This window comes from Prosthecobacter sp., from assembly GCF_044236155.1.
Lineage (GTDB): Bacteria > Verrucomicrobiota > Verrucomicrobiia > Verrucomicrobiales > Verrucomicrobiaceae > Prosthecobacter.
In genome coordinates this window covers 1-57,671 of the sequence record NZ_JBIIHA010000006.1, presented here as the reverse complement: position 1 = coordinate 57,671, position 57,671 = coordinate 1, and the positions used below count along the sequence as shown (strand labels likewise).

38 protein-coding genes (1 of these 38 running past the window's edge) are annotated in these 57,671 nt (G+C 61.2%); 31 read left to right on the top strand and 7 right to left on the bottom strand.

Annotation, left to right across the window (positions count from 1 at the left end; all coding sequences use genetic code 11):
• From ACILSE_RS07185 to ACILSE_RS07105, 17 genes are all read left to right on the top strand, one after another.
• A protein-coding gene (locus ACILSE_RS07185; protein ID WP_395716691.1) for a DUF1501 domain-containing protein crosses the window boundary here: on the top strand, positions 1-1,316 show its 3' portion. The gene continues 109 nt to the left of window position 1, outside the view; 1,316 of the gene's 1,425 nt are visible here — the last part of the coding sequence; the start codon falls outside the window, past its left edge; the stop codon is at positions 1,314-1,316.
• A 57-nt stretch (positions 1,317-1,373) separates the two neighbouring features.
• On the top strand, positions 1,374-2,402 hold the full coding sequence (tdh, locus tag ACILSE_RS07180) for an L-threonine 3-dehydrogenase (RefSeq protein ID WP_395716690.1): 1,029 nt from the start codon (positions 1,374-1,376) through the stop codon (positions 2,400-2,402).
• An 8-nt stretch (positions 2,403-2,410) separates the two neighbouring features.
• A complete protein-coding gene (locus ACILSE_RS07175; protein WP_395716689.1) occupies positions 2,411-3,616 on the top strand; it encodes a DUF3472 domain-containing protein in 1,206 nt (401 codons plus the stop codon).
• Entirely contained in the window at positions 3,613-4,803 is a 1,191-nt protein-coding gene (kbl, locus tag ACILSE_RS07170; protein ID WP_395716688.1) for a glycine C-acetyltransferase, read from the top strand. The genes ACILSE_RS07175 and kbl overlap by 4 nt, the downstream gene beginning before the upstream one ends.
• Positions 4,804-4,953: 150 nt before the next feature.
• On the top strand, positions 4,954-8,259 hold the full coding sequence (locus ACILSE_RS07165) for a S41 family peptidase (protein ID WP_395716687.1): 3,306 nt from the start codon (positions 4,954-4,956) through the stop codon (positions 8,257-8,259).
• On the top strand, positions 8,256-9,767 hold the full coding sequence (locus ACILSE_RS07160; protein WP_395716686.1) for a basic secretory protein-like protein: 1,512 nt from the start codon (positions 8,256-8,258) through the stop codon (positions 9,765-9,767). Before ACILSE_RS07165 ends, ACILSE_RS07160 begins: the two co-directional genes overlap by 4 nt.
• 2 nt (positions 9,768-9,769) lie before the next feature.
• Positions 9,770-10,351: a MarC family protein gene (locus ACILSE_RS07155; protein ID WP_395716685.1), complete on the top strand. Its 582-nt coding sequence runs from the start codon at positions 9,770-9,772 to the stop codon at positions 10,349-10,351.
• Positions 10,352-10,356: 5 nt separating this feature from the next.
• Positions 10,357-11,940 (top strand): exo-alpha-sialidase, encoded by a 1,584-nt coding sequence (locus ACILSE_RS07150; protein WP_395716684.1) that lies wholly within the window; start codon positions 10,357-10,359, stop codon positions 11,938-11,940.
• Between the two features lie 2 nt (positions 11,941-11,942).
• Positions 11,943-12,557 carry a trimeric intracellular cation channel family protein gene (locus tag ACILSE_RS07145; protein WP_395716683.1) on the top strand — a complete coding sequence of 205 codons (615 nt, stop codon included), beginning with the start codon at positions 11,943-11,945 and terminating at the stop codon, positions 12,555-12,557.
• Between the two features lie 34 nt (positions 12,558-12,591).
• A complete protein-coding gene (locus ACILSE_RS07140; protein WP_395716682.1) occupies positions 12,592-13,971 on the top strand; it encodes a DUF1501 domain-containing protein in 1,380 nt (459 codons plus the stop codon).
• Between the two features lie 11 nt (positions 13,972-13,982).
• A complete protein-coding gene (locus ACILSE_RS07135; RefSeq protein WP_395716681.1) occupies positions 13,983-15,665 on the top strand; it encodes a GDSL-type esterase/lipase family protein in 1,683 nt (560 codons plus the stop codon).
• Between the two features lie 7 nt (positions 15,666-15,672).
• On the top strand, positions 15,673-17,136 hold the full coding sequence (locus ACILSE_RS07130; RefSeq protein ID WP_395716680.1) for a PKD domain-containing protein: 1,464 nt from the start codon (positions 15,673-15,675) through the stop codon (positions 17,134-17,136).
• Between the two features lie 44 nt (positions 17,137-17,180).
• Entirely contained in the window at positions 17,181-19,508 is a 2,328-nt protein-coding gene (locus ACILSE_RS07125) for a PSD1 and planctomycete cytochrome C domain-containing protein (protein WP_395716679.1), read from the top strand.
• Positions 19,505-20,905, top strand: a complete 1,401-nt coding sequence (locus tag ACILSE_RS07120) for a DUF1501 domain-containing protein (protein ID WP_395716678.1) — start codon at positions 19,505-19,507, stop codon at positions 20,903-20,905. Before ACILSE_RS07125 ends, ACILSE_RS07120 begins: the two co-directional genes overlap by 4 nt.
• A gap of 86 nt (positions 20,906-20,991) precedes the next feature.
• Complete coding sequence (locus tag ACILSE_RS07115; RefSeq protein WP_395716677.1) at positions 20,992-21,654, top strand: GntR family transcriptional regulator; 663 nt, start codon at positions 20,992-20,994, stop codon at positions 21,652-21,654.
• A 20-nt stretch (positions 21,655-21,674) separates the two neighbouring features.
• Entirely contained in the window at positions 21,675-23,006 is a 1,332-nt protein-coding gene (locus tag ACILSE_RS07110) for a DUF1552 domain-containing protein (protein WP_395716676.1), read from the top strand.
• Entirely contained in the window at positions 23,006-25,933 is a 2,928-nt protein-coding gene (locus ACILSE_RS07105) for a PSD1 and planctomycete cytochrome C domain-containing protein (protein WP_395716675.1), read from the top strand. Before ACILSE_RS07110 ends, ACILSE_RS07105 begins: the two co-directional genes overlap by 1 nt.
• A 21-nt stretch (positions 25,934-25,954) precedes the next feature.
• On the opposite strand, the gene ACILSE_RS07100 is transcribed toward ACILSE_RS07105, so the two are convergent.
• Positions 25,955-26,380, bottom strand: coding sequence for a putative toxin-antitoxin system toxin component, PIN family (locus ACILSE_RS07100; protein ID WP_395716674.1), 426 nt, complete (start codon positions 26,378-26,380; stop codon positions 25,955-25,957).
• Complete coding sequence (locus ACILSE_RS07095; protein WP_395716673.1) at positions 26,377-26,589, bottom strand: hypothetical protein; 213 nt, start codon at positions 26,587-26,589, stop codon at positions 26,377-26,379. Before ACILSE_RS07095 ends, ACILSE_RS07100 begins: the two co-directional genes overlap by 4 nt.
• 72 nt (positions 26,590-26,661) lie before the next feature.
• On the opposite strand from ACILSE_RS07095, the gene ACILSE_RS07090 reads away from it, so the two are divergent.
• The 13 genes from ACILSE_RS07090 to ACILSE_RS07030 all read left to right on the top strand — a co-directional run bounded on the left by ACILSE_RS07090 (position 26,662) and on the right by ACILSE_RS07030 (position 50,559).
• Positions 26,662-28,056 carry a DUF1501 domain-containing protein gene (locus ACILSE_RS07090; RefSeq protein WP_395716672.1) on the top strand — a complete coding sequence of 465 codons (1,395 nt, stop codon included), beginning with the start codon at positions 26,662-26,664 and terminating at the stop codon, positions 28,054-28,056.
• A gap of 113 nt (positions 28,057-28,169) precedes the next feature.
• Positions 28,170-29,840, top strand: coding sequence for a hypothetical protein (locus ACILSE_RS07085; RefSeq protein ID WP_395716671.1), 1,671 nt, complete (start codon positions 28,170-28,172; stop codon positions 29,838-29,840).
• A gap of 10 nt (positions 29,841-29,850) precedes the next feature.
• Positions 29,851-33,627, top strand: coding sequence for a DUF1592 domain-containing protein (locus ACILSE_RS07080; protein ID WP_395716670.1), 3,777 nt, complete (start codon positions 29,851-29,853; stop codon positions 33,625-33,627).
• Positions 33,628-33,670: 43 nt separating this feature from the next.
• Complete coding sequence (locus ACILSE_RS07075) at positions 33,671-35,860, top strand: DUF1549 domain-containing protein (RefSeq protein WP_395716669.1); 2,190 nt, start codon at positions 33,671-33,673, stop codon at positions 35,858-35,860.
• A 7-nt stretch (positions 35,861-35,867) separates the two neighbouring features.
• Positions 35,868-38,036, top strand: a complete 2,169-nt coding sequence (locus ACILSE_RS07070; protein ID WP_395716668.1) for a serine protease — start codon at positions 35,868-35,870, stop codon at positions 38,034-38,036.
• Positions 38,036-40,306, top strand: coding sequence for a c-type cytochrome domain-containing protein (locus tag ACILSE_RS07065; protein ID WP_395716667.1), 2,271 nt, complete (start codon positions 38,036-38,038; stop codon positions 40,304-40,306). The genes ACILSE_RS07070 and ACILSE_RS07065 overlap by 1 nt, the downstream gene beginning before the upstream one ends.
• A 48-nt stretch (positions 40,307-40,354) precedes the next feature.
• On the top strand, positions 40,355-41,779 hold the full coding sequence (locus ACILSE_RS07060; RefSeq protein ID WP_395716666.1) for a DUF1501 domain-containing protein: 1,425 nt from the start codon (positions 40,355-40,357) through the stop codon (positions 41,777-41,779).
• 133 nt (positions 41,780-41,912) lie between these two features.
• Positions 41,913-42,977, top strand: a complete 1,065-nt coding sequence (locus ACILSE_RS07055; RefSeq protein ID WP_395716665.1) for a galactose oxidase — start codon at positions 41,913-41,915, stop codon at positions 42,975-42,977.
• A gap of 42 nt (positions 42,978-43,019) precedes the next feature.
• Positions 43,020-44,453: a DUF1501 domain-containing protein gene (locus ACILSE_RS07050; protein ID WP_395716664.1), complete on the top strand. Its 1,434-nt coding sequence runs from the start codon at positions 43,020-43,022 to the stop codon at positions 44,451-44,453.
• Between the two features lie 75 nt (positions 44,454-44,528).
• Entirely contained in the window at positions 44,529-45,947 is a 1,419-nt protein-coding gene (locus ACILSE_RS07045; RefSeq protein WP_395716663.1) for a neutral/alkaline non-lysosomal ceramidase N-terminal domain-containing protein, read from the top strand.
• A 19-nt stretch (positions 45,948-45,966) separates the two neighbouring features.
• Positions 45,967-48,051 carry a DUF1549 and DUF1553 domain-containing protein gene (locus ACILSE_RS07040; protein ID WP_395716662.1) on the top strand — a complete coding sequence of 695 codons (2,085 nt, stop codon included), beginning with the start codon at positions 45,967-45,969 and terminating at the stop codon, positions 48,049-48,051.
• Between the two features lie 16 nt (positions 48,052-48,067).
• Positions 48,068-49,222 (top strand): YhcG family protein, encoded by a 1,155-nt coding sequence (locus ACILSE_RS07035; protein WP_395716661.1) that lies wholly within the window; start codon positions 48,068-48,070, stop codon positions 49,220-49,222.
• Positions 49,223-49,230: 8 nt separating this feature from the next.
• On the top strand, positions 49,231-50,559 hold the full coding sequence (locus ACILSE_RS07030; protein ID WP_395716660.1) for a DUF1501 domain-containing protein: 1,329 nt from the start codon (positions 49,231-49,233) through the stop codon (positions 50,557-50,559).
• A gap of 12 nt (positions 50,560-50,571) precedes the next feature.
• Here the strand turns inward: ACILSE_RS07030 and ACILSE_RS07025 are convergent, their stop codons facing one another.
• On the bottom strand, positions 50,572-52,032 hold the full coding sequence (locus tag ACILSE_RS07025) for a sulfatase (RefSeq protein WP_395716659.1): 1,461 nt from the start codon (positions 52,030-52,032) through the stop codon (positions 50,572-50,574).
• Positions 52,033-52,100: 68 nt separating this feature from the next.
• On the opposite strand from ACILSE_RS07025, the gene ACILSE_RS07020 reads away from it, so the two are divergent.
• Complete coding sequence (locus ACILSE_RS07020) at positions 52,101-53,441, top strand: hypothetical protein (protein ID WP_395716658.1); 1,341 nt, start codon at positions 52,101-52,103, stop codon at positions 53,439-53,441.
• 21 nt (positions 53,442-53,462) lie between these two features.
• Here ACILSE_RS07020 and ACILSE_RS07015 read toward each other — a convergent pair whose 3' ends face one another.
• The 4 genes from ACILSE_RS07015 to ACILSE_RS07000 form a co-directional block, all read right to left on the bottom strand.
• Entirely contained in the window at positions 53,463-54,167 is a 705-nt protein-coding gene (locus ACILSE_RS07015) for a DUF1080 domain-containing protein (protein ID WP_395716657.1), read from the bottom strand.
• A complete protein-coding gene (locus ACILSE_RS07010) occupies positions 54,164-55,603 on the bottom strand; it encodes an amidohydrolase family protein (RefSeq protein ID WP_395716656.1) in 1,440 nt (479 codons plus the stop codon). The genes ACILSE_RS07015 and ACILSE_RS07010 overlap by 4 nt, the downstream gene beginning before the upstream one ends.
• 32 nt (positions 55,604-55,635) lie before the next feature.
• Positions 55,636-57,006 carry a DUF1501 domain-containing protein gene (locus tag ACILSE_RS07005; protein ID WP_395716655.1) on the bottom strand — a complete coding sequence of 457 codons (1,371 nt, stop codon included), beginning with the start codon at positions 57,004-57,006 and terminating at the stop codon, positions 55,636-55,638.
• Between the two features lie 332 nt (positions 57,007-57,338).
• Positions 57,339-57,671 (bottom strand): hypothetical protein (locus tag ACILSE_RS07000; protein WP_395716654.1); only part of this gene is annotated, 333 nt, incomplete at its 5' end.

Genomic DNA, 57,671 nt, shown 5'->3' with positions numbered 1-57,671 from the left:
CGAGCGGCTTGCCGGTGATTCCACAGAAGGCGAAGCGCGTGATCTGGCTCTTCATGCGCGGCGGCGTCAGTCACATGGAGAGTTTTGATCCGAAGCCGATGCTGACGAAGTATGCGGGCAAATCGATCGGCGAAACGCCCTTTGCCAGCGTGCAGGACCCCGAAAAGCTCAAGAAGGTGCGCGTGGTCGTGGTGAACGATGCGAACGGCAAGCAGCGCAACGTCATTTATCCGCTCCAGATCGGCAGCAAGCGCTACGGCCAGTGCGGCATCGAGATCAGCGACTGGTTCCCGCACATCGGCTCCTGCGCGGATGAGATCGCCTTCATCCGCAGCATGTGGACGACGGACGACAACCACGGCGCGCAGGTGCAGTTCCACAGCGGCCGCCACATGCTGGAGCCGCGTGTGCCGACGCTTGGTGCGTGGGTGACGTATGGCCTTGGCTCGATGACGGACAATCTGCCGTCCTTCATCAACATGGGGCCGCGCTACTTCGATATTCGCGATGGCCACTACCTAGGCCCGGCCTATGACGCCGTGAACCTGAAGGTGGATCCGAAAAACCCGCTTACCTTTGCCGCGCCGGAGATCGCCGTCGGCAAAACCGAACAAGCGGTGCAGTTCGACCTCATCCACAAGCTCAACATGCTCAACGCCGAGCAATATCCCGGCGACAAAACGCTCGCCGCTCGCATGAAGAGCTACCAACTCGCCTTCAACATGCAGACCGCTGTTCCGGAGACGATGAATCTCGACACGGAGAGCGACGAGACAAAGAAGCTCTACGGCCTCGACGACAAAGTCACCGAGCCGTTTGCGCGCCAGCTCATCGTCGCCCGTCGTCTCGCCGAGCGCGGTGTGCGCTTCATCCAGCTCCAGCATGGCGATGGCGCTGCTGGCGCGTGGGATTCGCACTCGGGTTTGAAAAAGAACCACTCCATGCTCGCGCAGCAGGTGGACAAGCCGATCTCCGGCCTGCTCAAGGACCTCAAGCAGCGCGGCATGCTCGATGACACGCTCGTCGTCTTCGCCACCGAGTTCGGCCGCACGCCTGGATCACAAGGCAGTGATGGGCGCGATCATCATCCGTATGGGTTCAGCGTCTGGATGGCCGGCGGCGGCGTCAAAGGTGGCACCATTCACGGCAGCACCGACGAACTCGGCTTCCACGCTGTCGAGCATCCGCACTACGTCACTGACGTGCATGCCACGATCCTCCATCAGCTCGGACTCGACCCGCACCAGCTCGAGATTCCAGGCCGCAAGCGCCTGGAGCGGGATTTCGGGCAGGTAATTCGCGAGATCCTGGTCTGAGCCTCGAAAAATACCGCTTGCCGGTATGTTGGAGGCGTGTCCAATATACCGCCCACCATGAAAGCACTCGTCAAAGCCAGAGCGGAGAGCGGATTGTGGCTCCAGGACGTCCCGGAGCCGCAGGTCGGCATCAATGATGTCCTCATCAAGGTCCGCAAAACCGGCATCTGCGGCACGGACCTGCACATTTACCAATGGGATGCCTGGGCGCAGAAGACCATCCCTGTGCCGATGGTCGTCGGGCATGAGTTTGTCGGCGAAGTCGTGGCAGTCGGCAGCAACGTGAATGACTTCCATCCCGGCGAAATCGTCAGCGCCGAAGGCCATGTGGTTTGCGGTCGCTGTCGCAACTGCCTCGCGGGACGCCGTCACCTTTGCAAAGACACCGTCGGCATCGGCGTGAACCGCACCGGGGCCTTCGCCGAATACATCAGCGTGCCGATGACGAACGTGTGGCATCACCGCGAAGGCGTGGACGAGGAGGTGGCGAGCATTTTCGATCCGTTCGGCAATGCAGTTCACACCGCGCTGGCCTTTGAATGCATGGGCGAGGACGTTCTCATTACCGGCGCAGGCCCCATCGGCATCATGGCCATCCCCGTCGTCAAACACGCCGGCGCACGCCACGTCGTCATCACCGATGTGAACGACTATCGCCTCGATCTCGCGCGAAAAATGGGCGCGACGGTCGCCTTGAACGTCAAAACCGGCAGCATCGCCGACGTGCAGAAGCAGCTCGGCATGAAAGAAGGCTTCGACGTGGGCCTGGAGATGAGTGGAAACGCCACCGCCTTCCGCGACATGATCGACAACATGTGCCACGGCGGCAAAATCGCCATGCTCGGCATCCCCAGCGAACAAATCGCCATCGACTGGAACAAGGTCATCTTCAACATGCTCACCATCCACGGCATCTACGGCCGCGAGATGTATGAGACCTGGTATCAGATGAGCGTCATGCTCGAAAACGGCGTGAACATCGCTCCCATCATCACCCACCGCTTCCACTACACGGACTTCGAACAAGGCTTCGCCGCGATGGAAAGCGGCAACTGCGGCAAAGTCGTGCTCGATTGGTCCAACTAGCTCTCCTCATGAAAAACAACCTCCTCGCTTTCTTTTGCCTCGTCTCGCTCGCTCACGCTGAAATCAGCGTTCCCGGCTTCACCGCCTACTGCGATCCCGATTTCCGCGGAGTCGAGTTCTCGAAGGAAAAAGGCCTCAGCGGCTGGAAAGACGCGAAACAGCGCGTCTCATGGTTCGGCGACCTCAAAACGCCCGGAAAACTCACCGTGAGCCTTCGCGTGAAAGGCGATGAAGACCGCGCTTTCGTCCTGAAGATCGGCGAAACGAGCCGCGAAGCCACCGTGACGAACGGCGTGGCCTCGTTTGGCGAATTCGAGATCGCGAAGGCCGGTTACGCGAAGTTTGAACTGACCTCCAAAGATGGCTGCAAAGGCCTCATCGAAGCCCTCGTGCTCGACGGACCCGCGACACAGGATGCGCGTTTCAACCTCGAGCCGCGTCGCAACGCCTCCTCGGTGCATTTGATGTATCCGACGCCGAAGGACGAGAAGATCGCGCTATTCTACAACGAGGTCACCGCGGTCGAGGAGCTGATTTACACCTTCTACATGGCCTGCGGCTTCTCACGCGGCTACTTCGGCATGCAGATCAATTCGGAAACCGAGCGGCGCATCATCTTCTCCGTATGGGACGCTGGCAACGGCACCAACGCTATCGACCGCTCCACAGTCTCCAAAGAAGATCAAACGCAGCTCCTCGCGAAAGGCGAAGGCGTCGAGGCGAGCGTCTTCGGCCACGAAGGCACCGGCGGGCACTCGCACCTCGTGTATCCGTGGAAAACCGGCCAGGCGCAGAAGTTTGTCGTCGCCGTGAAGCCCGAAGGCACACACACGACCTACAGCGGCTACTGGTTCCATCCCGAGAAGCAAAACTGGATGCTCATCGCCAGCTTCAAAGCGCCGAAGGATGGCAACTACCTGCGCGGCCTGCATTCCTTCAGCGAAAACTTCGGCGGCCAAAACGGCCACCAGCAGCGCAAAGCCCTCTACGGCCCGCAATGGTTCGCCACCGCCGATGGAAAGTGGACCGAACTGCTCACCGCGAAGTTCAGCCACGACCCCACCGGCAAGGAACATCGTCTTGATCGCTTCATGGGCGTCGAAGCCGGAAAATTCTTCCTCTCGCATGGCGGCTTCGTCGAAGGCTTCACGAAATATGGCGAGCCCTTCACGCGGCCTGCCACGAACACACCACCCAGCTTCAAGCTGCCATGAACGCCTCTTTCAAAGACCACGTCACGTCCCAACTCGACGCCATCCGCGCGGCAGGCACTTACAAACGCGAGCGCGTGCTCAGCACGCCGCAGGGCACGCTCGTTCGCGCAAATGGGGGCGCGGCGGTGCTGAACATGTGCGCGAACAACTACCTCGGCCTCGCACAGCATCCAAAGGTGCGGCAGGCCGCGCACGAGGCGCTGGAGCACTGGGGCTACGGCCTCGCCAGCGTGCGCTTCATCTGTGGCACGCAGGGCGTGCACAAGGAACTGGAGGCATCGTTGACCGACTTCCTCGGCACCGAGGACACGATCCTCTACGGCTCCTGCTTCGATGCGAACGGCGGCCTGTTTGAAACGATCCTCGGCCCCGAGGACGCGATCATCAGCGACGAACTCAACCACGCCTCGATCATCGACGGCGTGCGTTTGTGCAAAGCGCAGCGCTATCGCTACAAAAACTGCGACATGGCCGATCTGAAGGCCCAACTCGTCGCCGCCGATGCCAAAGGCGCGCGTTTCAAGCTCATCGCCACCGACGGTGTGTTCTCGATGGAAGGCTACATCGCGCCGCTGAAGGCGATTTGCGATCTCGCGGATCAATATGGTGCGCTTGTGATGGTGGATGACTCCCACGCCGTCGGCTTCATGGGCAAAACTGGCCGCGGCACGCACGAGCATTGTGGCGTGATGGGCCGCATCGACATCATCACCGGCACACTCGGCAAAGCCCTCGGTGGCGCGAGCGGTGGCTACACCAGCGGCCGCAAAGAGATCATCGAACTGCTCCGCCAGCGCTCGCGGCCCTATTTGTTCTCGAACACGCTCTGTCCCAGCATCGCCGGTGCTTCCATCGCCGCTTTGAGCCTGCTAACGCAGAGCACTACCTTGCGAGACACGCTTGAGTCGAACACCCGCTGGTTCCGCGCCGCGATGACCGCGGCTGGTTTCCAAATTGTGCCCGGCGAGCACCCTATCGTTCCCGTCATGCTCGGCGATGCCGCGCTCGCGTCGAAATTCGCCGACGCTATGCTTGAGCGCGGCGTTTACGTCATCGGCTTCAGCTACCCCGTCGTCCCGCAAGGCAAAGCCCGCATCCGCACCCAGATCAGCGCCGCGCACACGCGGGAGGACTTGGAGAAGGCGGTGAAGGCATTCACGGAGGTGAAGCAGCAACTGGGACTATGATCCCGATGAGCGCGACAGCGTCCTGGAGTGCTCCAGCCCTCTGGAGCTTTCCGCAGGCCTGGAGACACTCGAAAGCGACGGAGGCCCGGCGCACTCCAGGACGCTATCGCGACTAATTCTACCGTTACCTGACGTTCCATGCGCTCGTTTATGAAAAGACTCCTCTTGCTCCTCTTCCCCGCGCTCGCTTCGGCAGAACCCGTTCGCCTCGCGCACGAGCCCGCGCTCTCGCCGGATGGCAAAACGGTCGCGTTTGAGTGGCTGGGAGACATTTGGACCGTTCCCACGGCGGGCGGACGCGCCACGCGGCTCACGACGCATCCGGCGCTCGATTCCGGCGCGGCGTTTTCGCCGGATGGAAAACAAATCGCGTTCAACAGCGAGCGCGAGGGCTTCAAGCTGCTCTACTCGATGCCCGCGACCGGTGGCGAGCCGAAGCAACTCACCTTCCACACCGACGGCTGCGATCTTCGCGAGTGGACGCCGGATGGGAAAGGGCTGCTCGTTGGGCTTGGTCGCGATTTCTCATGGATGCGCGAGACGCGTGCCGGACGCCTCGCCATCATCGATGCGAACGAGCGCAAAGCCGAGAGCGTGCTGTTTGATGACTACGGCTTCGACGGCGTGCTGTCGCCGGATGGTCAGAAACTGCTCTTCATGCGCGAAGGCTCGGAGTCGTGGTGGCGGCAGGGCTTCAAAGGATCGCGTGCCGGGCAGATCTGGCTCTTCAATCGCGCGGATGGCAGCTTCAAGCAGGTCATCAGCGATGAAAACGAGAACCGCTGGCCGCTTTGGAAACCGGATGGCAAAGGCTTCTACTGCGTGCGCAATGGCAACCTCTGGCAGCACGATCTCGTTAGGGGCAAGCACACGGCGATCACGAACTTCAAAGATGATCTCGTTGTATTCCCCGCGATCTCGCGCGATGGCAAGACCCTCGTCTTCCGTGTGCGCTTCGATCTCTACTCCTGGCATCCCGGCGACAAAGAACCCGCGAAGATCGCCATTGACGCTGTCACCGATGCGGTGCCGGACATCACGCGCGTCGTGCTCGACAGGGCGACGGACATTCACTTCACGCCGGATGGCTTGCAGATGGCCTTCATCGCTGGTGGCGATGTGTGGGTGATGGACACGGAACTCAAAGAGCCGCGTCGAGTGACGCAAACGGCCGAGGAGGAGCGTGGCGTGCTGTTTGCGCCGGATGCGAAGTCGCTCGTGTTTGTCAGCGACGCGGGCGGGCAGACGGATCTTTGGAAAGCGGTGCCCGCAGATGCCAAGAAGGCCTGGTTTGAAAGCACGGGCTTCACGCTCGCGAAGCTGACGAATGATCCCGAGGCCGATTCGAGCCCGAGATTTACGCCTGATGGCAAAAAGCTCGCCTGGCTGCGTGAGCGGGGCGATTTGATGATCGCGGATGCCGATGGCAAGAACGTGAAACGGCTCATCGAATCGTGGAATGAGCCCGCGTTTGAGTTTTCGCCCGATGGGACGTGGCTGGCGTATTCGAAAGAGGATGAGTGGTTCAACGACGACATCTGGCTGATGCCCGTGGACGGCTCGAAGCCGGCCTTCAACGTCTCGCAGCATCCCGATGACGATGCGTGGCCGCATTGGTCGCCCGATGGCAAGATGCTCGCCTGGACCGGCACGCGTGAGATTGATGAGCAGGATGTGTTTTATGTGCATCTTCTCGCCGAGGAAGACGAGAAGACGAAGCGCGAGCGCACGCTGTCCAAAGCTCGCGAAAAGATCACCAAGGCCCAAAAGCCAGAGCCGAAGAAAGAAGAGCCCAAAGCCGACAAGCCCGCCGAACCCGCGAAGACGCCCGAGGAGCCGAAAAAGGCGGAAGAACCCAAAAAGGCCGCGGAGCCGAAAAAAGCGGAAGAAGCCGAAAAGAAGGAGGAAGTGAAAAAAGAGGAGAAGAAGCCCACGCCGCTTCGCATCGACTTTGATGGCCTTCACGGCCGCGTGCAGCGCGTGAAGATGCCGAATACATCGGAGTATTCGCTCGTGTGGTCGCCGGACTCGAAGAAGCTCGTCTTCCAATCGCGCTACGAGGAGAGCAAAAAGACGATGAGCATCGAATTCCCCGATGACGTGAAGCCGAAGACCTTCAGCGCTGCGGTTTTGACGAATGCTGTGTGGCTCAAGGAAGGCGATCAGCTCACCGGCCTGCTCGATGGCAAACCGGCGACGCTTTCAGGCAAGGGCGGTGAGCCGAAGACGATGCCGTTCAAAGCGCAGCAGGCCTACTCACGTGCTGAGAAGCAACGCGCGGTCTTCGACATGTGCTGGCAGGTCATGCGCGATCTGTATTACGACGAACGTCACGGCAATCGCGACTGGAACGCGGTGCGTGCAAAGTATCGCGACATGGCCGCCGAAGCTCCTGACATGAAGGGGGCGGCGGAGTGCGTTTCGCTGATGCTCGGTGAGCTGAATGGGTCGCACCTTGGCTTCAGCATTGGCATGAGCTCCAGCGGCACGAGCGGCTGGACGGAGGAAACCGCGCATCTAGGGCTGCGCTTTGATACGGGCTTTGCCGGACCCGGCTGGAAGGTGCGAGATGTGATCGCCAAATCGCCCGCGAGCCGCAAAGAGAGCCGCGTGGAGGCTGGCGAGATCGTTTTGAAGGTGGATGGCAAGGATGTGACACCTGGCATGGATGCCAGCCTCGTGCTTAACGGCCCGATGGAGCGCGACATCGTGCTGACCGTGAAAAACGGCGACAAGACCCGCGACGTGACGCTGCGCCCGATCAGCTACCTCACCGCGCGTCGCTTGCTTTACGATGAGTGGATCGATGGCAACCGCGCGGCCGTCGAAAAGGCCTCCGGCGGCACTTTGGGCTACCTGCACATCAGTGCGATGGACGACGCGAGCTTCCAAAAGTTCCAAGAGGAGCTTTATCATGCTGGCGCAGGCAAAGACGGCCTCATCATCGACGTGCGCGAAAACGGCGGCGGCTCCACGACCGATCATCTGCTCACCGCGCTCACGCAGCCGCGTCACGCGATCACCTTGCCACGCGGCGGGAATGTGCCGGGCTATCCGCAGGACCGCATGATCTACGCCACCTGGCACAAGCCGGTCGTCGTGATGTGCAATCAGAACAGCTACAGCAACGCGGAGATCTTCTCCCATGCCATCAAGACGCTCAAACGCGGCAAAGTCGTCGGCGTGCAAACGGCGGGCGGCGTCATCAGCACCGGCGCGGCATCGATCATGGATGTCGGCACGTTGCGCCTGCCCTTCCGCGGCTGGTATGGCCTCGAAAACGGTCAGGACATGGAACTCAACGGTGCGAAACCCGACTTCATCGTCTGGCCCCAACCCGGCGACAAAACCGACCGCCAGCTCGACAAAGCCGTCGAGGTGCTCAAAGCCGATGTCGAGACGTGGAAGAAACGTCCGCAGCGGAAGCTGATCAATGCGAGTGAGAGAAAACCATGAAGCGATTACTTTTCATTCTGATGACGACCGGCGTGCTGCACGCCGCGGACCTTTGCAAACAACCTTCACCGGAAGTGATGGCCGAGGCTGCGGGCGTGAAGCTGCCGCCGCTGCCGTGGCATGTGGCGAATGTGTGGTGGGACTTTGAGAAGCCGGTGGAGCATTTCACGTCGCTGGAGGTCGATGTGACGATCGACCGGGATGTGCCGAGCGATTACAACCTGTACATTTCGCCGTGCGGGATCGCGAAGATCAATGGATTGCAGTTTTACGGCGGAATCCAGACGAACATCAACGGCTGGGCGACCAAGGAGAGCCGCGAGCGCGTGCATCGCGGCAAGGGCGGCATCTTCTCTCGCTGGTCGAGCGATAAAACGACGCCCATCGGGCTCGATCACGTGCGCACGGCGGCGGACGACTGTCTGGTGGAGAGCGCGGGGTATGAGGGCGAGTTTGCGAGCGTGCGGAGGCCGTTTGTGTGGTCGAAGGGCACCTACACCTGGTGCATCACGAAAGGCGAAAGCGACAACGGAAGCACTTGGTTCACTTGCTCGATCCGTGATGCGAAGGGCGCGGTGCATGAGGTGGGCAGTTTGCGCTTTGAGGGCACGGATTTCACGTTTTGGGAGAGGCATTCGGCCTTCGTGGAGGTGTATAGAACATCGAAGATTCCGAAGTCGGGCATCCCGAAGGTGAAGGTGACCTTTGGCTGGCCTCGGCTGAACGGGAAGAAGGTGCCGCTGAAGAAAGCGCATGCTTATTATCCTGACAAAGGCGGTCCAGATTCGCCGGATTGCGCGTGGGTGAAGGCGGAGGGCGAAAATTGCGTGGTGGATGTCGGTCCGATCTTCAAACGCGATGAGGCGAAGCGTCGGCATGATCTCGTTTTGGGCTCGAAAACGCGCACCGTATCGAAAATCGCGTCGAAAGAGGCCGTGGCATGGGTGGACACGAATGACGCGCCGGATTTGAAGGAGTGGGGAAACAAAGCGGGCACGCTGTGTGTCGAGTGGATGCCGAAAATCGCGGCATTGCTGCCAAGTGAAGGATTTGAGGCTCCGAGAGAGGTGACGCTCTATTTTGATCCGGCGATGAAGGGCGTGGCGCATGCCGCGAACGGCAAGATCACGATTTCGGCGGCCTTTGTGCGCGAGCACCCGGATGATTGGGGCATGGTGGTGCATGAACTCACGCATGTGGTGCAGGCGTATCCGCCTGGTGGGCCGGGATGGCTGGTGGAGGGCATCGCGGACTACATCCGCATCGTGAAGTATGAGCCGGACGCACCGCGTCCGAGGCTCGATGCTGCCAAGGCGAGCTACAAGGACGCTTACAAGACAACCGCCATGTTCCTCGAATGGACCGAGAAACATCACGCGCCTCAACTTGTCGTGAAGATGAACGCGGCTTTGCGAGGCGGCACTTATCAGGACGGATTGTGGAAGGAACTCACCGGCAAGACAGTGGATGAGTTGTGGGAGCTATTTGTGAAAACACTACAGAACTGAGCATGGACACTCTTTCCGCCACGTTGCTGCTGCTGACGATCATGGACCCGTTGGGGAACGTGGCGACATTTGTGTCCGCGCTGCGCCCGGTGCCGCCGGAAAGGCGGTTGAAGGTGATCGCGCGCGAGCTGTTGGCGGCGCTTGTGATTTTGGTCGTGTTTTTACTGCTGGGGAAGCAATTGCTGGACTTGCTGCATTTGAAACAGGAGGCGCTGTTCATCAGCGGCGGTGTGGTGTTGTTTTTGATCGCGCTGAAGATGATCTTTCCGCCCGCGAAAGGAAATGACGAGCCGATGGGCGAGCCGTTCATCGTTCCGCTGGCGACACCGATGGTCGCCGGGCCCTCCGTGCTGGCGACGCTGCTCGTGCTTGTCAGCACGCAGCCGGAACTGTGGTGGAACTGGCTCGTGGCCCTGCTAATCGCCTGGGGCATCACGTCCGCCGTCTTGCTCTGCTCGCCGGCCATCGCACGCGTTCTGAAGGAGAAGGGTTCGATGGCCGTGGAACGGCTAATGGGGATGCTGCTGGTCATGGTGGCCGTGCAGATGTTCTTGAACGGCCTTGAGCATTATCTGAAGCAATAAACGACATGCGCTGGATCATCACGTTTTCCCTATTGAGCACCGGACTTCATGCGGCAGATCCCTTCGCGGCTTATCACGCAGATTTGGACCTGAAGTCGCGTGACGGAAATGTTGTCTCATGGGGCAATCTGACGAGGGTTCATGGAGCGCCGCGAGTGTGGAAGGTGAGGACGCCGGGCGGGGTAAAGGAGATTGTTCGTTTCGATGGCGCCTCGGCGGTGTGGCAGGCGGTGAATACATGGGGCCGCGTCGAAAGCCCGCGAACCATCGTGGCATTTGCGAGAATCGCTGGCGAGGGCGTGCTATGCGATGGCTCGACGCGTTCGGGCGCGGATGCGATCCGCGTGAAGGGCGATGGCGCGAAGTGGGAGGTTTTGAAGTTCACGCGGCCGACGAGCACGTTGGGCGGATTCATCGTGGGCGCAGATGTGGCGACGCAAAACGGTGTGAAGGCCGATGTGGCGGAGATCGCGGTGTTTCGTGGTGTTTTGAGCGAGAAAGAGCTCGCGGAGGAGGAATCGCGGCTGCGGCAGAAGTGGGGCGAGCCGGTCGATCTGCCGGAGTCGGAGCAAATCAAGCCGTGGCAGCCATTTGCGGGCCTCACGACGAAGCTGGTGCGCAAGAATGGCCAAGATGGTGTGCACACTTACCGCATTCCCGGATTGGCGACTTCGAAGAAAGGCACGCTGCTGGCGGTGTTTGATCTGCGGCATGAGGGCGCGGGCGATCTGCCGGGAAACATCGATGTGGGGCTCACTCGCAGCACCGATGATGGCGAGACGTGGAGTGCCACGCAGCGTGTGATCGACTACGATGGCAGCGGCGTGGGTGATCCGAGCATCCTGGTGGATCGCGAGACGGGCCGCATCTTTGTGACGGCGCTGTGGTCGAAGGGCAATCGTGCGTGGTTTGGCAGTGGGCCGGGCATGACGCCGGAGGAGACGGGACAGTTTGTGGTCTCGCACAGCGATGACGATGGCGCGACGTGGTCGCCACCGGTGAGCATCACCTCGCAGGTGAAGCAGCCGGAGTGGCGCTTGTGCTTCGACGGGCCGGGCTGCGGCATGCAGTTGAAGAATGGCACGCTGGTGTTTCCGGCGCAGTTTCGCGATGCGAAGGGCAAGCCGCATTCCTGTTTCATCACGAGCAAGGATCACGGCTCGACATGGAAGATGTCGCCGCCGTGTGAAGGGCCGACGAGCGAGGCGCAGATCGTCGAAACGAAGGACGGCATGCTCATTTCGATGCGCGATGAGTCCCGCAGCGGCCAGCGCAAGTGGCAGCGATGGGATGGCGCGGCGTGGAGTAAGCCATGGCTGAATTTGCCTGATCCCGTCTGCCAGGCCAGCCTGCTGCGTCATCCGGATGGCACGCTGCTTTTCAGCAATCCAGCCGATGCGAAGGGCCGTGTGAGGCTCACCGTGCGTGAGAGCCGCGATGACGGTGAAACATGGAGCAAAGGACGCGTCATCACGCCGGGCGGGAGCATGTATTCCTGCATGAGCGTGATGCGCGATGGGCGCATCGCGATGGTGTATGAAGGCGCGGGCGGTTTGTGGTTCGCGAGTTTTGGGTTAGAGAGCCGATGATCATGCCTGTCTGGATCGAATACTTCGCCGTCGCGGTCTGCGCGATCACCGCCGTGCTCGCGGCGGAGGGAAAGCATGTCGATTTGTTCGGCGTGCTCGTGCTGGCACTCGTCACGGCGGTGGGCGGCGGAACGATCCGCGACCTTTGTCTCGGCGTGCGGCCGTTGTTCTGGATCGCCGAGCCATTGCATGTGTGGACAGCGCTGACCGCGGCGCTGGTGACGTTTGTGCTCGTGCGGTTCACGCACCTGCCTCACAAGCTGCTCGACATCGCGGATGCTTTTGGTCTGGCTCTGTTTGGCATAGCGGGCACTGAAAAGGCGCTCGCGCTCGGCACTCCTGGAATCGTGGCGATTCTGCTCGGCATCGTGACAGGTGTGGCAGGCGGCATCCTACGGGACGTTTTGCGGCAGGAGATTCCCTGGGTCTTCAAGGCGGACGTGAATCTCTATGCGACGGCCGTTTTCGTGGGCGCACTGGTCTTTGTGCTGCTGAGACAGTCGCTGCCAGCTTCGGAAAGCCACCGCTACATCGGCATGACGGTCATTCTCGTCATGCGCTTAGCGGCGATGCGCTGGAAACTGCGTTTGCCGACGTATCGGACGCGGACGGATTGAGAGAGCCGCAGCTCGGGTGCCGTAGTCTGCGCTCATGTTTTACTCCAAGTCAGCCCCCTTAAATCGCCGCGAATGGCTTCGCGTGGGCGGATTGGGGGCGTTGGGGCTTTCGCTGCCGTCGGTGCTGAAGGCGCGACCGGCGAGCAAGGATGCGACGTTTGGGAAGGCGAAGAGCTGCATCGTGCTTTTCCTGAGCGGCGGGCCGCCGCAGCATGAGACTTTTGATCCAAAGCCGGACGCACCGCTGGAGATTCGCGGCGATTTCAAAGCGATCCCGACCTCCGTGCCGGGTGTGCAGTTTTCCGAGGTGCTGCCGCGCACGGCGAGGCTGGCGCATCGCATGAGCGTCATCCGCTCGATGACGACGGGCATCAATGCGCACTCGACGAGCGGTGCCTTCATGCTCACGGGCTATGAGCCGCTGTCGAAGGCGGAAAACGTCCCCGCGGGCGGCAATGACTGGCCGAGCATCGCGGCAGCGGTGGGAGCTTTGAAGCCGAGCGAGCGCTCGCCGCTATCGTCAGTCGTTTTGCCGGAGTGGATCGAGAACAATGGTCACATCGTGTGGCCGGGCCAAAACGGCGGCTTCATGGGCTCCGCGTGGCATCCGCAGATGATCAAGTGCGATCCTGCGGCGCAACGCCTGCGCATCGAGGGCATGAGTTTGGTCGAAGGCATGACGGAGATGCGTTTTTCCGAGCGTGGCGGCCTGCTGCGGCAGATGGACGCGCGTTTCCGTGCCGCAGTGGCGAATCCGCACATCGACGAAACGGACGCGATGCATCAACGTGCCTTCGATTTGATCCACTCGGAGGCGAGTCGTGCCGCGCTGGAGATCGAGCGTGAGCCTGCGGCGATGCGCGATCGTTATGGACGTGGCAAATTCGGCCAGAGCGTGCTGCTGGCGCGTCGCTTGGTCGAAGCGGGCACGCGGTTGGTGCAGGTGAACTGGGCTCGCGAGCCGGCGGATCAAAATGCGGGCAGTCCGCTGTGGGACACGCATCAGCGGAATGCACAGCGCGTGCGCGAGGTGCTCGCGCCGCAGTTTGATCAGGCCTACGCGGCGCTGATCGAGGATTTGCAGTCGCGCGGCCTGCTGGATGAGACGCTCGTCGTCGTGATGGGCGAGTTCGGCCGCTCGCCCACGATCAATAAGAGCGGCGGTCGCGATCACTGGGGGAATGTGTTCTCCGTGGCGCTCGCCGGAGCCGGTGTGCCAGGCGGGCAGATCATCGGCGCGAGCGACAAGATCGGCGCCTATCCCTCGGATCGCCCCGTGCGTCCGCCGGACCTCGCAGCGACTCTTTTTCATCTGCTGGGCATTCATCCGCACCACGAATTCCTTGATCCGATCCAGCGTCCGCGCCTTGTGACCGACAGCGGCGTGCCGCTGCGCGAAATCACCGGCATCTGAACTTTCCAACCATGCGTCACCTCCTCCTCTCCCTCCTTGTCGTCACCGGCCTTGTCGCCGGGGAACTGCCGAAAGAAAAACGCATCCTCTTCCTCGGCGATTCGATCACGCAGGGCGGTGCTTATGTCGAGTTCATCGACGCGGCGCTGCGGGCGCAGCATCCGGAGTCGGACATTGAGATCATTCCGCACGGTCTCAGCAGCGAGACGGTGAGCGGCTTGAGCGAGGAAGGCCACGCCGGAGGCAAATTCCCTCGTCCAGACCTCCACGAGCGACTTGATCGTGCTTTGGAGAAAACGAAGCCGCAGCTCGTGTTTGCCTGCTACGGCATGAATGACGGCATTTACCTGCCGCTCGGTGCGGAACGCACGAAAGCCTATCAAGACGGCATGCGGAAGCTGCGGGCGAAAGTGGCCGCGATTGGTGCGCGGATGGTGCATCTCACGCCGCCGGTGTTTGATCCAGTGCCCATCGCGCACAGAGTGGTCGAGGCGGACAAGGTGGATGGGGCGTATCCCTTCAAAGGCTACAACGAGGTGCTCGACTTCTACGCGAACTGGCTGCTCGACATGCGCGACAAGGAGAAGTGGGAAGTGCTCGACGTGCACGGCGTCATGATGAGTGCTCTCGCCGAGAAGCGGAAGACGGATGCGCAGTTCACCTTTTCCAAAGACGGCGTGCATCCCGGCCCGGAAGGTCATCTGCTCATGGCGCGGCCCGTTCTCGAGGCCTGGGGCCTGCAGGTGCGCGAAGACGGCACACCCGATCATCCGAATGGCGCGGCGATCCTCGCGGTGATCAAACAGAAGCACGCCATCCTGCGTCCTGCGTGGCTGAGCCATGTGGGGCACAAACGGCCCGGCGTCGCGCCCGGACTGCCGATTGAAGAGGCGTTGAAGAAGGCCGCGGAATTCGACGCGGAGGCCCGCAAGCTCGCGCAATCGAAGGAGATCGTTTTTCCGAATCAAAAGGGCGAGTGGAACGGCTACGCGAAGCATGAGCTGACCATCGCGGGCAAGCTGGTGACAATCGTTGCACCAAAAACCGCCGCCGCGGGCCGTCCGTGGGTCTGGCATGGCGAATTCTTCGGCCACAAGCCTGCACCGGACATTGCGCTGCTCGGCAAGGGCTTCCACATCGTTTACATGAAGATCAACGACATGCTTGGCTGCCCCGATGCAGTGAAGTTGTGGAACCAATGCCATGCCGAGCTCACCACGAGCTATGCATTGAGCAAGAAGCCCTCCCTCGTCGGCCTCAGCCGCGGTGGTTTGTATTGCTACAACTGGGCCAGCGCGAACCCGGACAAGGTCTCCTGCATCTATGGCGATGCTCCGGTGTGCGACTTCAAAAGCTGGCCCGGTGGCAAAGGGAAGGGGAAGGGCGATCCTCGCAACTGGGGCTTCGTGTTGAAGCTGTGGGGATTCAAAGACGAGGCAGCCGCTCTCGCTTATAAAGGCAATCCGGTGGACAGTCTCGCCCCGCTGGCGAAGGCAGGCGTGCCGCTGCTTCATGTGTTTGGCGACGCGGACGACGTGGTGCCTTGGGATGAAAACACCGGCCTCATCGAATCACGCTACAAGGCCCTCGGCGGCAGCATCACGCTGATCCGCAAACCGGGCGTGGGGCATCATCCACACGGTCTGGATGACTCGACACCGATCATCGAGTTCATCGCCAAGAACGCGAAGTGATCATGCCATGAGGTCACTGCTCTTCTTTTGCCTGCTTGTTTCATCCCTCGGCTTCGCCGCGCCGCCGGAGCCGACGCTCACACCCACGCTCCGTGCGGTCGATTTAAACCTCGGCGAGGCTGTGGAGGTCACTTTGGCCGATCAAAGCATCGCGAAGGTCAAACTGCTGAAACTCGACGAAAAGACCGACTCGATGGCGAAGGCTGTCCGTGAGGCCAAAGTGCTCGTCGAGGTCAATGGCGAGCAAAAGTGTCTCACGAGCGCGAACTACAACCTCCCGCAACTCGTCGGCGGCGTGCAGATCGACTGCCCCATCACCCGCGGCTACAAGGCCAACAGCGGCGAGGACTCGTGGGGCCTCGAAAAGGATGCGCGACTGCGTCTTTGGTCGAAAAACGCTCCGTGGATCGAGCCGGGCACCTTTGTCTATCCGCTCAAACAACGCTGGTTCGCCACCTCCACGCAGTTCTCGAACGAACCGACCTACGTCGATGGCGGCGACAAGCCGGACCGGAAGAAGATCTATTATCACAACGACCTCGATTTCGGCGGCTGCGAAGGCCTCACGGAGGTCATCGCGGCGACGGATGGCCTCGTCGTGAGCGTTTCGGAAAAGACGCTACCCGGTTACTCGCTCACGCCCGTGCGTCCGCGTTACGACGTCGTCTATCTGCTCGATGAACGCGGCTGGTATTACCGCTACAGCCACCTGCACACGATTGATCCCGCCATTCAAATGGGCACCCGCGTGAAGATGGGCCAGCGCATCGGCATCCTCGGCAAGGAAGGTGCCAGCGGCGGCTGGACGCATCTGCACTTCGGCATCAAAAGCCGCCAACCCTCCGGCAAATGGGGCACGCAGGAGGCCTACGCCTTCGCGTGGGAGGCCTATCAACGCGAGCACAAGCCCGCCATCATCGCCGTCGCCCGTCCGCATCATTTCATCCGCGCTGGCGAAACCATCACGCTTGACGCCTCCAAGTCCTGGGCCGCCTCCAGCATCAAATCCTACCATTGGACCTTCACCGACGGCCAAACCGCCTCCGGCGCGAAAGTCGAGCGCACCTACACCCAACCCGGTGCCTACAGCGAGATCCTCCAAGTCTCCGACACCGCTGGAAACGTCAGCTACGACTTCGCCATCGTGCAGGTCATAGGCAGCGACGAAAAGAACCTGCCACCCACCATTCACCCGACCTTCTGGCCCACCACCGTCCTCAGGCCCGGCGCCGAGATCACCTTCAAAGTCCGCACCTTCCGCACCACCGGCGGCGAAACCTGGGACTTCGGCGACGGCACGCCAAAAGTGACCGTGAAATCCGACGGCAACGCCAAAGCCCTCGCCAAAGACGGCTACGCGGTCACACAGCATGCCTTCTCCAAGCCCGGAGACCACATCGTCACCGTCGAGCACACGAACGAACGCGGCGAGCGAGCCGTTGGGCATCTTTGGGTGCGAGTCGAGGAGTAGCAGTCGGTCTGCAAGCTTGTCTCGCGTTGCGCCGTCTTTTCGAGGTGAAACGCTTCCTCACAGCTCTGCTGCTCGCTGCTTCCGCCCACGCGGAGGATCGCACGGCGTTCTTTGATGCGAGGGTGCTGCCCATCCTCAAGCAGCGCTGCTACGAGTGCCATTCGCACGAGTCGAAGATCAAAGGCGGCCTCGCGCTCGACTCGAAATCCGGCTGGCAGACCGGTGGCGATCACGGCGCGGCCATCACGCCCGGCAATGCATCGAAGAGCCTTCTCATCGAGGCAGTGCGCTACACGAACCCGGACATGGAAATGCCGCCGAAGGGTAAACTCGCCGCCAACGAGATCGAAGTGCTCGAAAAGTGGGTCGCGATGGGCGCACCCGACCCACGTTCAGGTGCCGTCGCCAAAGCGACCGGCATCAACATTGAAGCCGGAAAGCAGTTTTGGGCCTTTCAGCCCGTGCATGACTCGCAGCCGCCTGCGGTCAAAAACACGAACTGGCCCGTGAATGACGTCGATCACTTCATTTTGGCCAAACAAGAATCCGCAGGCTTCACACCCGCGCCGGACGCCGATGCCCACACCTGGCTGCGCCGCGTTTATCTCGATCTCACGGGGCTGCCGCCGACACCGGAGGAAATTTCGTCATTCGTCACTCGTCATTCATCATTTGAGGCCGTCGTGGACAAACTCCTCTCCTCCCCAGCCTTCGGCGAACGCTGGGCGCGTCACTGGCTCGATCTCACCGGCTACGCGGATCAGATCGGCACCTCGAACAACGTCTTCGCCGAGCATGCTTGGCGTTACCGCGACTACGTCGTCCGCGCCTTCAACAGCGACAAACCGTTCGACGAGTTCGTCCGCGAACAAATCGCCGGGGATCTCATCGCGCCCACGGCGGACAGCATCACCGCCACGGGCTTTCTCGTGCTCGGCGACGTGGAAATCGTCGCCGTGGACAAATTGAAGATGGAGCATGACCTCGTGGACCAGCAGGTCAGCAAAATTGGCACCGCCTTCCTCGGCATGACGCTCGGCTGTGTGCGCTGCCACGATCACAAATTCGATCCCATCGCGCAGACCGACTACTACGCGCTCGCGGGCATGTTCCGCAGCACCAGTAGCACCTACAAAACCGACAACGGGGTCTGGAGCAGCGTCAACAAAGCCGATCTCCCCGAAACACCCGCGCAAAAGGCCGCTCGCGAAAAACAGCTCACGCATCACGAAGCACGCCTCAAAGCCCTAGAAGCCGAATTGAAGGCCAAAACGGCCGAGAAAGCCGATACAAAGGCTCTGAAGGCCCAAATCGAACACGCGAAGTTTTTCGCACCCACTGTTCCCAAAGCCTTCGCGGTTCACGATGTCGAAAAACCAGCCGACATGCGCATCACCATCCGTGGCAATCCGTATGCGCCCGGCGAACTCTTGAAGCGCGGCACACTTCGCGTCGCGAGCTGGGCCGAGTTTCCGGTGATCCCGCCGAATCAAAGCGGCCGCGCCCAACTCGCCGAGTGGCTCACCGACCCGCGCAACCCGCTCACCGCCCGCGTCACGGTGAACCGCATCTGGCAAAAACTCTTCGGCGAAGGCCTCGTGCGCACCGTGGACTATTTCGGCACTCGCGGCGAAAAACCCACGCATCCCGAGCTGCTCGATTATCTCGCCACGCAGTTCATGCGGCATGGTTGGTCTCAAAAACGCCTCATTCGTGAACTTGTGCTCTCTCGAACGTATCGTCAGTCGTCGGACCGGTCTGACTCGTCCGACAAGTCCGACGCAAACCAGCTCCTCACGCGCATGAACCGCCCGCGCTTGGATGCGGAAGCCATCCGAGATGCCATGCTGGCCATCAGCGGTCGTTTGATGCCCTCCAGCGGCGGCACCGCCCTGCCGCTCGAGTTCCCGGAGAACGTGCAGAGCCTCAATCCCGGCGCGGTGAATCCTCCCGCCTTCAGTTTCAAAAAGACGCGCCCCATCCAAGAGTTCGAGCGCACAATCTACCAGCCCGTCATCCGCACCGCCGCACAACCCGGCTCCGCACGCCTGCGCGATGTCTTCGACTTCACCCAGCCCGCGCAGATCGCCGGAAAACGCGCCGAAACCGCCGTCCCCACGCAATCGCTCTTCCTCATCAACAGCGATCTCGTCCGCGCCCGCGCCACCGACATCGCGAAGCTCATCTCGCAGGCCGAACCAAACCCCGGCGCACGCTTGGAAGCCCTCTGGCTCCGCGTCCTGAGCCGCCCCATCACCAGCACCGAACGCGATGAGGCGAATGCCTTCCTCGAATCGCTCCCCGCCGACAAAGCCTGGATCGAACTGACTCATGCCCTGCTCGCCTCGAACGAGTTTCTTCTCCGCTTATGAATTCCACAGCCCTCTCACGCCGCGCATGGCTTCAACACACCGCCTGTGGCTTCGGTGCGCTTGCGTTGCACGACCTCGTGCAGGCCGCGCAGAGTCCGCTGGCACTGCGGGCACCTCGTTTGCCCGCGAAGGCGAAGCGTGTGATCTTTCTCTTCATGTCCGGTGGTCCTTCGCAGCCGGATCTCTTTGATCCAAAGAGCTACATCAAGCGCATGCACGGCCAGACGATCTCCGCGCCGATCAACACAAACGAGCTTCGCGTCGGGACGGACAAGTTCCTCGCGCTGGCCACGCATGGCGAAGTGAAGCCACGCGGGCAAAGCGGCATGATGATCTCCGATTTGCTGCCGCACACCGCGAGCGTCGCTGACGAGATTTGTCTGCTGCGGGCGATGCATTCGGACAACAACCAGCACCAACCTGCCGCGCTGCAGTTTCACACCGGCATGACCGCGGATGTGCGTCCGTCGCTCGGCTCATGGGTCAGCTACGGCCTCGGCACGGAGAATCAGAGCCTGCCGAGCTTCATCACCATCCATCCGGATAGCGATACGCGGCTCTACGGCTCCGGTTTTCTCCCCGCCGCGCATCAGGGCACCAAAGTGACCGTGCCGCAGGACGCGAAGCAGGCTCCCATCGATTACCTCGCTGACATTTCCGGCGATGCGAAGTCTCAGCGTGCCCGCATCGACTTCACGCAGCGCATGAATCGTCGCCTGCTCGATCAAGCGCCCGGCGATGCGCGCATGGAAGGCATGATCGAGAGCATGGAGATCGCCTTCCGCATGCAAACAGCCACGCCGGAGCTGATGGACATCTCCAGCGAGTCCGAGGCCACCAAGAAGCTGTATGGCGTCGGCAGCAAGGAGTGCGATAAAAACGCCCGCGCCTGCCTGCTCGCGCGGCGATTGAGCGAGGCCGGTGTGCGCTTTGTGCAGGTCACCATGGGCGGCTGGGATCATCATGGCGACATCCGCAATGCGTTGCCGAAAAGCTGCGCAGGCACCGACCAGCCCTGTGCCGCTCTGATTAAAGATCTGAAGTCACGCGGCCTGCTCGAAGACACGCTCGTCATCTGGAGCGGTGAGTTTGGCCGCACGCCGTGGAGCCAGGATCTCAGCGGCACCTCGCCCATCGAGAAACACGGCCGCGAGCATCAACCCGAGAGTTTTTGCACTTGGATGGCCGGTGGCGGCATCAAGCCCGGCCTCACCCACGGCGAAACCGACGACTTCGGCTTCCGCCCCATCTCCGGCAAGGTCCACCTCCACGACCTCCACGCCACCGTCCTCCATCAACTCGGCCTCGATCACGAAAAACTCACCTGGCGCCACCTCGGCCGCGATTACCGGCTCACGGATGTACATGGAAACATCGTGAAGGAGATTCTGAGCTGACAGCCATGCATTGAATTACTTTTCTCCTGCATGCCGATAGATCGGCTTTTGGTATACCGTTTTTACGCCGCAAACAGTATACCATCATGACCTCTTCGTCCCTCGCGTCATCCTCCCGCACCGACTCTGCCTCCGAATTGATTCGGCGTGAGATCCTCAATGGACGGGCGGCCCCGGGAGATCTTCTGGCAGAGTCGGCAGTGGCTAGGAGACTCGGAGTGAGTCGCGTGCCGGTGCGGGAGGCATTGTTTACCTTGGAACGGGACGGACTTGTCGAGTTCAGCGAGACCGGAAGGGCTTATGTGAAGCGTTTGACCCCGCGGGACTTCGAGGAGCTTTTTGTGCTGCGTCTGGCCTTGGAGCCACTGGCTTCGCGTCTGGCCACTCCTCAAATCCGTGCCACGGCGGCAGCCTTGGAGCGAAACATCTTAGCCACACGACGTGCCAGGACCGTCCAGCAGGTGACGCGGCTCGACCTGGATTTTCACGAGATCATCCTCGCCGCCTCCGGTAACGCACGACTGCTGAAGCTTTGGTCTTCCCTGCGTGCGGAGCTCGAATTGTGGCTCGGCCGCCTCCACCGCCATCATCAGTTCCAAACCAGCGACACCCTGCGCGAAACCATCACCGCGCACGAGACGATCGTGAAGGCATTCCGCACGCAAACACCGGCCGAATGCGAGCGTCTCATGCGCCAGCACATCCAGGGCTGGCGCGAATGGCTTCCCGCGCTGCCGGAGAACGACTGAACCAGGAAACAAGAACAACCATGAAGACCCACCGTTTCAACCGTCGAGCCTTCCTGCGTGGCGCAGGCGTCACCATGGCGCTGCCGTGGATGGAGTCCGTCAATGTCTGGGGCGATGAGCCGAAGAAAAACAAACCAGCCAGCGAGGCCCCGGTGCGCTTGTGCGTGACGTTTTCCGGCAACGGCTTCCAATCCAAGGAATGGTGGGCGAAGGGCGAGGGCAAGGCGATGGAACTCGGTCGCGTGCTGGAGCCGCTGAAGGACTTCCGCGAGAGGCTGCTCTTTGTGCGCGGCCTGTATCATGAGGAGGCTCGCAAGGGCAACATCCACTCTTCGCAGACCGGCAACATGCTCTCCGGTGCACCCATCGCGAGCGGCGGTGAGATCCGCAGCGGCACCAGCTTCGATCAAATGCTCGCCCAGACCTATGGTCGGTCCACGAAGGTGCCGAGCCTCGTGCTGGCCTGCGAGAAATCGAACCCGAGCGTGCACAAGAACTACTCGATGCTCTACAGCTCGCACATCTCGTGGAGTTCGCCGACCACGCCGACGCCGCTGGAGCTGTATCCGGCGCTCGCGTTTGATCGCCTCTTCAAAGACGAGTCCTCGCCTGCGGACAAAAGCGTGCTCGATGCCGTGCTGGCCGATGCGCAGGACCTCCGCCGCGACATCAGCGCCAGCGATCAGCGGAAGCTCGACGAGTATCTCGACAGCGTGCGCGAGGTGGAGAAGCGCATCGAAAACGCCGACAAACGCGGCGAACTGCAAGGCTGGCGGCCCACTTTGGACAAGCCGGACATGCAGCGCCCCGCCGACGGCATTCCGCAGGACATCGCGGAGCACATGAAGCTCATGTGCGACATCCTCGTGCTCGGTTTCCAGACCGACACCACACGCATCACCACGCTGAAGCTCAACAACGACCACAGCGCCCTCCGTTTCCCGAATCTTCCGAGCGTGCAGCAGCCCGGCCACGGCATCGACTACATGATCCACCACCTCCTCAGCCACAGCGACGGCGAGGATTATCTCAAAGTGAACCAGCTCTTCATGGAGCAGCTCGCCTACCTCGCCCGCAAGATGGACAGCATCCGCGAGGGCGAGCGCACGCTGCTCGACAACACCATGCTCATGCACTGCTCCAGCATGATGGTCGGCGCGAAGCACAACAACGACGAACTGCCCATCATCGTCCTCGGCGGCGCGAGCGATCGTTTGAAGAGCGGTCGCGTGCTCGACTACAAAGACAAGCCCGAGCGCCAACTCTGCCGTCTCTTCATGTCGATGATGGAGAAGATGGACGTGCGCCCAAAAACCTTCGGCGATGCCAAACTCATGCTGGAGGAAGTGTGATGAAAGCAACGCTGTGGCTGTTCGTGAGCGTCACGCTGCCAGCCGCAGCGCAGGATCATGCTTTCTTTGAATCCAAGGTTCGCCCGGTGCTTGTCGAGCACTGCTATGAGTGCCACAGCGGGGAAAAGACCAAGGGTGGACTCGCTCTCGATACGAAGCAGGGCTGGCTAAAAGGCGGTGACTCCGGCCCTGCCATCATACCCGGCAAACCGGACGACTCTTTGCTCATCAAAGCCGTGCGCTATCACGATGAGGACCTCTCGATGCCGCCCCAAAAAATGGGCGGCAAGCTCGCGGAGGAAGACATTGCGGCTTTGACCGAGTGGGTGCGTCTGGGTGCACCTGACCCGCGTGTCGCGGAGGCAAAGATCGCGGGCATGAACGCGGTGGAGGCAAAGTCATGGTGGGCGTTTCAGCCGCTGCCAAGGAAGGGCGCTTTTCAAGCGCCCAGGGCGGTTGAAAACCGCCCCTCCTTGTCCATCGATACCTTCATCGACGCCAAGATCAGAGGGGCGAAACTCACAGCTGCGCCACAAGCGGACCCGCGCACGCTCATTCGCCGCATGACCTACGATCTCACCGGCCTTCCGCCGAGCGTCGAGGAAGTGGAGGCGTTCGTTCGCGAATGCACCTCAGGTTCATCATTCGTCATTCCTGATTCGTCATTGCAGCGACTCATCGAGCGCCTCCTCGCCTCGCCGCAATACGGCGTGCAATGGGGCCGCCACTGGCTGGATGTCGTCCGCTATGCGGACACGGCGGGCGAGAACACCGACCGCCCGCTCATGCATGCGTGGCGATATCGGAACTGGGTGTTCGATGCCTTCAATCGTGACCTGCGCTACGACGACTTCGTGCGCATGCAGCTCGCGGGTGACATTCTTTTCGACAAGGCGGACTCGAAGCAGCGTGCGGAGGGCATCATCGCCACCGGCTATCTCGCCATCGCCCGGCGTTTCGGGCACGACATCGAGAAGGACATGCATCTCACGCATGAGGACGTGATCGACACGCTGGGAAAGAACTTCCTCGGCCTCACCACCGGCTGCGCGCGCTGCCACGATCACAAATACGACCCCATCACCGCCGCAGACTACTATGCACTCTACGGTATCTTCAGCAGCACGCGCTTCTCATTTCCGGGCTGCGAGCCGAAGGGCCAGCCGCGTGACATGGTGCCGCTGCTTCCACAAAGCGAAATCGATGCCCTGATGAAGCCCTGGCAGGAGAAGAATGCCAAAATCGAAGCAGAGAGACAAAAACAGCTCGCAGCTGCCAAGGCCACCGGCGAGTCGCTGAACAATTTCAGCACGACCAGCACCAAGGCGCTCACCGGTTCAACAGTCGGCGAGGGAGCCAGCGTGGCTTTTGAGCAGCGGGTCCGTGTGCGGAGAGGCGAGGTCCTGCAACTCGTTGTCTCTCCCAATGGTGGTCATGGCGGGGACAGCACCCTCGTCGAGTGGCGTATCTCAGAGGGCGGCGGAGCAAAACGATCCTGGAGTGTCGCTGAACTCGTGCCGGACCTGATGCAGGGCAATCCACATGCTGCGCATGACAGCGCGGCTTGGTGCTTTTTGGATGTCAGTGCGGCACCCGTGTTTCTCACCGATCAGCGCCGCAGCATCAACGGCAACAGTGCGCTGAACTCATGGAGTTCGGGCGACACTCCGTCCGTGTTCGTGAACTCCTCGGATCAGCAGGTCATGGTGTGGACCACGCTCCCGGCGAACTCGTTTTTCGTTCATCCCGGCGTCAATCGGCCGGTTTCGGTCGCCTGGATCAGCCCTCTGGAGGGTGAAGTCACCTTGAGTGGGCGTGTGGCCGATGTGCATCCCGGGGGAGGGGATGGGGTGGCGTATGAACTCAAACACATCGCCGCGCCGGAGTTCGGCCCCGCGATCGCAAAGCTCGGTGAATCGATGAAACCCATTGGCGAGCCTGACCCGATGCCCGTGGTCCCGGTTGCCTATGCCGTGGTGGACGCAAAACCGCAAAACGCCCGGTTTCACCAGCGTGGCGATCCCGAGAAACTCGGAGAGGAAGTGCCGCGCCGTTGGCTCTTGATCCTCGGCGGTCAAACTGTGACCGCTGAGTCAGGAAGTGGTCGCAAACAGCTCGGTGAATGGATCGCGGGATCTCCTTTGGCTGCCCGCGTGATGGTCAACCGCATCTGGGAATGGCATTTCGGCCAGGGGCTCGTGCGCTCATCGAACGACTTCGGTGCGCGTGGCGAAAAACCCAGCCATCCTGAGTTGCTCGACTGGCTCGCGTCGAAGTTCGTGGAAAGCGGCTTCAGCGTGAAAGCCATGCACCGGCTCATTTTGAGCAGCGCGGCCTATCAGCGCGCCAGCGCCGTCCCATCCGCCGCTGATCCCGACAACCGGCTCCTGGCGCACTTCCCGCGCCGACGCCTCACGGCGGAGGAGATGCGTGACAGCTTGCTTGCAGCCTCCGGGCAGATCGATCTCACACCTGCCGAGGCACATCCCTTCCCCGCCGAGGCGTCGTGGACGTTCACGCAGCACAATCCCTTCAACGCCGTCTATGAGACGAACAAACGCAGTGCCTATCTCATGGTGCAGCGCCAGCGGCGGCATCCCTTCCTCTCGCTCTTCGACGGCGCGGACCCGAATGCCACCACCGCCGCCCGCCAGACGACCACCGTGCCCACGCAGGCGCTCTACTTCATCAATGATCCCTTCTTCCATGCCCAAGCCGCTGCTTTGGCGAACAAGCTCATCGCACGGCCCCACGACGACCAGCGCATCACCCAAGCTTGGCACATCCTTTTCCAAAGAAAGCCCACCGCCGCCGAAACGCAGCGCACCAAGGCCTTCCTAGCCAGCTATCCGGCATCACCCACGGAGAAGTGGGCCGCGTATGCCCGCGTGCTGATGGCGAGCAATGAATTTTTGCATGTCGATTGAACCATGATTCCGCTCACCACGTCACGGTACATGCACACCCCGGAAGCGAGCGATGAACTCGACGGGAGTGATCGGCTGCGGTTTGTATCCGGCGTCAGCGAGCGGCGCAAAGTGGCGGTCATCGGTGATCACGTAATCTCCGTGCGCAGCAATCGCACAGTCGGTGAAGGCATTGTCGTCGGGATCATTGCCGATGATATGAAACTGGTAATGCGGACTGATCCTCACCAAGTTGCCCGACATATCGGCGAGTTCGATGAACCGGGCGACCGCAGCCCACGCCGCGGGTCCCGCATTGGAAGCGATGATCTCCTCATACTCGGTAAGCACGCGGTTCGATACAGCCCAGTTCATCATGCCAAAAAGAAAGCCATCCAGGATCACTCCGAAAGGATGGCTCATGGCACGTGCTTGAATCAGCACGTTCGTGTCCACGCAGACCGTCATGCACTCTTCTTCCTTGAACGATATGCACGAACAAGTTCAGGCAGATTCGCCCAGATGCCGTCGGCGTTTTCTCGCTCGGCTTGCTCAGACATCTGGCCGCGCACATCCATCTTTTCCTTGAGCAGCCACAGCTCATACAACTGCGCCAAATCGTGCTCGGACATGGCGGCAATGCGCTGCGTCATCTGCTCACGCAGGTTCTTTGGCACGGGTTCAAAAGTCGTCATGCGCCGGAGTTTAGCGCAACACACTCGTGACAGCCACATTCAATTTACTCCGCCATGAAACCCTCCACCATCCCCCGCCGCCAGTTTATCGGCTCGACGCTTGCAAGTTCGCTCGTGTTCCCCGGCATCGTGCGGCAGTTGCTCGCTGAGGGCGCGGAGCCGCTCTCGCCGAAGCAGCCGCATTTCCCGGCCAAGGCGAAGAATGTGATCTTTCTCTTCATGACCGGTGGCGTGTCGCATGTGGACACCTTTGATCCGAAGCCGGAGCTGGTGAAAGGCCACGGCAAGGAGATCAAGGCCGACCATCCCGAGATCAAAGGCCGCCCGGGCTATGAGCGCATCTATTTGAAGCGGCCGCAGTGGGAGTTCGCGAAGCACGGGCAGTGCGGCACGGAGGTCAGCGGGCTGTTTCCGCACATGGCGGCCTGCGTGGATGACATCGCGCTGATCCGCTCGATGCACACCTCGCACTCGAATCATTACAATGCCACGCTCGGCATGCACACGGGCTCGTTTGCACAGTCGCGGCCCAGCATCGGCTCATGGGCGACTTACGGCCTCGGCACGCTGAACCGCGATCTGCCCGGCTTTGTCGTCATCGCGCCAAAGCAGACCTACGCGGGCACGCAGGTCTTTTCGAGCGACTTCCTGCCCGGTGCCTACCAGGGCACGCTGGTGGTGCCCGGCGCGGAACCCATCGCCAATGTCGCTCCACGCGTGCCCGCGAATCGGCAGCAGCTCGAACTCGCCGCCTTGCGCCAGGTGAACGAGGAGCACCTCGCCACAAGAGCACACGATCCGCTGCTCGCCGCACGCATGCAGACCTTCGAGACCGCCTTCGGAATGCAGATGGCCGTGCCGGATGCGTTTGACCTCAAACAGGAAACCGACGCCACACTCGCCAGCTACGGCCTTCAGCGTGGCCAGACCACAGGCTTCGGCTGGCAATGCCTCGCCGCGCGTCGTCTCATTGAACGCGGGGTGCGCTTCGTCGAACTCATCGACACCGGCTCTTCCGGAAATTGGGACGCGCATGGCGACATGATGACGCATGTGCCGCTCGCAAAAAACGTCGATCAACCCATCGCCGCACTGCTCAAGGACCTCAAACAACGCGGCATGATGGACGACACCCTCGTTGTGTGGACCACCGAGTTTGGCCGCACGCCCTTCAACAACACCGCCGAGGCCAAAGGCCGCGAGCATCATCCTTGGGCCTTCAGTTCCTGGCTCGCCGGTGCCGGTGTGAAGCCCGGCATCGTCCACGGCAGCACCGATGAGATCGGCCTCCGCGCCGCCGTGAATCCCGTCCACGTCCGCGACTTCCACGCCACCATTCTGCACCTCATGGGCTTCGATCACGAGAAGCTCACCTACCGCCATGCCGGCCTCGATTTCCGGCTCACGGGCGTGGAGGAATCTCACGTCGTGAAGGAGGTGCTGGCGTGAAACTGCGTGCGCCTTCTTCTGGTGCTCTCCTGCTCTGGGGTCTCAGGCCATGTCTGTGTGTCGTCACTCTTTGCCTCGCATCGTTCCTTCATGCTGCCGAAGCACGCGACACCATGCCGGACACCTGGGCCGCCACAGATGCACTTGGACGCTCCTTGCCGTTGAGCGTGGAGGTTGGGACACCCAAGCCGGACCGCACGGTCGGCATCTTTTACTTCAACTGGCACGCCGCGTTCGGAAACCAACAGGTCCATGACATTGCAAAGATCCTGAAGGCGAATCCTGCAGCGCCAGCTTGGGGGCCGGTGCAGGCGCCGCATTACTGGAGCGAGCCGCGCTTTGGCTACTATCGTCCTGATGATCCGTGGGTGATCCGCAAGCATGTGCAGATGCTCAGTGATGCGGGTGTGGACGTGCTCATCCTCGATGTCACAAACGCCATCACCTATGACGCCGAGCGCGAGGCGCTCTGCACCGTGCTGGAGCAGATGCGGACTGAAGGGCATCGGGTGCCGAAGATCGCCCTGTTTCCTTATGCGAATCATCTTCCGGTCGTTCAGCACCTGTGGGAGACGTTTTACAAGCCGGGCCGACATCGCGATCTGTGGTTCCACTGGAAGGGCAAACCGCTGCTGCTCACGCCCACTGAAGGGCTGAGCGAAGAAGTGAAAGCCTTCTTCACGATCCGCACCTCATGGGCATGGACGCGGGGACATGCTTGGTTTGGCGATGGCAAAGACAAGTGGCCGTGGCTGGACTTCGCTCCGCAAGTGCCCGGCTGGCATGAGGCACCGAACAAGGCCGAATGTGTGCCCGTCGGTGTGAGCCAGCACATCACCAGCAACATCGGCCGCAGCTTTCATGGCAGCCGTCAGCCTGCGCCAGCAGAGTGTCGTCCTGGCGATGGCCTCTACTTTGACGAGCAGTGGCGTCATGCCTTGCCGCATCAGCCGGAGTTTGTCTTCGTCACCGGCTGGAATGAATGGGTGGCACAGCGCTTCCTTTCCGATGGCAGCATGACCTTCCAAGGCCGAGTGCTGCCTGCGGGCGAGACTTTCTTTGTCGATCTCTATGACCCGGAGTTCAGCCGCGACATCGAGCCAATGCGCGGCGGTTATGGCGACAACTACTACTGGCAGATGATTGCCAGCATCCGCCGCTACAAAGGTGCGCGTGCCCAGACTGCGGCATCGCCAGCGAAGACCATCACCATCCCCGGTGACTTCGCACAATGGGCCGATATGAAGCCCGCTTGCCTCGATGACCTGCACGACACGACGCACCGCGATCACGACGGGGTTCCCGGCGCGGGTCGCTACACGAACAAGACCGGTCGCAACGATCTCGACACCGCGCACATCGCCCACGATGCCACGCATCTCTATTTCCACATCACGACACGCGAGACGCTGACACCTGCCACCGATGCCGACTGGATGGTCCTGCTTCTGGACACCGATCAAAACGCCAAGACAGGCCGCCTCGGCTACGACTTCCGCCTCAATCAAACCCGCGGTGCGCCGGAGAAAGCCAGCGTCGAGCATTGGAACGGCAAGGCTTGGGAGCCAGTCAGCACCTCAACGCTGCAAACCGGGCCGCGAGAACTTCATCTCGTCGTCGAGCGTCATATCCTTGACCTCGCCGCCGACAAGCTCCTGAGCTTTGATTTCAAATGGACCGACAACATCCCCGCCGATGCGAATGCCATCGACTTCCTTGATCACGGCGACGCCGCGCCTAACGCCCGGTTCAACTATCGCTACACCAGCAGCCTCAAGAAGTAAGGAGCTCCCCATGAAGAAGCCATCCGCAATCCGCGCCATTAAAACCACTGCCTTTTGTCTTGTGTTTTCGTCCGCAAACGCTGCCGACACTCGCGCCATCCTTCAAACCTACTGCCTGAACTGCCACTCGACCGAAAAGCAGAAGGGCGACCTCGATCTCGAAGCCTCGGACATTCAAAAAGAACCGCACGTCTGGGAAAATGTGCTCGACCAGATGCAGCTCGGCGAGATGCCGCCAAAGAAGGAAAAGCAGCTCTCCGCAGCGGAGAAAAAACAACTCACCGACTGGGTTCGCGGCACGCTGGATCAGATCGCTCTCGCGAATGCCGGCGATCCCGGTCCCGTCGTGCTGCGGCGGCTGTCGAACATGGAATACACCTACACGCTGCGCGATTTGACCGGCGTGGAGTCGCTCGATCCCGCGCGTGAGTTCCCGGTCGATGGCGCGGCTGGCGAAGGTTTTACCAATGCAGGCGCGGCACTGGTGATGTCGCCCGCGTTGCTCACGAAGTATCTCGATGCAGCGAAGGAAGTGGCCGCACATGCGGTCTTCACGCCACATGGCATGAGGTGGTCAGCGAGCACTTCCTCGCAGGACTGGACCGATGAGGTCCTCGCGCGGATTCGAGGCATCTACGCCAAGCACACGACTTCCGGCGAGGCATCGCAAACCGTCGCGCAAGGCATCAAGCTCGACACCGGCACGGGCGGCGGCCGTTTGCCGCTCGCGAAGTATCTCGATGCACTTCAAGGCCGAGGCAATGCAGACGACTTGAGCCCGAAATACCTGCAAATCCTCCGCGAGGCACTCACGAGCACAAAGCCGTCCGTGTTGCTCGATCCGCTGCGGGCCAAGTTCCGCGAGAAAAAGCTCACCGCGGCCGACATCGAGCCCTGGCAGCAGGTTCTGTGGCGGTTCGCCAACGTGGGCCACATCGGTAAGGAAAACGGCCCGAAGGCCTGGCAGGAACCAGTCACGCCGCTCGTGCCAAAACACGAGATGCGCGTCAAACTGGCCTCCACGAGCGATGTGACGCTTTATTTGACCACCACCGACGCGGGCGATGGCAGCAACGGCGATGAAGTGATCTGGGAGAATCCACGTCTCGTCGCTCCCGGCAGGCCCGATCTGCCCATCAGCAACCTGCCCACGCTCGTGAAGCATCTCGAAGCTCAACGCACGAAGATCATCGCCAACACCGAGCAGTGTCTCAATGCCATCGCCACTGGCAAGGACGATGCTGATCCCACTTTGATGGCCGCGTGGCGCGAATACCTCGGCTTTGGCACCACGAAGCTCGAACCGCTGCTCACGAAGAAGCTGGAGAGCACACCCGATTACAACTTCATCAAAGGCTGGCAGGGCGAGCAGGCGCTGAGTGTCCTCGCCAACTCGTCCGATGCCACCGTGCGCACGCCCGGCGTGATGAAGGCGCACAGCATCGCCACTCATCCCTCGCCCACTCGGGCATCAGTCATCGCTTGGAAGGCTGAAAAAGCCGCCACGCTGCGCATTCAAGGCGATGTCGCCGACGCCCATCCCGAGTGCGGCAATGGCGTCACCTGGCAGCTCGAGGTGCGCCGTGGTCACAGCAGCGAGGTGCTGGCGAAAGGCGAAACGAAGGGCGCGCAGGTTTTGAAGATGGGTCCTTTTGAAAACGTGCGCGTCGAGGCCGGGCAAGTCGTCGCCCTCGTCATAGGTCCGCGCGATGGAAATCACGCCTGTGATCTCACCGCCGTGAATGTGACGCTCAGCGACGCCCAAAAGACCTGGGACCTCGCCAAAGATGTGTCTCCAAACATCCTCGCAGGCAATCCCAACGGCCTATGGCATTTCCTCAGCCAGCCCGCGAGCCTCGACGCCGCGCCCGATCTTCCCGCCGTCATCTCAGAATGGCGGAAGAAACCCTCTCGCGAACTGGCAGTGAAGGTGCGGCAGTTTTTGGAGAAGGATTTTCCGCTCACTTCACCGCTTCTTCGCCCATTCCTGTCAATCGGGTCAGCCACGTCAATCCCGTCAAACCTAACGGCCAAATCCCCTTCCATCCTCGAAGTCCAAATCCCCGCCGCTCTCGCCAGCGGAACTGAGTTCGTCGTTACTGGCAAACTGACCTCCAAAACTTCCGGCAGCGTGCAGATGCAGGTGCTCACGGAGAAGCCCGAAGCCTCCAAAAGCCTCGTGGCCGGGAAATCGGAGTCCGCCGTCAAAAGCGGCCAGTGGAGTGACAACAACCTCGTCACGCAGCACAGTGCTCCCATCATCGTGAATGACGGCAGCGAGGCCCGCGGACGCTTTGAGGCAGCATTTGAAGAGTTTCGCGCTCTTTTTCCCATCGCGCTGTGCTACACCCGCATCGTGCCGGTGGACGAGGTGGTCACGCTGACGCTGTTTTATCGCGAGGACGAAGCTTTGCGGCGTTTGATGCTCTCCGAAGCCGAAACTGCGGAGTTGGACCGCGCATGGGACGAACTGCGCTTCGTCAGCGAATGGCCGCTGAAGCAGGTGGATGTCTTTGAGCAGCTTTTCCAGTTCGCCACGCAAGACGCCAAGCCCAGCGCCTTCGAGCCGATGCGCGAGCCCATCCTGCAAGCCGCCGCCAAGTTCAAAGAGCTGCAAAAAGCCGCCATTGAGCCGCAAAAGGCCGCAGTGCTGGCTTTCGCCGAAAAAGCCTGGCGACGACCGCTCTCAGAAAAAGAGATCAAGGGCCTGAAAGCCTTCGATCCGCGCCTCATGCTCGTTCGCGTGCTGACTTCGCCCGCGTTTTTGTATCGCGGAGAGAAAGCACTGGCGAAAACAGGGCCGGTGAGCCCCAACGAACTCGCCACGCGGTTAAGTTACTTTCTGTGGTCTTCAGCGCCGGATCAGGAACTGCGAACCGCTGACCTGACTGACCTAGGTGACCTTGTTGAGCAGGCACGACGCATGTTGAAGAGTGATAAAGTGCGACGTCTCGCCACGGAGTTTGGCTGTCAATACCTACATGTCCGCGATGTCGCCACGCTGGATGAAAAGAGTGAACGTCACTTCCCCACCTTCCTCGATCTCCGCGATGACATGCAGGAGGAAGTCACCCGCTTCTTCATCGATCTCATTCAGAACAATCGCAGCGTCCTGAACCTACTCGATGCCGACCACACCTTCGTGAACGCGGATCTGGCCAAATACTACGGCTTCGAAACCAAAGGCGGTTGGCAACGCATCGCTGGATTGCACGAAAAAGGCCGCGGCGGAATCCTCGGTTTCGCTGCCACGCTTGCCAAGCAAGCCGGTGCCTCGCGCAACAGCGCCATCCTTCGTGGCACCTGGCTCACGGAAGTCATACTGGGCGAGAAACTGCCCATTCCACCCAAAGGCGTGCCCGTTTTGCCGGAAGAAGCCCCCGCCAACCTTACCGAGCGCCAACTCATCGAACGACACAGCCGCGATGAGAACTGCATGGGCTGCCACAAGCGCATCGATCCTTACGGCTTCGCTCTCGAAGGCTTCGACGCCATCGGCCGTGCCCGCCAAGCCGACACAAAGACCGTTTTGCCCGATGGAACCGCCGTGGACGGCCTCGCGAGCCTTCGTGACTACCTGCTCACCAAGCGGCGCGATGATTTCACGCGTCAGTTTTGCCGCAAACTCCTCGGCTATGCTCTCGGACGAAGCGTTCAGCTCTCCGACAAACCGTTGATCGAGCAGATGATGAAGAGTGATCTGCGCTTTAGCACGCTGGTAGAGCACATCGTGCGCAGTCGGCAGTTTCGCGAGGTGCGCGGGCGTGATGCAGTCGCGAACCATTGATTCCCCTGCCAAAAACCACGCTCTCGCGGCGTAGGTTTGCATCATGCTTCGGAAAGCCCTTCTCTTTATCTGCATCGCCACGGCCGGTCTCGCCGCGGAGCCTTTGAGCTTCGTGCGGGACATCCAGCCCATTTTGACGAAGGCCGGCTGCAATGCGGGAGCTTGCCATGCGAAGGCGATCACCGGTCAGCGCGGCTTTCGCCTCAGCGTGCTCGGTTTCGAGCCGGAGGAGGACTACGAGGCCATCGTGAAGCAGGGCAAGGGCCGCCGCGTCTTCCCGCCGGCACCGGAGGAAAGCCTGCTCATCACCAAAGGCGCCGCCATCGTGCCGCACACGGGTGGGAAGCACCTGGAGCCCGGCTCCGAGTTCTACCAGACGCTCGTGCGCTGGATCGCCGAGGGCATGCCCTACACGCAGCCGAACGAGTCGGTGCTCAACACGATCGCCGTGGAGCCAGCACGCATCTCGTTGAAGCCAAAAACGGCGCAGCAGCTCAAAGTCACCGCCCGCTACTCCGACGGCAGCAGCCGCGATGTGACGAAGCTCGCGCTCTTTGAAGCCAATGACACCGCCATGGCCACCGCGACCGATAGCGGCCTCGTCAACACGCTCGATCTGCCGGGCAATGTCGCCGTCATGGTGCGCTTCGGCGGCAAGGTCAGCGTGTGCAGCGTGCTCATCCCGCTCGGCGCACCGGTTGATTCGCTGCCGCCGGTGAAAAACTTCATCGACCAGCACATCTTCGCGAACTTAAAGCAGATCGGCATCCCGCCCTCGCCCATCTGCGACGACAGCACCTTCCTCCGCCGCGTCTCGCTCGACATCGGTGGCCGACTTCCCTCCATGGAGGAAACGAAGGCCTTCATCGCCGACAAATCGCCCGACAAACGCGACCGCGCCATCGAGGCGCTGCTGAACTCACCCGACTACGCCGACTACTTCGCGAACAAATGGACCGCGCTGCTCAAAAACCAGCGCACCGAGGCCGCCGACATCACCGCGAACTTCGCCTTCCACGCGTGGATGCGTGACAACCTGCTCGCGAACACGCCCTACGATCAACTCGTGCGCCAGATCCTCGCCAGCACCGGAACCATCGTTTCGAATCCGCCCGTGGCCTGGTATAAACGCGTCAAAGAACCGACCACACAGGTCGAGGACGTGGCGCAGCTCTTCCTCGGCGTGCGCATGCAGTGTGCGCAGTGCCATCATCATCCCTTCGAGCGCTGGACGCAGGCCGAGTACTATCACATGGCCGCTTTCTTCAGCCAGATCGGCCGCAAACCCACCGCCATCGCCGGTGAGGACCTCATCTTCCACAAGCGCGGCACCGCGCAGACCGAGCATCGCAAAACCCGTGTCATGCTGAAGCCCGCTGGCCTCGGCGAGCCACCGCTCGACATCGCGCCCGACGACGATCCGCGCCTCGCGCTCGCCGATTGGATGGCGCAGAAGAAGAATCCCTTCTTCGCCAAAGCGCTCGTGAACCGCTACTGGAAGCACTTTTTCAAACGCGGCCTCATCGAACCCGAAGACGACCTCCGCGATACCAACCCGCCGACGAACCCCGAGCTCATCGAAGCCCTCGCGAAGCACTTCACCGACAGCAACTTCGACCTCAAATCCCTCGTCCGCGTCATCGCGCAGAGCCACACCTACCAGCTCAGCGCCATGCCGAATGAGCACAACGCCATCGACCGCCAGGCCTTCTCCCACTTTTACCCGAAGCGCATGACCGCCGAGGTCCTGCTCGACAGCATCGACATGGTCACCGCGTCAAAGACCGACTTCGCCGACCTCCCTGCTGGCACCCGCGCCATTTCGCTGCCCGACAACAGCTACACCCGCGCCTCCCCCTTCCTCAAAGTCTTCGGCCGCCCCGACAACACCAGCGTCTGCGAATGCGAACGCGTCTCCTCCGCCAGCCTCGCGCAGAGCCTTCACTTGATGAACGCCCCGGACGTCAAAGCCAAGCTCACCGCCGCCGGAGGCCGCGCCGAGCAACTCACCAAAGCCGAGATGCCCGAGCCCAAACGCATCCGCGAACTCTACCTCGCCGCCTTCTCCCGCGAACCCACCGCCGACGAAGTCCAAATCGCCGAAACCCATCTCGCCAAACCCCGCATCGACGCCACCGGCAAGCCCCTCGACTCCCAACGCTCCAAGCGTAACGGCTACGAGGATCTGCTCTGGGCTCTGCTGAACACGAAGGAGTTTTTGTTTAACCACTAAGATGACCATGCTCTCGAAAACAACCATCACCATTGCCGCAAGCATCCTTTTTGCCGTCTCCGTGCTTGCCCAGCAGGTCACGCTGCCGCTGCCACGTTTGCTCACCATCATGCCCATGGGCGGTCAGGCGGGGCAAAGTGTCGAAGTCACCATCACGGGTGAAAATATCGAGGATGTGACCGAGTTGACCTTCTCCTCGCCAAAAATCACGGCGAAGCCGGTCGCGGGTGCCACGAACAAATTCACGGTGAGCATCGCGGCGGATGCGCCGGTGGGTGTTTACGATGCGCGGGTCATGTCGCGGCTCGGTGTGTCGTCGGTGCGCGCGTTTTCCGTCAACAAGCTGCCGGAAGTGGTGCGCACGAAGGCGAACAACACGCTCGAAACGGCGCTGCCTCTCGCGGTGGGCTCGATCTGCAACGCGACGATGACAAAGCGCGCGGTGGATTTTTATTCGTTCCAGGGCGTGAAGGATCAGGCGGTGGCGATTGATTGCGCGGCGGTTGGGATCGACTCGCGGCTCACACCGGTGCTCATCCTTGCGGATGGCAAGGGTGCAGACCTCAAAGTAAACCGCACGGGCGGCATGATCGACTTCACACCGCCTGCGGATGGCACATACATCATCAAGGTGAGCGACCTGACCTACCAGGGCGGCGAGCGGCATTTTTATCGACTCGCTTTGCAAAAAGGCCCCGCACAGCCACAGCCGCAGACGCAAACGGTGAGCGCCATGTCGTGGCCGCCTGAGGGACTCGCCGCCGTTGCTCCGGCCAAGGAAAGCGAGCCGCCAAACAAGATCACGCTTCCCTGCGACATCGCGGGAGCGTTTTTCCCGGCGGCGGATGTCGATACGTATGAGTTCACCGCGAAGAAGGGCGAGACGTGGTGGGTGGAGGTCGCGAGTGAGCGCCTTGGGCTCAACACGGATCCGTTCGTGCTCGTGCAGCAGGTGAAGGACGGCAAGTTCACCGATGTGGCGGAGCTGTATGACATCGCGCCGCCGATGAAGGTGACGAGCAACGGCTACAGCTACGACGGCCCGCCTTACGATGCCGGTTCGCCGGATGTGCTCGGCAAATTCGAGGTCAAAGAGGACGGCACGTATCGTCTGCAGGTGCGCGATCTCTTCGGCGGCACGCGCAGCGATCCGCACAACGTGTATCGTCTCCTCGTGCGTCAGGCGGCGCCGGACTTCTCGCTCGCTGCCTGGGCGGTGCACATGACGCTGCGCAATGGCGACCGTGCCTCGCTTTCGAAGCCGATGTCACTGCGCCAAGGTGACTCGCGTGCGTTTGAAGTCGTCGTGCAGCGTCGCGACGGCTTCGATGGCGAGATCGAGATCGCGATGGAAGGCCTGCCGCAGGGCGTCAGCGCCGCTGGTTTGAAAATCGGCAAGGGCAAGACCTATGGGCACCTCATTCTCACGGCGGATGAAAAAGCGCCGCGTGGCTTCTCGCTGGCGAAAATCACCGGCAAGGCCGTCATCGGTGGCAAGGAGGTCGTGCGCCCGGTGCGGCTCGCGAGCATGGAATGGCCGGTGAAGGACGCGAAGGGCGAAATCCCCGCGCCGCGACTCATGGCGGACATTCCCGTCTCCGTGACGGATTCCGAGCAGGCACCGCTTTCGATCACGCTGGCTGAAAACAAAGTCTTCGAGGCCAAAGCGGGCGAGACGCTGAAAATCCCGCTCAAGCTCGCCTGGCGCAACGAATTCAACGGCACGTCCATCAAAGTGAAAGCCTACGGCGAAGGCTTCAGCGCCCTCAAGGAGTTCGACATCCCGCTGAAGGCCGCCACGCATGAGTTGGTGCTGAATCTGGCCGAATTGAAGATCGCGCCGGGCGATTACACCTTCGCCCTGCAAAGCCTCGGCATCTGCAAATACCGCTACAATCCCGCCGCCGTGCCGCTGGCTGAGGCCGAGCAAAAGAAAGCCGAAGCTGCTCTCGCCGCTGCGGCTGCTGAGGCAAAAAAAATCGCCGCCACCGATGCGGAGGCTGCCAAGAAAGCCGCCGAGAAGCAAAAAGCCGCCGAAGCCGCGATGACGGCTGCATCTTCTCGTATGAAGTCCGTCACCACCGCCGCGAATCCGACGGACACGGTCGAAATTCTCATCTCCCAGCCGATTCGCGTGAGTGTAAAGGCTGCCGCCGTCACCACCGCCAGCAAGTGATGAAGACTTCTCTGTTACTCTTCGCGCTGTCGGTTACGTCGGCTTTTGCCGAAGAACTCGAGTTCTACCGTGATGTTTACCCTTTTCTGAAGGGGAACTGCATCTCCTGCCACAACAAGACGACCACCAAGGCCGATCTGAACATGGAGACGCCGGAACTCATGATCAAAGGCGGCGAGTCGGGGCCGTCGTTGATTCCAGGCAAAAGCGCGGAGAGCCTCGTCGTGCAGGCTTCCCTGCATGCGAATGACATGGAGATGCCGCCGGCGAACAACAAGTCCGGCGCGGTGAACCTCACGCCGGAGCAGATCGAGACGCTGAAGCAATGGATCGACCAAGGGGCGAAAAGCACGAAGCCGCAGGAGCGCACGGTCGTGTTGCAGGCGTTCGCGGCAAGCGTTGATCCCATCTACTGCCTGGCAATCTCGAAGGATGGCCGCTATGCCGCGTGCGGACGTTCAAACCGCATCTTTGTGTATGATCTCGCCACACGGCAGCTTGTTGCGCAGGTGGGAGATGCTGCGGAAAAGAATGGTGCGGCGCATCGGGCGCTGGTGCAATCGCTGGCATTCAGCCCGGATGGCACCAGGCTTGCCAGCGGCAGTTTTCGCGAGGTAAAGCTGTGGAAGCTCGATCTGACAAAACCTACGTCGAGCAGCGTGAAATCGGTCTCGGCACCTGCGAGCGCCGATTTGATCAAGAAACTGGCCACCGCAGGCAAAGTGGTCGTTCTGAGCAGCGCGATGTCGGCGGATGGCAAACAAGTCGTCACCGGTTGTGACGACGGTTCCGTGCGCGTCTGGGATGTGGCGACGGCGAAGCCGGTCATCGAGTTGCGCGGCAGTGTCGCGAACTCTCAAAAGATGGCCCAGCTCGACTGGACGATCGCCGCGCAGACGATGGAGCAGGCGTTTCAAAAAAGCGAAATCGCCCGCATCGAGGCACAGGATAAGGCGCTCGAAGTGCTGCTCGGCAAAGCCAAGGATGCGATCACGACCATGGCCAAGGTGCTGCCCGAAAAACAGAAGGCCGTGCCGCCGACCACCGAAGCCAAAACAGCCGCGCAGAAGGCCGTCGATGAACTGGCCGCGAAACTCGCCGGAAAGAAAGACGCGGCCCTTGAGAAGGAACTCAAAGCCGCGCAGGACAAGCTCATCACGGCGAAAATGACCGAGGTCTCGGCGCTCGCCGCAGTCTCCGCCGCGGAGAGCAACGTGAAGGATGCCGAGGACGACTTGAAGCGCATCACCGCCTCGAAAGCCGCCAACGCCAAGGCCGTCGCCGCTGCCAACACGGCCATCACCGCCGCAAAAACCGCGCAGGACAAAGCAGCCGCCGAATTGGCGGCATTGAAGCAGTCTCAGACCAAAACCACCTCCAAACCTGTCGCCGTGTCGTTCTCCACGGATGCGCAGCGTGTGGCCGCAATGTTTGAGGATGGAGTTCTGCGGGTGTGGGCCACCGCCACCGGCACGCCAATCGAGGAAACCGGCTCGAATGCCTCGGCGAACACCACGATCACCGCATCGCCTGACGGCACTTTCGTCGCCACGAAGGCCATCACCCAAATTGTCGGCACGCTGCCGCGCTGGACCTTGGAGCGTAAAATTGACGAGAAGGGCTTGTTTGCTGATCGCGTGAATGCCGTGCGCTTCAGCCCCGATGGCAAAACGCTCGCAACAGGTGGCGGCGAGCTCTCACGCAGCGGCGACATCATCTTCATCGATGCCGCGACCGGCAAGATCACGCAGACATGGAAAGAAAAACACACCGACTCGGTGCTGTGCCTCGATTTCTCGCCCGATGGCAAAACACTGGCTTCCGGCGCCTCGGACAAGATCGTGCGCGTCACCGAGATCGCCACGGGGAAGCAGCTCAACATTCTGGAAGGCCACACGCATCACGTCACAGCCGTGGCGTTCCGCAGCGATGGCCGCGTGCTCGCCACCGCAGGTGCCGAGGGCACCGTGGTGACCTGGGACATGCTCATCGGTGAGCGGAAGCGGAAAATCGAAGGTTGGACGAAGGAAGTCACCTCGCTGCAATTCATTGGCGCGACCAATCAGATCATCACCTCGGCGGGCGACAATCGTGTCCGCATCGTGAACGACGAGGGCACCGAGGTGCGCAACATCGCCGATCTGCCCGATTACATGCAAGCCGCCGTCAGCACGCCGAACGGCACCACGCTAGTTGCCGGTGGCGAGGACAGCCTGCTGCGTGTTTGGGATGGTGCGGGCAAGCAACTTGCCGCGTTTGGCGCGAAGTGACCGATCTCAGGGATAAAGCGATTCATTTCACCCCGTAGGTTTCAGCGAATGTCCTCCATCATCCAGCCCCCGTCTCTCGTGCGTTGCGCAGGTCCGCTGACGCGCCGCAGTTTCATGCAGTTCGGCCTTTCCGGCATGGCCACGCTGAGCTGGCCAGGATTGCTCAAGTTGCGCGCGGCGAACGCGGCCCTGCCGAAGAGCGAGCGCAAATCCATCATCATGGTCTGGCTACCGGGTGGACAGTCGCACATCGACACCTACGATCCGAAGCCGGATGCCAGCAGCGAGTATCGCGGCCCCTTCAAGACTATCAGCACCAAGGTGCCGGGCACGATATTCACCGAACTGTTGCCAATGAACGCGAAGATCGCGGACAAGTTCACCATCGTGCGCTCGATGAACCAGTCGGCGGGTGGGCATCCGGCGGGCACGATGCAGATGTTCTCCGGTGACAAAGACACGCGTGACAAGCCAAAGCCACGTCTGCCAGACTGGATGTCCGTGGCGCATTACCTGCGTGCCAAGGAAGGCGGGCGAGCAAATCCGCTGCCGAACTACATCGGCGTGCCTGCTGCGTCGCCGGAATACTCCAGCCCTGCCTATCTCGGCGATGCGTATGCACCTTTCGCCGTCAGTGATGATCCGAATCGTCCAAACTTCCAGGTGCCCAACATCGGACTCGATGACGAAGCTGAAACACGCCGCCTGAGCGACCGTCTCGCGTTGCGCCGTAGCCTCGACAAAATGGAGCGTGCGTTTGACCGCGAAGGCGAGCTCGGTGCCTTGGATGAGTTTGAAGCCCAGGCCGCCACCTTGCTCACTAATCCAAAGACACGCGACGCCTTTGATCTCAGCAAAGAAGATGCAGCCACGCGCGACCGCTACGGCCGCAATCGCTGGGGGCAGCAACTCCTCCTCGCTCGTCGTCTCGTCGAAGCAGGCGTGGAAATCGTCACCAGCAGTCTCAGCGGGCCGCTTTGTGGCCGCGTGAACAACTGGGACGACCATGCGGTGAACCAGCATCAGTTCGAGGCCCTGCGCTTCCGCATGCCGACCTACGACCGCTGCGTCTCCGCGCTCATCGAGGACATCTACGCGCGTGGGCTCGACAAGAAGGTGCTCGTCGTCGTCACGGGCGAATTTGGCCGCACGCCGAAAATCAGCTTCGACCGCAGCACCGGCGCGGGCGATGCCAGCGGCCCCACCGGCACGCTGCAACCCGGTCGCGACCACTGGCCGCGTGCCTTCACCAACGTATGGGCCGGCGGTGGCATCCAGACCGGCGGTGTCATCGGTGCGAGCGACAAACGCGGCGAAGATGTCGTCGAGCGCCCCTGCAACGCCGCGGACTTCCTCGCGACGATTTACCACCACCTCGGCATCGACTACCAAAAAGTCACCCTCAACGACCTCAACGGCCGCCCGGTGCACATCGTGGAGAATGGGCGGGCGATCCCGGAGCTGATTGCATAGATTCCGGGCGAGGACTAGGTGGATGAAAACATCTGCATTCTTGATGCAGACAGAGTTGAAGCCTGACATGTCTTTCGGTGCATCATTCGTGGACTTCAACTAAAGCGGCACGAGCTGTTCTGTATTCGCAACGATGAATCCCTGGTTCAAATCACGCCGAGACACGGACTTGACTCTGGAGCTCAGGCTTTGGTTCAAGTTGCTGTCCGCGTTTGCGATAGAGCTCGGGCTGCCACTTTTTTTCACGCTGAGCGGCGCAGCCGCTGCTGAGGCCGATTGGAAATTGGAAGGCACCGCGGCATGGCAGGCTCGCGATTCGCAGGCGGAGTGGGTGTTCAAAGACAAGCTTTGGATCGGCGGCGGATGGTTTCAGTCGTTTGAGGAGCCGCCGCGGGATGTTTGGGCCTCCAGCGATGGCAGATCGTGGTCGCTGATCGAAAAGAGCGCGCCGTGGCTGCACAGCGATCTGCCGATGAATGTCACCTTTGCCGACAAAATGTGGATCATGGGCGGCTGGCACAAAGGACGGCTTCCGGGGCACTCGGCGAGCCATCAGGTGTGGTCCTCGGGTGATGGCGTGAATTGGGAGCAGGTCACCGCGAGTGCTGGATGGTCACCACGGCTCGCAGCGGGCCTCGTGGAGCATCGTGGACGCATGTGGGTGCTTGGCGGCACGGAGAACTATTACTTCGGCGATGAAGCGAGCCTCAAAAACGATGTGTGGTCGTCCGCGGACGGTAAAACGTGGAAACAGGAGACCGCGCAGGCCGCGTGGTCGCCGCGTGCTTATCATCAGGCGGTCGTTTTGAACGACAAAATGTATGTTCTCGGCGGCGGGAACTACACACCGGCCTACCACGCGAAGAATGACGTGTGGTCATCGAGCGATGGCGTGAACTGGACCTGCGAGACCGAGTCCGCACCGTGGGAGCCGCGTTTGTGGTTCAGCGCGGTGGTGTATCGCGGGCGCATGTGGGTGCTCGGCGGCTGGTCCAAAGAGAAAGACAACTTTGGCGACGTGTGGCACAGCGCCGATGGCAAGAACTGGCAGCGTCTTGAGACGAAGACGTGCTGGAAGGCGCGGCATGAGCATTCGGTGTTTGTTTTCCAAGATAGACTGTGGGTCGCGGGTGGGCACGCACGACCACTGTCAAGCGAGGTGTGGTCGCTGAGTCTGCCGAAGGATTGGACGCCGTGAGGCAGAAAGGGCTTCCAAGCTGGGTTCGTATGTTCCGCTCGCATGCTTACCATCAACGGCACCTCCCGCACCAACTGCTCCGGCGTCTCGCGTCGTGAGCTTTTGCAGATTGGCGGCGCAGGATTGTTTGGGATGACGCTGCCGGGCGTGCTGGCGGCGCAAGAGGCGCAGCAGGCTTTTGCGGGTGGGAAGGCGAAGTCGGTGATCTTTTTGTTCCTGTTCGGCGGCCCGAGTCAGCTTGAGACCTTCGACATGAAGCCGGATGCGAAGCGCGAGGTGCGCGGGCCGTTCAAGCCCATCAAGAGCCGCACGCCGGACCTGCTCATCAGCGAGCATCTCGGCCGGCTGGCGAAGATCTCGGACCAGTTCGCGGTGATCCGCTCGATGACGCACAGCTACAACGATCACAGCGGCGCGGGGCATTATTTGCAAACGGGACATCGCTGGCATCTGCCGGTCGGTGGCGGTTTTTCAGCCACGCCGAAGGATTCGCCGTCGATGGGTTCTGTGGTGGAGTATTTGAGCCAAAAACTGCCTGGCGGCATGGAGCGCGACCTCGCTTCGTATGCGGTGCTGCCAAACCGCCTCGGCCGGTTGCAGGATCGCGGCCAATACATCCGCCCCGGCGAATATGCGGGCTGGCTGGGCCAGGCCTACAACCCGATGACGACGGTCATCGACAAGCAAGATGTGAAGGACAATCCCTACTGGCGTGCCTGCGCGGATGGCGAGCTAAGTTTCGAGATCGAAGGCCTGCGGCCCGTGGTGCCGGTGGGGCGAATTCAGGAGCGCGTGGGCCTGCTGGATCAATTTGAGGCCGTGCGAACACGTCTCGACATCGGTGACGCGGATGCGATGGACCTGCACCGCAAGCGCGCGATGGCCCTGATCGCCTCTGATAAGACGAGCAGTGCGCTGAATATCCGCGCCGAGAGTGAAACGATGCGCGATCGCTACGGGCGGCATCTTTTCGGCCAGAGCTGCCTCATGGCGCGGCGGCTGGTCGAGGCGGGCACGCGTTTTGTGACGGTGCATTACGACTGCGTGGACGGTTACGGCTGGGATTCGCATCGCAACAGCGACGATGTGCGCGATCACCTGCTGCCAAGCTTTGATCAAGGCTGCGCCGCGCTGCTCACCGACCTGCACGAGCGCGGCTTGCTCGATGAAACGCTCGTCGTCGCCATCGGCGAGATGGGCCGCACACCAACGCCGAACGCCACCTGGGGCCGCGGACACTGGAGCACCTGCTTTCCCGCGCTCATCGCTGGCGCAGGCGTGCGCGGCGGCACCGTGTACGGCAAATCGGACAAAGAAGCCGCCTATCCCGACGAAAAGCCCGTCTCGCCCGAAGACCTCGCCAAGACGATCTACTGGGCGCTGGGTATTAATCCCGATCTGATGCTCATGAACCGCGAAAACCGGCCGATTCCCATCGTGGATGGTGGAAAGCCAGTGTTGGACTTGTTTGGGTAGGATAGGCTTCTAGCACGCCTCCCTTCGACTGATACCGCCTGGAAAGGCCATGCTACGAGGAACTGTATTGGCTTCATGCGCCTTCTCCTGCCCCTCATTGCTCTCTTTGCCTCGCTGAACATTGCCCGCGCGGAACTCCGTGCCGGTGCGGCCACGTCGAACATCACGCCTGAGCTGGGCGGTGAAGTGGTGGGCGGTTTTGCGCCGTATCCGTGCACGAATATTCATGATGAGCTGCATGCGCGCTGCCTCGTGCTCGACGATGGCAAAACTAAGCTGGCGCTGGTGGTGTGTGATTTGCTCGGGCTGCATCGCAGCGTGTCGCTGAAGGCGCGTGAGCTGATCGAAAAGGAAGCCGGCATTCCGGCGGCAAACGTGCTCATTAGCGGGACGCACACGCATTCCGCGGTGAACGCGCTCGGCGGACCGGTGCGCGGCTACTTTTCCGATCTGGAGCTCACGGATTACCAGAAGTTTGTCGCACGACGCATCGCGGACGGCGTGCGGCGCGCTGCGAACCTGCTGCGCCCGGCGGAGATCGCGTTTGGCACGGTGGACGTGCCGGAGCATGTGCACATTCGCCGCTGGTTCCTCAAAGAAGGTGCCATGCCGCCGAATCCTTTTGGGAAGATCGACAAGGTGAAGATGAATCCGGGCGCGGGCAATCCAGCGCTCGTCGAACCGGCGGGAGAGCCTGATCCGACGATCAGCATCATCGCGCTGCGCGAACCCGGTGGTCGTATGATCTCGGTTTATTCGGCCTACTCGCTGCATTATGTCGGCGGTGTGAATGGAGCGGACATCTCGGCGGATTATTACGGTTACTATTGTGAGGCGTTGAAGCAGTTGCAGACCGGTGGCGGTGAGTATCCGCCCTTTGTCGCCCTCATGGCCAATGGCACCAGCGGCGACGCGAACAACATCAACTTCCGCACGCCGCAGCCGCGCAAAAAACCGTATGAGCAGATGCGCTACGTCGCCGACGACGTGGCTGCAAAGGTGAACGGCGCTTTGCAAAATCTCCAATGGCAGAGCGAGGCTCCGCTGGCCTCCCGCTACCGCGAGCTCGATGTGAAGTGGCGCAGCATCCCGGATGAACTCATTGCTTGGGCGAAAGAAACGGAAGCCAAGGCTCCGCGCATTCAAGGCGGCAAGGCCGATCTGCCGCTGGCCTACGCAGGCCGCGTGCAGCGCCTCGCTCAAGCCAGTCCAGAGACCAAATTCCCCGCGCAGATCCTGCGCATCGGCGACATCTGCATCGGCTCCTCGCCCTGCGAGACCTTTGCTGAGACCGGTGTCGAATTCCGCAAGCGCAGTCCGTTTGCGAAGTCCTTCATGGTCGAACTGGCGCACGGTTATTACGGCTACATGCCCACGCCGCGTCACTTTGAGCTCGGCGGTTATGAAACATGGCCCGGAACGAACAACACGGAGTCGCAGGCTTCGGTGAAACTCATGAATGCGCTGCTGGAAATGGCCGCGGAGGTGAAATGAACCCGTCATGACCGTTCGCATGTTAGTTCCGATTCTGGCGCTCGCGGTTACTTCCGCGATGGCAGCCGGATTGAGCCTGGAGGAAGGCCGGAAGCTCTGGAGCCTCCAACCGCCTCAAATCGTGCCGGGCGCGAGCATCGACAGTCTCGTGGACGCGAAGCTGGCGGAGAAAAAACTCAAGCCAAACGCGCCTGCGAGTCGTGCGGCACTGGTCCGCAGGCTGCATCTCGATCTCACGGGGCTGCCGCCGAAGGAGGTGTCTGACAAGACGGATCTTTCCGACCTTGTTGATGCGCTTTTAAGCAGCGCACAATTCGGCGAGCGCTGGGGGCGGCACTGGTTGGATGTCGCGCGTTATGCGGACAGCAACGGGCGCGACCGGAATGTCATGAACTACCACGCGTGGCGCTATCGCGACTACGTGATAGCGTCGTTGAATGCGGACAAGCCTTACGATGTCTTTATTCAGGAGCAGATCGCGGGGGATTTGATGCCGGCGAAGGACACCGCGCAGCGTGACGAGCGACTCACGGCCACCGCCTTCCTCGCTCTGGGCGCGAAGGCCTTCGAGGAGCTGAAGCAGGATCTGTTTCACATGGATGTCGTCGATGAGCAGATCGAGGTCATCAGCCGTGGCGTGTTGGGGCTTTCGGTGGCTTGTGCGCGTTGTCACGATCACAAATTCGACCCCATCCCCACGGCCGACTACTACGCTATCGCGGGCATTTTGCGCAGCACGCAGCCGCTTTATGGCCACGGACCTCGTGGCATCAAGGCGACGATGTTTCATCACACGGAGTTTCACGCGCTCGGTGGTGACGCTGGGCAAAAACTCGCTCCAGCGGCGCTCGCTTACTTCACGAAGCTGGATGCTGACATGCTCGCCATGCACACGGCGCGCAGCGATCGCTACCGCATCCAGAAGCGACTGCCGGAGGCCAAGCGCGCGGTCGAATCGGCCTCTGGAGCTGCCAAAGCGAAGGCGGAGGCCGATTTGAAGGCGATGGAGGCCGAGATCGCCGAGTGGAACGTCAAAATCAAAAAACTCGAAGACGATGTGGAGGCGCTCAAAGACGCCGCGCCGCCGCAACCGGCCTGGACGATGGGCGCACGTGATCGCGAGGCCATTGCCGACTGCCGCATCCACATCCGCGGCGAAACGACGAGCCTCGGCGACTCGGTGCCACGCGGTTTTTTGCAGGTGATCTCGATTCCTAGTGCCAACCAGCCATCGAAGTCGCAAAGCGGCCGCTTGGAGCTGGCCCAGTGGCTCACGCATCGGGACAATCCACTCACCGCCCGCGTGATGGTGAACCGCGTGTGGCAGAAGCTCTTTGGTCGCGCTTTGGTGACCACGCCGGATGATTTTGGCGTGAATGGCGCCAAGCCCAGTCATCCCGAGCTGCTCGATTACCTCGCCGTGCGCTTCATGCAGCAGGGCTGGAGCGTGAAGAAGCTCATTCGCGAGATCGTGCTCAGCCAGGCCTATCAGCGCAGCACCGATCAATCACCCGGCGGCCTGGAAAGTGATCCTGACAACGTGTGGCTCTGGCGCATGGCACCGCGTCCGGTCGAGGTGGAGATGCTTCGCGATTCGATTCTCGCGCTCAGCGGCCAGCTTGATCCGTATCCGCCGCAGAAGCCGTTTCTTGATCGTTTTCATCCGCAGAAGGACGCGGAGCTTTTCACCTTCAAGCCCTTCCTGACGGTCGAGGCCATCGTGGATCATCATCGCAGCGTATATCTGCCCGTGGTGCGCGGCACGCTGCCGGAGATGTTTCCGCTCTTCAACTTCGCGCCGCCCGAGCGGCCTGTGGCGCAGCGCGAGGAGAGTCTCGTGCCCGCGCAGTCGCTCTTCTTGATGAACAACGCCTGGGTCCTCGAACAAGCCCGCCACACCGCCACGCGCCTGCTCAGTGACACAACTCTCACCGACGACGCTCAACGCCTGCGCAGGCTTTACGAACGCGCTTTCTTCCGCGCTCCCACTCCTGCGGAGCAAGCCCGTGCTCTCGCCTATTTGCAAACCGGCGGCCCCGAGACCGCCTGGACCTCTCTTTGCCAAACCATCATCGGCAGCGCGGAGTTTCGTGTGGTGAGGTGAACAACGGAAGATCGTCATGCCCACCCGCAAACCCAAATCACAAGCCCTCGCCACATCTCCTGCGCGTCTCGCTCGTGGTCGTGCGCGCGAGGATGCACGGTTCACCGCCGTGGCTCCTGCGGGCGACATGCCAGATGGATACGGCAGTCTTCTCAGCGAGATCAAGAGCCGCCTCACTCAGGCACGCCTGCGCACCGTGTTGGCGGCCAATGCGGCGATGGTGGTGGCCTACTGGGACGTGGGCTGTTCCATCTTAGCCCGCCAACAGGCCGAGGGCTGGGGCGCAAAGGTGATCGACCGCCTCTCCGCAGACCTGCGCCGAGCCTTCCCTGACATGAGCGGGCTCTCGCCGCGTAATCTTAAATACATGCGTGCCTTCGCCGCTGCGTGGCCGGATGGAGCAATTGTGCAACAGGTGGTTGCACAATTGCCGTGGAAGCAAAACATCGCGCTGCTGGACAAGCTCAAAACGCCCCAGGAGCGGCTTTGGTATGCGCAAAAAGCGGCGCAGCACGGCTGGTCGCACTCCATCCTGACGCTGCAAATCGAATCCCAGGCCCATCAGCGCAGCGGAAAGGCGCAGAACAACTTCCCACTCACTCTGCCGCCTGCGGACTCGGATCTCGCTGCGCAGATTTTCAAAGACCCGTATCTTTTCGACTTCATCGGCACGGGTGATCCGCGAAGGGAGCGCGAGGTCGAGCAGGCGCTCGTCGATCACATCCAGCGCTTCCTGCTCGAACTCGGTGCTGGGTTCGCTTTCGTCGGCAAGCAGGTGCATTTGGAGGTCGGTGGCCAGGATTTTTATCTCGACCTCTTGTTCTATCATCTGCGACTGCGGCGCTATGTCGTCGTCGAGCTGAAGAACCGCGAGTTTCAGCCAGGCGATGCCGGACAGATGAATCTTTATCTCTCCGCAGCGGACGATCTCCTCCGTCATGCCGATGACCAGCCCACCATCGGCCTGCTGCTGTGCAAAGGCCGCAACAAGCTCGTCGTCGAGTATGCGCTGCGTGGCATTGAAAAGCCCATCGGCGTGGCAGAATGGGCCACACAGCTCGTCGAGAACCTTCCCGCTGAGTTTGAGTCAAGCCTGCCCACCGTGGCGCAGATCGAAGCCGAACTCGCCAGCCATGTGAAATCGAGTGCCAAGCCACGTTCTAAAAAGTGAACTCACCCATGCACACCCGCCGCCAGCTCCTTCAGCAAGCCTCCGCAGGTTTTGGTTATCTTGCGTTTGCAGGCATGGCTTCGGCGGAGAGTCGGCTGGCTTCGCATTTTCCGGCGAGGGCAAAGCGCGTCATCTTTCTCTGCATGCGCGGCGGACCTTCTCACATGGAGACGTTTGATCCGAAGCCGGAGCTCACGCGACGGCATGGCGAGCCGGGACGCAACAAAGGCACGAAGATGCTCGGCTCGCGCTGGGAGTTCGCGAAGCATGGGCAAAGCGGGATCGACATCGTGGAGCTGTTTCCCGAGCTGGCGAAGCAGGCGGACAAGCTCTGCGTGCTGCGCGGCATGCACACGGACAATGAGAACCATCCGCAAGCGCTGCAGCAGCTTCACACGGGCAGTTTTCAGTTTGTGCGGCCGTCGATGGGCTCGTGGACGGTTTACGGACTCGGATCGGAAAACGAGAGCCTGCCCGGTTTCATCAGCATCAATCCTCTCACGGCGCTCGGCGGCCTGAGTTACTATTCCAGCGCGTTTTTGCCTGCGTCCACCTCCGCGACATTGCTCGGCAATGCCAACCAACCCGGCGCGAAGCTCCAGCTCGGCAACATCACGAATTCACGTCTCGACAACGCCGCGCAGCGTCAGCAACTCGACCTCCTGCAGGCGATGAACCGCGATTTGTTCGCCCAAACGGGCGATCCGCGCGTGGAGGGCATCATTTCGTCCTACGAGCTGGCCTTCCGCATGCAGGGCGAGCTCCCGCGCGTGATGGATCTCAGCGGCGAGAGCAAAGCCACGCTGCAACTCTACGGCGCGGACAAATCGCCCACCGAAACCTTTGGCCGGCAGTGCCTGCTCGCGCGTCGATTCGCCGAGGCGGGCGTGCGTTTCATCGAGATCAGCCACATGGAGTGGGACCTGCACGGCTCACTGCAAAGCGGCATGACGCGCAACTGCTCGCAGATCGACAAGCCCATCGCGGGCTTGCTGCACGATCTCGACCAGCGCGGTCTGCTGGAGGACACGCTCGTGCTTTGGGGCGGTGAGTTTGGCCGCACGCCCGATGATGCCACCCAGGACGGCCGCGGGCACAACAACAAGGGCTACAGCATGTGGATGGCCGGCGGCGGTGTGAAGGCCGGCCACATCCACGGCGCGACGGACGATCTCGGCATCGAGGCGATTGATGGCAAAGTACACATTCACGACTTGCACGCGACGATGCTGCACCTGCTCGGCCTCGATCACGAGCGGCTCACGTTCCGTTACGGTGGGCGTGATTTCCGGCTCACAGACGTGAAGGGCAAGGTCGTGAAGGGGATTCTCGCGTAGGGCGATCAAGACTCACTTCTTCAGCGGAAACTGCGCATGCAGCAGCTTCTCCGCTTCTTTGAGCGCGGCTTTGTCGGGCGGGTTGGCGATGACATTATCGAGTTCTGGCTGGTCGGAGGTGTGGTCGTAGAGTTCGCGGGCCTCGATCGCGCCGGTCTGCCAGTTGCGCCATTCGGTGTAGCGCCAGTTGGCCGTGCGGATGCTGTAACCCATCGTGGTGGGCTGTTTCGACGGCGTGCGGTCGGCGTAGGCGGGACGCGGGTGCTGCGTGAAGGCGCCGCGCTTCACGGTGGCGGATGGATCATCGAGAACAGGCACGAGGCTGGTGCCTTCGAGGCCGGGCGCGGCGGGCAGGCCGCAAAGGGCGTTGAGCGTGGGGAAAATGTCGAGCATCTCGGCCAACGCGGCGGTTTGCACACCGCGTTGCTTGGCCTGCGGTGGCGCGATGATGAGCGGCACGCGGGCATCGAGTTCGAAGTTGCTCGTTTTGGCCCACAGGCCGTGTTCTCCGAGGTGGTAGCCATGGTCGCCCCAGAAGACGATCACGGTGTTGTCGAGCAGGCCATGCTCCTTCAACGCGGCGATGACCTTGCCGACCTGCGCGTCCATGTAGCTGATGCCTGCGAAGTAGCCGTGGCGCATCTCGGCGATCTGCTCGGGCGTGGGCTGCTTTTGCTGATCAGGTGGGCCGAGGATCTCGGTGCTTTGATGGAAGGCGATTTCCGGTGCATTTGCCGGGCGCGTCGGGTTCAATGCTGGGATTTGGGCGCGGTCGTAGATGTCCCAGTATTTCTTCGGCGCGTTGAAGGGCGCGTGCGGCTTCCAGAAGCCAACCGCGAGGAAAAACGGCCCGTTTTTGAGTTCAGGGATGATGCGCACCGCCTCGGCAGCGACGCGGCCATCGTAGTAGGCCTCGTCGGACACGTCGTAGCTTTCGCACATGCCCACGGAGCCGTATTTGCGCAGGCCCTCGCAGAATTTCGCGTGATTCTCCGGCAGCGGGCCGCTGATCTGCGGCGTGTCGTCGCCGTGGTTCGCGTAGTGGAGGAATTCCGGCTCGGACCACGAGCGCGCGTCGCCTTTTTCCTTTGTGTGCCAGTTGTGGAAGAGCTTGCCGCTGCATCGCGTCGTGTAGCCGTGTTCCTTGAACCACAGCGGCAGCGTGGTCACGTCCGGCTTCAGCTCGCGAAAGTGCGTGCCGTTGACGTAAAGGCCCAGCGTGCCCGGTCGCAGGCCGGTGAGCATGCTGGAGCGGCTGGGATTGCACACCGCCTGCTGGCAGTAGGCCTTTGTAAACGTGGTGCCACGTGCCGCGATGGCATCCAGGTTCGGCGTCTTGGCCACCGAGCCGTAGCAGCCCAGTTCCGGCCGAAGGTCGTCGGCGGTGATGAGAAGCACATTCGGCTGTGCGGCATGGAGATGCGGCAGGATGGAAAGCCCCGTGAGAAGCAGGGCGGCGCTGACTGATTTCATGGTGGTGCAAGACGGGAGACGTTCGGCGCGATAGTCGGGCATCTGTTTGTCACTTCAACGCTTTTGCCATGAAACCCCTGCTACTGCTTTTTCTAATCGTTTCCTCTCATGCATGCGCGGGATGGCAAGCGGGTGCGGCAAAGGCGGACATCACGCCGAAGGAGTCCGTACCACTCGCTGGCTACGGAGGCAAAACACGCATGTCGCAGCGAGTCGAGCATCCGATCTGGCTCAAGGCGCTGGCGCTGAAGGATGACTCGGGCGCGACCTCGGTGCTCGTAACCGCCGATCTCGTCGGTTTGAGCGACAAGATGATCGCGGTGATCGCGAAGTCTGCGCTGGAGAGGCATCACATCCCGCGGGAGCGGCTGATCTTGAATACGTCGCACAATCACTCGTGCCCGGTGACGGAGGATGTGCTGTGGTTGTATTATGAATTCACGGCTGAGGAAGCGGCGGCGAAGGATCGCTACACGGCGATGGTGTATGCGAAGTATGATGAAGTCATCGGCAAGGCCATCGCGAACCTTGTGCCTGCGGAAGTCGCCTTTGAGCAAGGATTGGCTGGTGTGGCGGTGAACCGGCGGCGTTCGCGTGGGCCAGAGAGCCGTGCGCTCGGCGGGCAGGTGGATCAGGATGTGCCGGTGATCACGGTGAAAGCTGGAAATGACCTCAAGGCCATCGTGTTCGGCTATTCATGCCACACGACGGCTTTGGGCGGCTTGAGCATCAATGGCGACTACGCGGGCTTTGCGCAGCTTGAGTTGGAGAAGTCGTTTCCCGGCTCCGTGGCGATGTTTGTGCAGAATTGCGGCGGAGATGCCAATCCGCTGCCGCGCATTCGCGGGAAGGATGTCGAGGCAACGGAACTGGCGGGCATGTATGGCAAGATTTTGGCTGAGGCAGTGCGCCAAGTCATCGCTGGAATGATGAAGCCGCTCAGCAGGCCAATCCAGGCTGCGATGGGCGAGACAGATCTGGAAATGCAGCCGGGCATCCCGCTCGATGAATTGAAGCAACGCGTACCAAACCTCACCGGCATGCCGAAGCGCGAGTTCGAGCATTTCATCCGCCAATACGAGGCGCTCGGTTCGCCGCCAGATCGAGTGAAGTATCCCATTCAGGTCTGGCGCATCGGGACGGACTTCACGTTCATCGCGCTGACGGGCGAGACGGTGGTGGATTACTCGCTCAAGTTCAAAGCGGCCTACGGCTGGAACAACACCTGGGTCTGCGGCTACAACAACGACCTCACCAGCTACATTCCCAGCCTGCGTGTGCTCAAAGAAGGCGGCTACGAAGGCGTGACCGGCATGTTTGAGTATGGCCACCGAGCGCCTTACACCGAGACGGTGGAGGAGCGTATCACGACGAAGGTCGACGAGTTGGTGAAGGCGACAGCAAAGTAGCCATCGCGAGGAGCCAGATGGCTACTTTACCAACGGAGCCGTCTGTTCCGGCGTCACGCGACCGCCGGGTAGCTCCATGATCTTGATGTTCCGAAAGTGAATTTCCGCACCTTCGGATTCGAGGCAGAGGTAACCTTTGCGCACGGTGGACTGGCTAATGCCGTTCACGAACTTGCCATTGATCGAGAGCTTCACGGTTCCATCGACGCACACCACGTCGTAGGTGTTCCATTCACCCTTGCCCTTGCAGCGCATCTCCCACGACATGCTGCGGCGACCACGGGGATTGTCGGGAATGCCTTCGAGGCCGTTCGCGCCGAAGAGTTCGCCGGAAACATAGCCTGGATGATTCGGCTGGCCGTCTTTGGTCGGATGCAGCTTCGGCCATTCGAGTTCCAGCATCTGCACTTCCATACCCTTCGGCAGCGGGCGATTCGGCGGCGTGCTGCCTTCGCTCCAGACGAAGACGCCGGAGTTGCCACCTGCCTGCGTGTGCTTCCACTCGATGTGCAGGATGAAGTTCTCATACTGCTTCTCGCTGCGCATTACGCCGATGGGCAGGCCTTTGCACACAAGCAGGCCGTCTTTCACGCTCCAGGTGTCCTTGCTGGTGTTCACATCGACCCAGCCGGTGAGATCCTTGCCATTGAAAAGATCGCGCCACTGCGGCACGTCATCGGCGATAGCGGTGGTGGCGAGGAGGAGCGGGAAAAGGAGGTGTTTCATGGCGTGACTCTCACAGCGCGGCCCGGACGAGCATCTTTCACAAGTTCGCCATCACGCACGACGAAAGTGCCGTTCACGAGCACATGCGGAATCCCTGCCGAGGGCGTGGTTGGCGCTTCAAACGTCGCGCGGTCGATCACTTTGGCCGGATCGAAGACGGCGATGTCTGCATCGGCTCCGATGGCGATGCGACCTTTGTTTTTCATCATCGGCACATGGCCTTCGAGACGTTTGGCGGGCAGAATGGTCATCTTCGCCAGCGCATCCATGAGCGGCAGCAGTTTCTTCTCGCGGGAGTAATGGCCGAGCACACGCGCAAAGGTGCCTGCGCCGCGCGGATGACCTTTGCCATCGATGAAAGGGATACCATCGCTGGCGATCATCACGCCGTGATGCGCGATGGCCTTCTCGACGTTCTCGTCCTTCATCATGTAGATGATCACCCAGCCGCCTTGCTTGCGATACGACTCAAACGTCTCCTGCGTGAGCCGTTCACCCGTCGCGGCCCAGGCGAGATCGCCATAGCTGATTTTGAGGTTGTCCTGCCAGCCGGAGTTGAACATCGCGGACTCCAGCGCGGTGGATGCGGCGGTGTAGGGATACACTTCGGTCGTGAGATCCATGCCAGCGGCCTTGCTGGTGTCGATCAGCTTCAAAACCTCCGGCACATCCGTGATGCCGCTGCTGCCGACATGCACGATGTGCAACGCAGCAGCGGTCTTCTTCGCCGTGTCGATGGCCTCGCGGATGGCGGCGATTCCAAAGGCTCGCGTGTGGACAAAAGCGGGCACCTTGCGCTCTGCCGCGATGAGAAACATCGCCTCGATCTCGCTCGGATCAGCCGCTGGAGTGTAATTGATGCCGAATCCGATGCCCAACGCGCCTTCATCAAGCCCGCGCCGAATCGCCTCATCCATGAGCTTCAATTCGGCCTCGCTCGCGATTTTGTTGGCACCCGCAGGTGAAGCGCCGAGACCGGCGAGACGCGCCCGATTGACCGTCCAGTGGCCGACTTCGATGCCAGGATGAAACGCTGCAAACCTTGCTGCGATGTGACCCACTGTTGCGCCATAATTCAGCGGTGCCTTGCCTTCCATCGAGCGATACCAGGGTTCCACCGGATAAACACCCACTTCGACATCAAGCGCCGTCGTCACGCCATCACGCGCCTGGATCTGCATGTCGCCGGTGGTCTGGCCGTGCGCATGAATGTCGATGAAACCGGGTGAAACGACATGCCCGGCCACGCCGAGGATTTTATCGCCGGAAAGCGGCGTCTCGGAGATCGCGCTGATTTTGCCACCGGTGATGCCGATGTGCCGCACGGCATCGAGTCCACTCGCCGGGTCCATCACGCGACCGTTGGCGATGACGAGATCGTGCGCAGAAAGTGGAAGCGAGGTGGCGAGGAGCGCGAAGATGAGGCGGGCATTCATGAGATGCGGGAGAATGCGCTCGCGCACCAGACTCAGCCAACCAATTCGGTGATCACCTTGCCTTCATCCGCGACGATAGGACGAGGGCGGCCTTGGGGGTCGGTCCAGTGGGTGTTCTGCTCGATGCCGAGATGATGAAACACCGTGGCCGCGAGATCACCCGGAGCGACGCGGCGGCTGTCGATGTCACCACCCTGGCGGTCGGTGCTGCCGATGACCTGACCGTGCTTCATGCCGCCACCGGCGACGACCATGGACATCACGCGCGGCCAGTGATCGCGCCCGGCGTTCTTGTTGATCGTCGGGCTGCGGCCAAACTCGCCCATCATGAGGATGAGCGTGCTGTCGAGCAGGCCGCGTTCTTCGAGATCAGTGACGATGGCGTGCAGCGTGCGGTCCACGCTGGGCAGCAGCGGCGTGAGGCCCTTTTTGATGCCGCCCCATTTCACTTCATCGCCATGATGATCAAAATAACCCCACGCGCCGCTCACGGTCACAAAGGTGGACCCGGCTTCGACGAGACGACGTGCCAGCAGCGCTTTTTCGCCAATGCTGTCGCGGCCATAGCGATCACGCATCGCGGGCGTTTCGGCATCGAGATTGAAGGCGCGTTGCGCGTTACCGGTCATGAGCACCTCGTAGGCCTGCTGCGTGTAGCGGTCTGCGGCGGCGATCTGAGCATTGCCCTCGACGCTGCGCTTCCAGTCATCCATTTGCGCCAGCAAATCGCGGCGATTGCCGAGGCGCTCGACGGTCAGGCCTTCGGAGAGTTTGAGGCGGCCGGACAAATCCTTGCCGCTGACCGGCTCAAAGTCGCCGCCCATGTGGCCCGCGCCCCAGATGTCGGCAGGCAGTGAGTCAGCCAACGCGACATAGCCGGGAATGCCCGGCGCATTTGCCCCGCGAAACTTCGCCGCGATGGAGCCCATCGACGGCCAGCCACCGCCATCGCGCCCATCATTGGTGCGCTTCGCGAGCGGATTGCAGGCCTGCATGGTGATCGGCGTGTGATTGCTGGCGCTGCAATCGACCGAGCGGATCAGCGTGAGCTTGTCCATGATCTTCGCCGTGAGCGGCAAATGCTCGCAGACATGGATGCCGGGCACTTTCGTCGAGATGTGGCCGAAGGGGCCGCGAATCTCGCTCGGCGCGTCCGGTTTCGGATCCCACATGTCGATGTGGCTCGGGCCGCCGGAGAGCCAGAAGAGGATCACGTTGGTCTTGCGCTTCGCCTGCCCGGTTGCGGCCGCCAGCGCCTGCGTTTGGAGCAGCGAAGGCATCGAAACACCTGCCAGACCAGCGAGCCCAGTCTGAAGAAAACCGCGCCGTGTGGAGCCGACGCGCACCAGATCTCCGCGAGCGGGACTGAAGGCGCTGGTGATGGAGGCAGTCTTGGGATTCATGCGGGTGGTGTTGAGTTGCTCCCAAACCTACGCCGCCACATCGCCTGACTTGCCGTGCGACTCAAAAGAGTCAGGGCTTTGCTCTGGTAACAACATCTACAAGACATGGACAGCTTGATCGATGAGTGTCCCCGTCGACGGGCGCGGCAGCTCCGTTCATCGTTGTCGCTGACGCCAACATCGACCGATGTTTCTCCAGCAGCGCCAGAGCATACGGGGATAAATCGGAAACAGCCTTGGTGAGGGGTGAGCCATTTGTTAAATGGCGTCAAACGGAAGGTTTTCCGACTTGGGAGCAGCGATACTCAAAACCCTTTCCCATCATTTTTAGCTCAAGGAGTCTTCTTGAGTGCTTGATCAGCACCGATTTTGTACTGAGGGATATTGCCCTGGTCAAAGATTGAGTCCTTCTTGGCCTTGTAAGAGCCATCAATGTAACCCCTGATTTTCACAAAAAGCTGACCCCAGCCTATATTCTTGGGATCATTCGCATTAGCGACAATTGTATGTGCCATTGAATGAATAAGACAGGGCGGCAAGTACAGGCAAAGGTCGAATATAAGTCTATTAGGGCGTGTTTTAAAATTGGTTTCTGAGGGATAAAGTGCAGATGGCAAGAAGGACAAAAGCCATGAATGAAACATCGGTTTTGTCATACCGGGTGG

What these genes read in the sequence shown, in the direction of transcription:
- tdh (WP_395716690.1), top strand. Translation starts at nt 1,374, where the DNA reads ATGAAAGCACTCGTCAAAGCCAGAGCGGAGAGCGGATTGTGGCTCCAG.
- ACILSE_RS07175 (WP_395716689.1), top strand. Translation starts at nt 2,411, where the DNA reads ATGAAAAACAACCTCCTCGCTTTCTTTTGCCTCGTCTCGCTCGCTCAC.
- kbl (WP_395716688.1), top strand. Translation starts at nt 3,613, where the DNA reads ATGAACGCCTCTTTCAAAGACCACGTCACGTCCCAACTCGACGCCATC.
- ACILSE_RS07165 (WP_395716687.1), top strand. Translation starts at nt 4,954, where the DNA reads ATGAAAAGACTCCTCTTGCTCCTCTTCCCCGCGCTCGCTTCGGCAGAA.
- ACILSE_RS07160 (WP_395716686.1), top strand. Translation starts at nt 8,256, where the DNA reads ATGAAGCGATTACTTTTCATTCTGATGACGACCGGCGTGCTGCACGCC.
- ACILSE_RS07155 (WP_395716685.1), top strand. Translation starts at nt 9,770, where the DNA reads ATGGACACTCTTTCCGCCACGTTGCTGCTGCTGACGATCATGGACCCG.
- ACILSE_RS07150 (WP_395716684.1), top strand. Translation starts at nt 10,357, where the DNA reads ATGCGCTGGATCATCACGTTTTCCCTATTGAGCACCGGACTTCATGCG.
- ACILSE_RS07145 (WP_395716683.1), top strand. Translation starts at nt 11,943, where the DNA reads ATGCCTGTCTGGATCGAATACTTCGCCGTCGCGGTCTGCGCGATCACC.
- ACILSE_RS07140 (WP_395716682.1), top strand. Translation starts at nt 12,592, where the DNA reads ATGTTTTACTCCAAGTCAGCCCCCTTAAATCGCCGCGAATGGCTTCGC.
- ACILSE_RS07135 (WP_395716681.1), top strand. Translation starts at nt 13,983, where the DNA reads ATGCGTCACCTCCTCCTCTCCCTCCTTGTCGTCACCGGCCTTGTCGCC.
- ACILSE_RS07130 (WP_395716680.1), top strand. Translation starts at nt 15,673, where the DNA reads ATGAGGTCACTGCTCTTCTTTTGCCTGCTTGTTTCATCCCTCGGCTTC.
- ACILSE_RS07120 (WP_395716678.1), top strand. Translation starts at nt 19,505, where the DNA reads ATGAATTCCACAGCCCTCTCACGCCGCGCATGGCTTCAACACACCGCC.
- ACILSE_RS07115 (WP_395716677.1), top strand. Translation starts at nt 20,992, where the DNA reads ATGACCTCTTCGTCCCTCGCGTCATCCTCCCGCACCGACTCTGCCTCC.
- ACILSE_RS07110 (WP_395716676.1), top strand. Translation starts at nt 21,675, where the DNA reads ATGAAGACCCACCGTTTCAACCGTCGAGCCTTCCTGCGTGGCGCAGGC.
- ACILSE_RS07105 (WP_395716675.1), top strand. Translation starts at nt 23,006, where the DNA reads ATGAAAGCAACGCTGTGGCTGTTCGTGAGCGTCACGCTGCCAGCCGCA.
- ACILSE_RS07100 (WP_395716674.1), bottom strand. Translation starts at nt 26,380, where the DNA reads ATGACGGTCTGCGTGGACACGAACGTGCTGATTCAAGCACGTGCCATG.
- ACILSE_RS07090 (WP_395716672.1), top strand. Translation starts at nt 26,662, where the DNA reads ATGAAACCCTCCACCATCCCCCGCCGCCAGTTTATCGGCTCGACGCTT.
- ACILSE_RS07085 (WP_395716671.1), top strand. Translation starts at nt 28,170, where the DNA reads ATGCCGGACACCTGGGCCGCCACAGATGCACTTGGACGCTCCTTGCCG.
- ACILSE_RS07080 (WP_395716670.1), top strand. Translation starts at nt 29,851, where the DNA reads ATGAAGAAGCCATCCGCAATCCGCGCCATTAAAACCACTGCCTTTTGT.
- ACILSE_RS07075 (WP_395716669.1), top strand. Translation starts at nt 33,671, where the DNA reads ATGCTTCGGAAAGCCCTTCTCTTTATCTGCATCGCCACGGCCGGTCTC.
- ACILSE_RS07070 (WP_395716668.1), top strand. Translation starts at nt 35,868, where the DNA reads ATGCTCTCGAAAACAACCATCACCATTGCCGCAAGCATCCTTTTTGCC.
- ACILSE_RS07065 (WP_395716667.1), top strand. Translation starts at nt 38,036, where the DNA reads ATGAAGACTTCTCTGTTACTCTTCGCGCTGTCGGTTACGTCGGCTTTT.
- ACILSE_RS07060 (WP_395716666.1), top strand. Translation starts at nt 40,355, where the DNA reads ATGTCCTCCATCATCCAGCCCCCGTCTCTCGTGCGTTGCGCAGGTCCG.
- ACILSE_RS07055 (WP_395716665.1), top strand. Translation starts at nt 41,913, where the DNA reads ATGAATCCCTGGTTCAAATCACGCCGAGACACGGACTTGACTCTGGAG.
- ACILSE_RS07050 (WP_395716664.1), top strand. Translation starts at nt 43,020, where the DNA reads ATGCTTACCATCAACGGCACCTCCCGCACCAACTGCTCCGGCGTCTCG.
- ACILSE_RS07045 (WP_395716663.1), top strand. Translation starts at nt 44,529, where the DNA reads ATGCGCCTTCTCCTGCCCCTCATTGCTCTCTTTGCCTCGCTGAACATT.
- ACILSE_RS07040 (WP_395716662.1), top strand. Translation starts at nt 45,967, where the DNA reads ATGTTAGTTCCGATTCTGGCGCTCGCGGTTACTTCCGCGATGGCAGCC.
- ACILSE_RS07035 (WP_395716661.1), top strand. Translation starts at nt 48,068, where the DNA reads ATGCCCACCCGCAAACCCAAATCACAAGCCCTCGCCACATCTCCTGCG.
- ACILSE_RS07030 (WP_395716660.1), top strand. Translation starts at nt 49,231, where the DNA reads ATGCACACCCGCCGCCAGCTCCTTCAGCAAGCCTCCGCAGGTTTTGGT.
- ACILSE_RS07025 (WP_395716659.1), bottom strand. Translation starts at nt 52,032, where the DNA reads ATGAAATCAGTCAGCGCCGCCCTGCTTCTCACGGGGCTTTCCATCCTG.
- ACILSE_RS07020 (WP_395716658.1), top strand. Translation starts at nt 52,101, where the DNA reads ATGAAACCCCTGCTACTGCTTTTTCTAATCGTTTCCTCTCATGCATGC.
- ACILSE_RS07015 (WP_395716657.1), bottom strand. Translation starts at nt 54,167, where the DNA reads ATGAAACACCTCCTTTTCCCGCTCCTCCTCGCCACCACCGCTATCGCC.
- ACILSE_RS07010 (WP_395716656.1), bottom strand. Translation starts at nt 55,603, where the DNA reads ATGAATGCCCGCCTCATCTTCGCGCTCCTCGCCACCTCGCTTCCACTT.
- ACILSE_RS07005 (WP_395716655.1), bottom strand. Translation starts at nt 57,006, where the DNA reads ATGAATCCCAAGACTGCCTCCATCACCAGCGCCTTCAGTCCCGCTCGC.